General features: G+C 73.4%; 50 protein-coding genes, 7 tRNA genes and 2 pseudogenes (2 of these 59 running past the window's edge). 22 read left to right on the top strand and 37 right to left on the bottom strand.

Annotation, left to right across the window (positions count from 1 at the left end):
* Together AB0K51_RS13935 and ppk2 are read right to left on the bottom strand one after the other, a co-directional pair.
* Positions 1-307 carry the 5' portion of a hypothetical protein gene (locus AB0K51_RS13935; RefSeq protein WP_363454029.1) on the bottom strand. Its footprint begins 299 nt before the window's first position, so only the first 307 of its 606 coding nucleotides appear in the window; its start codon is at positions 305-307; its stop codon lies off the left edge, out of view.
* 106 nt (positions 308-413) lie between these two features.
* Complete coding sequence (ppk2, locus tag AB0K51_RS13930) at positions 414-1,202, bottom strand: polyphosphate kinase 2 (protein ID WP_363454061.1); 789 nt, start codon at positions 1,200-1,202, stop codon at positions 414-416.
* 278 nt (positions 1,203-1,480) lie between these two features.
* Between ppk2 and AB0K51_RS13925 the strand changes: the two genes are divergently transcribed.
* Entirely contained in the window at positions 1,481-2,497 is a 1,017-nt protein-coding gene (locus AB0K51_RS13925) for a LysR family transcriptional regulator (RefSeq protein WP_363454027.1), read from the top strand.
* Here AB0K51_RS13925 and AB0K51_RS13920 read toward each other — a convergent pair.
* From AB0K51_RS13920 to AB0K51_RS13905, 4 genes are all read right to left on the bottom strand, one after another.
* On the bottom strand, positions 2,470-2,976 hold the full coding sequence (locus AB0K51_RS13920) for an N-acetyltransferase (protein ID WP_363454025.1): 507 nt from the start codon (positions 2,974-2,976) through the stop codon (positions 2,470-2,472). The genes AB0K51_RS13925 and AB0K51_RS13920 overlap by 28 nt on opposite strands.
* A 141-nt stretch (positions 2,977-3,117) precedes the next feature.
* Entirely contained in the window at positions 3,118-4,908 is a 1,791-nt protein-coding gene (gene aspS / locus AB0K51_RS13915; protein WP_363454023.1) for an aspartate--tRNA ligase, read from the bottom strand.
* The gene (gene hisS / locus AB0K51_RS13910; protein WP_363454021.1) at positions 4,905-6,167 is read right to left on the bottom strand and encodes a histidine--tRNA ligase; all 1,263 of its coding nucleotides are present in this window, start codon (positions 6,165-6,167) and stop codon (positions 4,905-4,907) included. Before hisS ends, aspS begins: the two co-directional genes overlap by 4 nt.
* 11 nt (positions 6,168-6,178) lie before the next feature.
* On the bottom strand, positions 6,179-6,886 hold the full coding sequence (locus tag AB0K51_RS13905) for an MBL fold metallo-hydrolase (protein WP_363454019.1): 708 nt from the start codon (positions 6,884-6,886) through the stop codon (positions 6,179-6,181).
* 212 nt (positions 6,887-7,098) lie between these two features.
* Here AB0K51_RS13905 and AB0K51_RS13900 point away from each other — a divergent pair, with 212 nt between their 5' ends.
* Together AB0K51_RS13900 and AB0K51_RS13895 are read left to right on the top strand one after the other, a co-directional pair.
* A complete protein-coding gene (locus AB0K51_RS13900; protein WP_363454017.1) occupies positions 7,099-7,845 on the top strand; it encodes a peptidylprolyl isomerase in 747 nt (248 codons plus the stop codon).
* A 206-nt stretch (positions 7,846-8,051) separates the two neighbouring features.
* Positions 8,052-9,281: a DUF349 domain-containing protein gene (locus tag AB0K51_RS13895; protein ID WP_363454015.1), complete on the top strand. Its 1,230-nt coding sequence runs from the start codon at positions 8,052-8,054 to the stop codon at positions 9,279-9,281.
* Between the two features lie 66 nt (positions 9,282-9,347).
* On the opposite strand, the gene AB0K51_RS13890 is transcribed toward AB0K51_RS13895, so the two are convergent.
* The 17 genes and pseudogenes from AB0K51_RS13890 to pgsA all read right to left on the bottom strand — a co-directional run bounded on the left by AB0K51_RS13890 (position 9,348) and on the right by pgsA (position 25,739).
* Positions 9,348-10,154, bottom strand: a complete 807-nt coding sequence (locus AB0K51_RS13890) for a hypothetical protein (RefSeq protein WP_363454013.1) — start codon at positions 10,152-10,154, stop codon at positions 9,348-9,350.
* 79 nt (positions 10,155-10,233) lie between these two features.
* Positions 10,234-12,519, bottom strand: a pseudogene (locus AB0K51_RS13885) (bifunctional (p)ppGpp synthetase/guanosine-3',5'-bis(diphosphate) 3'-pyrophosphohydrolase); the annotation flags it as partial.
* A gap of 195 nt (positions 12,520-12,714) precedes the next feature.
* Complete coding sequence (locus AB0K51_RS13880; protein ID WP_363454011.1) at positions 12,715-13,269, bottom strand: adenine phosphoribosyltransferase; 555 nt, start codon at positions 13,267-13,269, stop codon at positions 12,715-12,717.
* 22 nt (positions 13,270-13,291) lie between these two features.
* Positions 13,292-14,404, bottom strand: coding sequence for a protein translocase subunit SecF (gene secF, locus AB0K51_RS13875; protein WP_363454009.1), 1,113 nt, complete (start codon positions 14,402-14,404; stop codon positions 13,292-13,294).
* Positions 14,405-14,407: 3 nt separating this feature from the next.
* Complete coding sequence (secD, locus tag AB0K51_RS13870) at positions 14,408-16,204, bottom strand: protein translocase subunit SecD (protein WP_363454007.1); 1,797 nt, start codon at positions 16,202-16,204, stop codon at positions 14,408-14,410.
* A 147-nt stretch (positions 16,205-16,351) separates the two neighbouring features.
* A complete protein-coding gene (gene yajC / locus AB0K51_RS13865) occupies positions 16,352-16,741 on the bottom strand; it encodes a preprotein translocase subunit YajC (protein ID WP_363454005.1) in 390 nt (129 codons plus the stop codon).
* 207 nt (positions 16,742-16,948) lie between these two features.
* On the bottom strand, positions 16,949-18,022 hold the full coding sequence (gene ruvB / locus AB0K51_RS13860) for a Holliday junction branch migration DNA helicase RuvB (RefSeq protein WP_363454003.1): 1,074 nt from the start codon (positions 18,020-18,022) through the stop codon (positions 16,949-16,951).
* A gap of 65 nt (positions 18,023-18,087) precedes the next feature.
* Positions 18,088-18,699, bottom strand: coding sequence for a Holliday junction branch migration protein RuvA (ruvA, locus tag AB0K51_RS13855; protein WP_363454001.1), 612 nt, complete (start codon positions 18,697-18,699; stop codon positions 18,088-18,090).
* Entirely contained in the window at positions 18,696-19,325 is a 630-nt protein-coding gene (gene ruvC / locus AB0K51_RS13850) for a crossover junction endodeoxyribonuclease RuvC (RefSeq protein ID WP_363453999.1), read from the bottom strand. Before ruvC ends, ruvA begins: the two co-directional genes overlap by 4 nt.
* 122 nt (positions 19,326-19,447) lie before the next feature.
* A complete protein-coding gene (locus AB0K51_RS13845) occupies positions 19,448-20,203 on the bottom strand; it encodes a YebC/PmpR family DNA-binding transcriptional regulator (protein ID WP_363453997.1) in 756 nt (251 codons plus the stop codon).
* A gap of 79 nt (positions 20,204-20,282) precedes the next feature.
* Entirely contained in the window at positions 20,283-20,894 is a 612-nt protein-coding gene (gene pdxT, locus AB0K51_RS13840; RefSeq protein WP_363453995.1) for a pyridoxal 5'-phosphate synthase glutaminase subunit PdxT, read from the bottom strand.
* 114 nt (positions 20,895-21,008) lie between these two features.
* On the bottom strand, positions 21,009-21,917 hold the full coding sequence (pdxS, locus tag AB0K51_RS13835; protein ID WP_363453993.1) for a pyridoxal 5'-phosphate synthase lyase subunit PdxS: 909 nt from the start codon (positions 21,915-21,917) through the stop codon (positions 21,009-21,011).
* A gap of 135 nt (positions 21,918-22,052) precedes the next feature.
* The gene (locus AB0K51_RS13830; protein WP_363453991.1) at positions 22,053-22,598 is read right to left on the bottom strand and encodes a hypothetical protein; all 546 of its coding nucleotides are present in this window, start codon (positions 22,596-22,598) and stop codon (positions 22,053-22,055) included.
* 22 nt (positions 22,599-22,620) lie between these two features.
* Entirely contained in the window at positions 22,621-22,983 is a 363-nt protein-coding gene (locus AB0K51_RS13825) for an isomerase (RefSeq protein ID WP_363453989.1), read from the bottom strand.
* A 28-nt stretch (positions 22,984-23,011) separates the two neighbouring features.
* Complete coding sequence (locus AB0K51_RS13820; RefSeq protein ID WP_363454059.1) at positions 23,012-24,184, bottom strand: glycosyltransferase family 4 protein; 1,173 nt, start codon at positions 24,182-24,184, stop codon at positions 23,012-23,014.
* A complete protein-coding gene (locus AB0K51_RS13815; protein WP_363454057.1) occupies positions 24,181-25,074 on the bottom strand; it encodes a phosphatidylinositol mannoside acyltransferase in 894 nt (297 codons plus the stop codon). Before AB0K51_RS13815 ends, AB0K51_RS13820 begins: the two co-directional genes overlap by 4 nt.
* An 8-nt stretch (positions 25,075-25,082) precedes the next feature.
* Positions 25,083-25,739: a phosphatidylinositol phosphate synthase gene (gene pgsA, locus AB0K51_RS13810; protein WP_363454055.1), complete on the bottom strand. Its 657-nt coding sequence runs from the start codon at positions 25,737-25,739 to the stop codon at positions 25,083-25,085.
* A gap of 130 nt (positions 25,740-25,869) precedes the next feature.
* Here pgsA and AB0K51_RS13805 point away from each other — a divergent pair, with 130 nt between their 5' ends.
* Positions 25,870-27,891: an elongation factor G gene (locus AB0K51_RS13805; RefSeq protein ID WP_363453987.1), complete on the top strand. Its 2,022-nt coding sequence runs from the start codon at positions 25,870-25,872 to the stop codon at positions 27,889-27,891.
* Between the two features lie 18 nt (positions 27,892-27,909).
* Here the strand turns inward: AB0K51_RS13805 and AB0K51_RS13800 are convergent, their stop codons facing one another.
* Complete coding sequence (locus tag AB0K51_RS13800) at positions 27,910-28,332, bottom strand: DUF393 domain-containing protein (RefSeq protein ID WP_363453985.1); 423 nt, start codon at positions 28,330-28,332, stop codon at positions 27,910-27,912.
* A gap of 188 nt (positions 28,333-28,520) precedes the next feature.
* Here AB0K51_RS13800 and AB0K51_RS13795 point away from each other — a divergent pair, with 188 nt between their 5' ends.
* Positions 28,521-30,164, top strand: a complete 1,644-nt coding sequence (locus tag AB0K51_RS13795; RefSeq protein ID WP_363453983.1) for a hypothetical protein — start codon at positions 28,521-28,523, stop codon at positions 30,162-30,164.
* 49 nt (positions 30,165-30,213) lie between these two features.
* Here the strand turns inward: AB0K51_RS13795 and AB0K51_RS13790 are convergent, their stop codons facing one another.
* Positions 30,214-30,771, bottom strand: coding sequence for an HIT domain-containing protein (locus AB0K51_RS13790; protein ID WP_363453981.1), 558 nt, complete (start codon positions 30,769-30,771; stop codon positions 30,214-30,216).
* A 78-nt stretch (positions 30,772-30,849) separates the two neighbouring features.
* Positions 30,850-32,829, bottom strand: coding sequence for a threonine--tRNA ligase (thrS, locus tag AB0K51_RS13785; RefSeq protein ID WP_363453979.1), 1,980 nt, complete (start codon positions 32,827-32,829; stop codon positions 30,850-30,852).
* A gap of 249 nt (positions 32,830-33,078) precedes the next feature.
* Between thrS and AB0K51_RS13780 the strand changes: the two genes are divergently transcribed.
* A complete protein-coding gene (locus AB0K51_RS13780; RefSeq protein ID WP_363453977.1) occupies positions 33,079-33,852 on the top strand; it encodes an exonuclease domain-containing protein in 774 nt (257 codons plus the stop codon).
* Positions 33,853-33,920: 68 nt separating this feature from the next.
* Here the strand turns inward: AB0K51_RS13780 and AB0K51_RS13775 are convergent.
* Positions 33,921-33,992 (bottom strand) — tRNA-Val (locus AB0K51_RS13775).
* Positions 33,993-34,177: 185 nt separating this feature from the next.
* A tRNA-Val gene (locus AB0K51_RS13770) sits at positions 34,178-34,249 on the bottom strand.
* Positions 34,250-34,638: 389 nt separating this feature from the next.
* Here AB0K51_RS13770 and AB0K51_RS13765 point away from each other — a divergent pair.
* The 3 genes from AB0K51_RS13765 (at position 34,639) to AB0K51_RS13755 (ending at position 36,440) form a co-directional block, all read left to right on the top strand.
* On the top strand, positions 34,639-35,052 hold the full coding sequence (locus tag AB0K51_RS13765) for an SsgA family sporulation/cell division regulator (protein WP_030056266.1): 414 nt from the start codon (positions 34,639-34,641) through the stop codon (positions 35,050-35,052).
* 256 nt (positions 35,053-35,308) lie between these two features.
* Complete coding sequence (locus tag AB0K51_RS13760; protein WP_363453975.1) at positions 35,309-35,893, top strand: CGNR zinc finger domain-containing protein; 585 nt, start codon at positions 35,309-35,311, stop codon at positions 35,891-35,893.
* A 52-nt stretch (positions 35,894-35,945) separates the two neighbouring features.
* Positions 35,946-36,440, top strand: coding sequence for a DsbA family protein (locus AB0K51_RS13755; protein ID WP_363453973.1), 495 nt, complete (start codon positions 35,946-35,948; stop codon positions 36,438-36,440).
* Positions 36,441-36,474: 34 nt separating this feature from the next.
* Here the strand turns inward: AB0K51_RS13755 and AB0K51_RS13750 are convergent, their stop codons facing one another.
* The 3 genes from AB0K51_RS13750 to AB0K51_RS13740 form a co-directional block, all read right to left on the bottom strand.
* A complete protein-coding gene (locus tag AB0K51_RS13750; protein ID WP_363453971.1) occupies positions 36,475-37,305 on the bottom strand; it encodes a GNAT family N-acetyltransferase in 831 nt (276 codons plus the stop codon).
* Positions 37,306-37,369: 64 nt separating this feature from the next.
* Complete coding sequence (locus AB0K51_RS13745; RefSeq protein WP_363453969.1) at positions 37,370-38,188, bottom strand: aminodeoxychorismate lyase; 819 nt, start codon at positions 38,186-38,188, stop codon at positions 37,370-37,372.
* Positions 38,185-39,228 (bottom strand): chorismate-binding protein, encoded by a 1,044-nt coding sequence (locus tag AB0K51_RS13740; protein WP_363454053.1) that lies wholly within the window; start codon positions 39,226-39,228, stop codon positions 38,185-38,187. Before AB0K51_RS13740 ends, AB0K51_RS13745 begins: the two co-directional genes overlap by 4 nt.
* A 302-nt stretch (positions 39,229-39,530) precedes the next feature.
* On the opposite strand from AB0K51_RS13740, the gene AB0K51_RS13735 reads away from it, so the two are divergent.
* The 5 genes from AB0K51_RS13735 to AB0K51_RS13715 all read left to right on the top strand — a co-directional run bounded on the left by AB0K51_RS13735 (position 39,531) and on the right by AB0K51_RS13715 (position 40,032).
* Positions 39,531-39,603, top strand: a tRNA-Gly gene (locus tag AB0K51_RS13735).
* Positions 39,604-39,643: 40 nt separating this feature from the next.
* Positions 39,644-39,717 (top strand) — tRNA-Cys (locus AB0K51_RS13730).
* Positions 39,718-39,753: 36 nt separating this feature from the next.
* Positions 39,754-39,825 (top strand) — tRNA-Val (locus tag AB0K51_RS13725).
* A 33-nt stretch (positions 39,826-39,858) separates the two neighbouring features.
* Positions 39,859-39,930, top strand: a tRNA-Val gene (locus tag AB0K51_RS13720).
* A gap of 27 nt (positions 39,931-39,957) precedes the next feature.
* Positions 39,958-40,032 (top strand) — tRNA-Val (locus AB0K51_RS13715).
* Positions 40,033-40,265: 233 nt separating this feature from the next.
* Here the strand turns inward: AB0K51_RS13715 and AB0K51_RS13710 are convergent.
* Positions 40,266-40,454 (bottom strand): hypothetical protein, encoded by a 189-nt coding sequence (locus AB0K51_RS13710; RefSeq protein WP_363453967.1) that lies wholly within the window; start codon positions 40,452-40,454, stop codon positions 40,266-40,268.
* Positions 40,455-40,984: 530 nt separating this feature from the next.
* Here AB0K51_RS13710 and AB0K51_RS13705 point away from each other — a divergent pair.
* The 8 genes and pseudogenes from AB0K51_RS13705 to AB0K51_RS13670 all read left to right on the top strand — a co-directional run.
* A pseudogene (locus AB0K51_RS13705) lies at positions 40,985-42,451 on the top strand (protein kinase); the annotation flags it as partial.
* 752 nt (positions 42,452-43,203) lie between these two features.
* Entirely contained in the window at positions 43,204-43,581 is a 378-nt protein-coding gene (locus AB0K51_RS13700; protein ID WP_363453965.1) for a hypothetical protein, read from the top strand.
* A 43-nt stretch (positions 43,582-43,624) separates the two neighbouring features.
* Entirely contained in the window at positions 43,625-44,263 is a 639-nt protein-coding gene (locus AB0K51_RS13695; RefSeq protein WP_363453963.1) for a class F sortase, read from the top strand.
* Between the two features lie 150 nt (positions 44,264-44,413).
* Entirely contained in the window at positions 44,414-45,199 is a 786-nt protein-coding gene (locus AB0K51_RS13690) for a hypothetical protein (protein WP_363453961.1), read from the top strand.
* A gap of 26 nt (positions 45,200-45,225) precedes the next feature.
* The gene (gene cseB, locus AB0K51_RS13685; protein ID WP_363453959.1) at positions 45,226-45,945 is read left to right on the top strand and encodes a two-component system response regulator CseB; all 720 of its coding nucleotides are present in this window, start codon (positions 45,226-45,228) and stop codon (positions 45,943-45,945) included.
* Positions 45,942-47,171 (top strand): HAMP domain-containing sensor histidine kinase, encoded by a 1,230-nt coding sequence (locus AB0K51_RS13680; RefSeq protein WP_363453957.1) that lies wholly within the window; start codon positions 45,942-45,944, stop codon positions 47,169-47,171. Before cseB ends, AB0K51_RS13680 begins: the two co-directional genes overlap by 4 nt.
* Positions 47,172-47,222: 51 nt before the next feature.
* Positions 47,223-47,777 (top strand): hypothetical protein, encoded by a 555-nt coding sequence (locus AB0K51_RS13675; protein ID WP_363453955.1) that lies wholly within the window; start codon positions 47,223-47,225, stop codon positions 47,775-47,777.
* Positions 47,778-47,884: 107 nt separating this feature from the next.
* Positions 47,885-48,259: a hypothetical protein gene (locus AB0K51_RS13670; RefSeq protein ID WP_363453953.1), complete on the top strand. Its 375-nt coding sequence runs from the start codon at positions 47,885-47,887 to the stop codon at positions 48,257-48,259.
* A gap of 10 nt (positions 48,260-48,269) precedes the next feature.
* Here AB0K51_RS13670 and AB0K51_RS13665 read toward each other — a convergent pair whose 3' ends face one another.
* From AB0K51_RS13665 to AB0K51_RS13645, 5 genes are all read right to left on the bottom strand, one after another.
* On the bottom strand, positions 48,270-49,073 hold the full coding sequence (locus tag AB0K51_RS13665; RefSeq protein ID WP_363453951.1) for an RNA methyltransferase: 804 nt from the start codon (positions 49,071-49,073) through the stop codon (positions 48,270-48,272).
* A gap of 53 nt (positions 49,074-49,126) precedes the next feature.
* Complete coding sequence (gene cobA / locus AB0K51_RS13660) at positions 49,127-50,359, bottom strand: uroporphyrinogen-III C-methyltransferase (protein ID WP_363453949.1); 1,233 nt, start codon at positions 50,357-50,359, stop codon at positions 49,127-49,129.
* Between the two features lie 162 nt (positions 50,360-50,521).
* Positions 50,522-54,598 (bottom strand): nicotinate-nucleotide--dimethylbenzimidazole phosphoribosyltransferase, encoded by a 4,077-nt coding sequence (gene cobT, locus AB0K51_RS13655; RefSeq protein WP_363453947.1) that lies wholly within the window; start codon positions 54,596-54,598, stop codon positions 50,522-50,524.
* A 407-nt stretch (positions 54,599-55,005) separates the two neighbouring features.
* Complete coding sequence (cbiE, locus tag AB0K51_RS13650; protein ID WP_363453945.1) at positions 55,006-56,244, bottom strand: precorrin-6y C5,15-methyltransferase (decarboxylating) subunit CbiE; 1,239 nt, start codon at positions 56,242-56,244, stop codon at positions 55,006-55,008.
* A 136-nt stretch (positions 56,245-56,380) separates the two neighbouring features.
* Positions 56,381-56,398, bottom strand: partial view of a GNAT family protein gene (locus tag AB0K51_RS13645; protein WP_363453943.1) — the final stretch only. 609 nt of this gene lie beyond the right edge of the window; the window shows 18 of its 627 coding nt (coding positions 610-627); the start codon falls outside the window, past its right edge; its stop codon occupies positions 56,381-56,383.

Genomic DNA, 56,398 nt, shown 5'->3' with positions numbered 1-56,398 from the left:
CGTTCTCGACCGCCTGGCCGGGGTCGGCGACCACGGCCTCCCAGGTGTTGACGGCGACGGTCGCGGCGAACGGCACCAGCAGGGTGTTGCGGCGCTCGCGCAGTTCGGCGTCGCTGGCGGCCTCGGCCTCGGCGGTCTCCCACCAGGACCCCATGGTGAGGGTGCCGAGCTGCCGGTTGGCGAACAGGCCGTAACCCCGGTAGCCGGGTTGGCCGGAGAGGAGTTTGACCGATTCGGCCCGCAGGCCGTCCAGGCTCTCCTCCAGCAGCGCCGGGTCCCCGGTGGCGTAGACGGTACGGACGAACATGAGGACAGCCTCCGTCCCAGTGCGCGGGGGCGGCGGCCCGCCCCCGCCTGTCTCCATCGCACGCCCGCCCGCGCACCGGGGTCAACCGGGGGCGTCCACCGCCCGGTCAGTGCGGCAACAGGGTGCCCGCGTGGTCGAAGACGTACTTCTGCAGGTCGCGCGGGGGCCGCTGGTAGCCGCGCGGCTTCGGCCGGGGCGGCAGCGTGACGGCCGGGCGGACCACCTCGTGGTACGGGACGGAGGACAGCAGGTGGGCGATCATGTTGATCCGGGCCCGCCGCTTGTCGTCGCTCTCGACCACGTTCCACGGCGCCTCGGGGATGTCGGTGTAGACGAACATCTCGTCCTTGGCGCGGGAGTAGTCCTCCCAGCGCGAGATCGACTCGACGTCCATCGGGGAGAGCTTCCACTGCCGCATCGGGTCGTCCAGCCGGTCGCGGAAGCGGCGCTCCTGTTCGATGTCGCTGACCGAGAACCAGTACTTGCGCAGCAGGATGCCGGCCTCGATCAGCATCCGCTCGAAGGTCGGGCACTGGTGCAGGAACTGCCAGTACTCCTCGTCGGTGCAGAAGCCCATCACCTTCTCCACCCCGGCCCGGTTGTACCAGGAGCGGTCGAACAGGACCATCTCCCCGGCGGCGGGCAGCTGTTCGACGTAGCGCTGGAAGTACCACTGGCCGCGCTGGCGTTCGGTGGGGGCGGGCAGCGCCGCGACCCGGGCGATGCGCGGGTTGAGGTACTCGGTGACGCGCTTGATCGCACCGCCCTTGCCGGCCGCGTCGCGGCCCTCGAAGACCACCACCATCCGGACGCCGGTGCTGCGCACCCACTCCTGCATCTTCACCAGTTCGTGCTGGAGGCGGAGCAGTTCGGGTTCGTAGATCCGCTTCGGCATCCGCTTCGGCTTGGCCGCGTTCGGGCCGGTCCGCTTGGCGCGCTTGGGTTCCGCCACTGTGTGCCCTCCGATGAACCGTGCCGCTGACGATCCCTCAGGCTACGGTCGGTCAGGCTCCCGCGCAGGTCGGACGCGGCCGGTGGGTGTCCCGCCGGGCACAACCGGTGGGGGCACCGGCAGCCCCCCGTGACCGCCGGTGCAACCCCACCGGGTTGGCTGGGCAACTCTGGTACACCCCCGGGTGCCCGGTCCAATGCCTTTGTCCATAGCCTGTGGGCATGGACATAGACACCCGGATGCTGCGCTACCTCGCGGTGGTCTGCGAGGAGGGTCAGCTGACCGCGGCGGCCGCCCGCCTCGGCGTCAGCCAGCCCACGCTGACCAAGCAGATCCGGGCGCTGGAGCTCCAGTTGGGGGTGGAGCTGTTCGTGCGCTCGCGGGCCGGGATGGTGCCGACCGCGGCGGGCTCCGAGCTGGCGGCGCGGGCCCGGGGGCTGCTGGAGCGCTGGGAGGAGGCGCTGCGGGCGACCCGCTGGGCGGCGGCCGGCGGGGAGCTGCGGGTGGGCTTCGAGGGCAGCACCATCAACCTGGTGAGCCGGGCCGCGGTGGAGGACTTCGCCCGCCGGATGCCGGGCTGGCGGCTGCGGATGCGGCAGAACAGCTGGTTCGACGAGTCCTCGGGGCTGGCCTCCGGCGAACTGGACCTGGCCCTGTGGCACGCCCCGGAGGAGGTCGGCGAGCGGTACGCGCACGTGGCACTGGGCGCCGAGGAGCGCTGGGCGGTGCTGGCGGCGGACCACCGGCTGGCGGGCCGCCGGGTGCTGGACGCCGACGAGCTGTGGGACGAGCCGTTCGTGGCGATCCCGCTGGAGGCCGGCCTGTGGCGGGACTACTGGCTGGGCGCCCCCGAGCGGGGCGCGCGTCCGGCGCGGATCGGCGCGGTGGCGCACAGCGCGGACGAGTGGCTGGCGGCGGTGGCCTGCGGGCAGGGCATCGGGTTCGCCCCGCAGTCGATCGAGCGGCTGTCGGCCCGCGCCGACGTGGTCTGCCGGCCGGTGCGCGGCCTGGCGCCGAGCCGGGTCGGCCTGTACTGGCTGCAGGGCCGGCCGCTGACGCCGGCCATGGCGGCGTTCGCGGAGAGCTGCCGACTGCACCTGGAGGTGCAGTTCCGGGCGGCCGGTGGCGGCCGGTCGCCCGCGACGACGCTGGGTCGGGTTCCGGCCCAGGGTTCCCGGAACTCGACGCCGGGCCCCGCCCGGAGTGCGGCTCAGACCTCGGCGAACGGCGAGGGGTAGCGGCACAGGCCGTGCGGGGCGCCGTCGGCGCCGGGCAGGCGCAGCGCCTGGAAGTATGCGTCGGGCACCTCGAACGGCCCGCTGATGCGGTGACCGGAGGCGGGGGTGAAGCCGAACCGGCCGTAGTACCCGGGCTCGCCGAGCACCACCACGACCCGCTCGCCGGCCTCGGCGGCGGCGTCCAGCGCGGCCCGCACCACGGCGCTGCCGACGCCCTTGCGCTGCCACTCGGGGGCGACCGCGACGGGGGCCAGCGCCAGGCCCTTGCCGTTGCCGATCCGCAGCCGGGTGAGCAGCGCGTGCCCGATCACCACGCCGCGCTCGTCGACGGCGACCAGCGACAGTTCGGGCAGCCAGGCGGCGTCGCGGCGCAACGCGTCCACCAGGTCCGCCTCTTCGGGGCCTGGGAAGGCCGCCATGTGCACCCGCCGCGTCTCCGCGGCGTCGGCGGGGAGTTCCACTCTGGTTCGTACGGTCATCCTTGACCCTTCTTGCAGCTGCACCCCCTTGTGCAGCATCACGGCCCCGGGCGGTGCGAGCCTACCGCCGGGTGGCCCGCACCGGCCCGGGGCCGGAGCAAATCGTGATCTTCCTGATGTCCCGTCAGATCGGACGGTGCGTCAGGAGGCGCTCTCCGCCTCGGACTTCGCCGCCTCCTTGGACTTCGGCTGGGCGTCCACGCCGGCCTCCCGGCGCTGTGCCGGGGTGATCGCGGTGGGGGCGCCGGTCAGCGGGTCGCCGCCGGTGGAGGTCTTCGGGAAGGCGATGACGTCCCGGATGGTGTCGTACCCGCCGAGCAGGGTGACGATCCGGTCCAGGCCGAACGCGACGCCGCCGTGCGGCGGCGGGCCGTAGTTGAAGGCGTCCAGCAGGAAGCCGAACTGCGAGGCGGCCTCCTCCTCGGACAGGCCGATCGCGTCGAACGCCCGCTTCTGCACGTCTCGCTGGTGGATACGGATCGAACCGCCGCCCAGCTCCGAGCCGTTGAGCACCAGGTCGTAGGCGTTGGAGAGGGCCGCGCCCGGGTCGGTGTCGAAGGTGGCCAGCGACTCGGCGGTCGGCGCGGTGAACGGGTGGTGCACCGCGTGCCAGCCCTGGAACTCGCCCTTGTCGTCCTCGATCGGCTCGAACATCGGGAAGTCGACCACCCAGAGGAAGGCCCACTGGGACTCGTCGATCAGCGCGCAGCGGCGGCCGATCTCCAGGCGGGCCGCGCCGAGCAGCTCCTGCGACGGGGTCTTCTTGCCGGCCGCGAAGAACACCGCGTCGCCGGGCTTGGCGCCCGCCGCGGCGGCCAGGCCGGCCAGGTGCTCCTCGGACAGGTTCTTGGCGACCGGGCCGCGCAGCTCGCCGGTCTCGGCGTCGACCAGCACGTAGGCCAGGCCGCGGGCGCCGCGCGCCTTGGCCCAGTCCTGCCAGGCGTCGAGCTGCTTGCGGGGCTGCGAGGCGCCGCCGGGCATGACCACCGCGCCGACGTACGGCGCCTGGAAGACCCGGAACTCGGTGCCCTTGAAGTACTCGGTGAGGTCGGTGAGTTCCTGCCCGAAGCGGACGTCCGGCTTGTCCGAGCCGTAGCGCGCCATGGCGTCGGCGTAGGTCATCCGGGGCAGCGGGTTCGGGATCTCGTAGCCGTGGACCTGCTGCCAGATCGCGGCGATGATCTTCTCGCCGAGCGCCAGGATGTCCTCCTGGTCGACGAACGAGGCCTCGATGTCGAGCTGGGTGAACTCCGGCTGCCGGTCGGCGCGGAAGTCCTCGTCGCGGAAGCAGCGGGCGATCTGGTAGTAGCGCTCCATGCCGGCCACCATCAGCAGCTGCTTGAACAGCTGCGGGGACTGCGGCAGCGCGTACCAGTGGCCCGGCTGCAGGCGCACCGGCACCAGGAAGTCGCGGGCGCCCTCGGGGGTGGAGCGGGTGAGGTACGGCGTCTCGATGTCGAGGAAGTCGTTCTCCTCCATCACGTTGCGGATGATGTGGTTGACCTTCGAGCGCAGCCGCAGCGCGCGGGCCGGGCCCTCGCGGCGCAGGTCCAGGTAGCGGTAGCGCAGCCGGACCTCCTCGTTGACCGAGCCGGGCTCGTACTCCGCGACCTGGAACGGCAGCGGGGCCGCCTCGGAGAGCACCTCGATGGACTCGACCACGACCTCGACGGCGCCGGTCGGGATCTCCGGGTTCTCGTTGCCCTCGGGGCGGACCCGGACCTCGCCGACCACCTTGACGCAGTACTCGGAGCGCAGGCCGTGCACCGACTCCAGGTCGCGGACCACGACCTGCACGGTGCCGGAGCTGTCCCGCAGGTCGATGAAGGCCACGCCGCCGTGGTCACGGCGGCGGGCCACCCAGCCGGCCAGGGTGAGGGTGGTGCCGGCGTGCTCCGCGCGGAGCGTGCCCGCGTCGTGCGTGCGGATCACAGCTGCTTCTCCTTCAGGGTGGTGACGAGCGCCTCGAGGGCGACGGGGGTCTGCTCGCCGGACTCCATGTCCTTGAGCTGGACCACGCCCTCGGCGAGGTCCCGGTCGCCGGCGATCACGGCGAACCGGGCGCCGGATCGATCCGCCGATTTCATGGCGTTCTTGATGCCCTTGACGCCGAACGCCAGGTCGGTGGCCACACCGGCCCGGCGCAGCTCGACCGTGGTGGCGAACAGCACGGTCTTGGCCTCCTCGCTCAGCGCGACGGCGTACACCGCGGTGGCGGCGGGCAGTTCGAGCGCGACACCCTCCGCCTCCAGCGCCAGGAAGGTGCGGTCCACGCCGAGCGCCCAGCCGACCGAGGGCAGCGCGGGGCCGCCGATCATCTCGGAGAGGCCGTCGTAACGGCCGCCGCCGCCGATCGCGGACTGCGCGCCGAGGCCGTTGTGCACGAACTCGAAGGTGGTGCGGGTGTAGTAGTCCAGGCCGCGGACCAGCTTCGGGTCGTCGGTGAAGGCCACTCCGGCGAGGGTCAGCAGTTCGCGGACCTTCTCGTCGTATGCCTTGCAGTCCTCGCAGAGGAAGTCGCGCAGCATCGGGGCGTCGGTGAGCTGGGCCTGCACCGCCTCGCGCTTGTCGTCGAGCACCCGCAGCGGGTTGATCTCGGCGCGGCGGCGGGTGTCCTCGTCCAGGTCGAGGCCGGACAGGAAGTCGATCAGCGCGGCGCGGTAGACCGGGCGGCACTGCTTGTCGCCGAGGCTGTTGAGCAGCAGCGAGTAGTCCGACAGCCCGAGCGAGCGGAAGGCGTCGTCGGCCAGGATGATCAACTCGGCGTCCAGCGCCGGGTCCTCGGCGCCGATCGCCTCCGCGCCGACCTGCGAGAACTGGCGGTAGCGGCCCTTCTGGGCGCGCTCGTAGCGGTAGTACGAGCCGGAGTACCAGAGCTTGACCGGGAGGTTGCCCTGCTTGTGCAGGTTGGCCTGGAGGGCGGCGCGCAGCACCGAGGCGGTGCCCTCCGGGCGCAGCGCGAGCTCGTCGCCGCCGCGCGTGGTCAGGTTGTACATCTCCTTGGTGACGATGTCGGTGGACTCGCCGACGCCGCGGGAGAAGAGCTTCACGTCCTCGAAGACCGGGGTCTCGACGTAGCCGTAGCCCGCCCGCCGCGCGGGGGCGGCGATGGCCTCGCGGATCGCCAGGAAGGTCGCCGAAGTGGGCGGCAGCAGGTCGTAGGTGCCCTTGGGGGCGGTGAAGGTGCTCAACTTCTCTTCCGTCACATTCCTCGTCGCGGGAAGGCCGGGGCGCCGGACGCCCCCGCCGCCTGCTGGAGGTAGGGGTTGGTGGCGCGCTCACGGCCGATGGTGGTCTGGGAGCCGTGGCCGGAGAGCACCACGGTCGCGTCGTCGAGGGGCAGGCACACCCGGGCCAGCGAGCGCATGATCGCTCCGCCGTCTCCGCCCGGGAGGTCGGTTCGCCCGATGGAGCCGGCGAACAGCAGGTCGCCCGAGAACAGCACCGGTGGGATGTCGTCCTGCGAGGGCGTCCGGAAGGTCACCGACCCCTCGGTATGGCCGGGGGCGTGGTCGACGGTGAGCTGCAGGCCGGCCAGTTCCAGCACCGCGCCGTCGGTCAACTCCCGGACGTCGTCCGGCTCTCCGACGGTGAGCGAGCCCATCAGCTGCTGGCCGAGCGAGCGGCCCAGGGCCTTCTCGGGGTCGGCCATCATGTACCGGTCCGCGGGGTGGATCCAGGCGGGGACGCCCTGCGCGCCGCAGACCGGGACCACCGAGGCGATGTGGTCGATGTGCCCGTGGGTGAGCAGCACCGCGACCGGCTTCAACCGGTGCTCGCGGATCAAGTCCTCGACGCCGCGCGTCGCTTCGTGCCCGGGGTCGACGATCACGCACTCCTCACCGGCGGCGGGAGCGACCAGGTAGCAGTTGGTGCCCCAGGCCCCAGCGGGGAATCCGGCGACGAACACGCGAGTCCTTCGTTTCAGGCGGTGGCGGTATGCGGTCTCCCCGCAGCCTACCGGCGGCGGGGGGCCACGAGCTAACCGGATATCCGGGCGCGTTCAGGGCTTTCTCATCGGGCGCTGATCCCGTACTGACGCACGAGGTCCCTACACTTGGCCGCCGATGGGTGCGATGATCCGCACCACGACAATCCAGGTTCTACTAGGAGACACGGCCGGTGGTCAGCAGCGAACAGCGGCGGCGGCAGCTCGCCCGCGAGAAGTACGAGCGCCAGGTGGAGGCGCGGGCCGCGTCGGACCGCAAGCGCAAGAAGCGCAACGCGATCGTCGCCGGGGCCCTGGCCGTCGTGGTGGCCGCCGGCGCCGGCCTGATCGCCACCGGGGCGTTCGACTCCGACCCGAAGAGTTCCACCCCGGCCGCCGCGCCCACCCCGTCCCAGAGCGCCAAGCACTGGGACAAGGAGCCGGCGATGACCATCGACACCGCCGCGTCCTACTCGGCGACGATGGACACCTCGGCGGGCAAGGTCAGCTTCTCGCTGGACGCCGCGAAGGCCCCGCACACCGTCAACTCCTTCGCCTTCCTGGCGGGTGAGAAGTTCTGGGACGGCACCAAGTGCCACCGCCTCACCACGGACGGCATCTTCGTGCTCCAGTGCGGCGACCCGACCGGCACCGGATCGGGCGGTCCCGGTTACCAGTTCACCGACGAGAACCTGACCGGCGCGACCTACCCGGCCGGCACCGTGGCGATGGCGAACTCCGGCGCGAACACCAACGGCAGCCAGTTCTTCCTGGTCTACAAGGACACTCAACTGCCGCCCAACTACACGCCGTTCGGCAAGATCACGGCCGGTCTGGACGTGCTGCAGAAGATCGCCGCGGCCGGTGTCCAGGGCGGCGGCACCGACGGTCCGCCGGCCACCCCGGTCAACATCACCGGCATCACCGCCGCCAAGGGCTGACCGCCGCGAAAATCGACCGGCGCCGGATGCGGACAGCACCGGCGCTGGTCGCCTATGTTGCTGTTGTATAGGGTGCCCAGACCGTCGGCCGTCACCCTCGGCGCAGCTTTCGACGGCTCGGGACGGCGGGCTTCACCGGTCCGCCGCACATCAACTGTGGACGACGCCCCCGCCCGTGCGGTGTGGCGTCATGTGGAGGAGGCGCTGTGACCAGCGACCCGTGGGGCCGTGTCGACGAGCAGGGGAACGTCTACGTCAGGACGGCCGACGGCGAACGCCAGGTCGGCTCCTGGCAGGCCGGCTCCCCCGAGGAGGCCCTCGCCTACTTCGAGCGCAAGTTCCAGGGCCTGGAGGCGGAGATCGCCCTCCTGGAGCACCGGGTGCGCAAGACCGACCTGGCCGCCAAGGAGGCGCAGACCGCGCTCGACCACCTGCGCGCCCAGGTGGTCGAGGCCCACGCGGTCGGCGACCTGGACGCGCTGGCCAAGCGGCTGGACACGCTGGCCGGTGAGATCGAGTCCCGGCAGAGCGAGCGCAAGGCCGCCCGCGCCAAGGCCCAGGACGAGACCCGCGCCGCCAAGGAGGCGCTGGTCGCCGAGGCCGAGCAGCTGGCCGAGTCCAACCAGTGGCGGGAGGCCGGCGACCGGCTGCGCGCCCTGGTGGACAACTGGAAGGCGCTGCCGCGGCTGGACCGCAAGAGCGACGACGAGCTGTGGCACCGCTTCTCGCACGCCCGCTCGGTCTTCTCCAAGCACCGCAAGTCGCACTTCGCGGCGCTCGACTCGGAGCGCGAGTCGGCCCGCGCGGTGAAGGAGAAGCTGGTCGCCGAGGCCGAGGCGCTCTCCAACTCCACCGAGTGGGGCCCGACCGCCGCCGCCTACCGCGACCTGATGGCGCAGTGGAAGTCCGCCGGCCGCGCCCAGCGGGACGCGGAGGAGGAGCTGTGGGCCCGCTTCCGCGGCGCCCAGGACGTCTTCTTCCAGGCCCGGTCCTCCGCGTTCTCCGAGCGTGACGCCGAGCAGGGCGAGAACCAGAAGGCCAAGGAGGCCCTGCTGGTCGAGGCCGAGGCGATCCTCCCGATCACCGACCTGAAGGCCGCCAAGGCCGCGCTGCGCGGTGTCGCCGAGCGCTGGGAGGCCATCGGCCACGTCCCGCGCGACGCCCGTCCGAAGCTGGACGGCCGGCTCGCCACGGTCGAGCGGGCGATCCGCGAGGCCGAGGAGGCCGAGTGGCAGCGCTCCAACCCGGAGGCCAAGGCCCGCGCCACCGGCATGACCAGCCTGCTGCAGGCCGCCGTCGACAAGCTGCAGGCCGACCTGGACAAGGCCCGCGCGGCCGGCAACGCGTCCAAGGTCGCCAAGCTGGAGGCCGACCTGGCGGGCCGTCAGGCGCTGCTCGACCAGGCCCAGAAGTCGCTGCAGGAGTTCTCCTCCTGACCGCACCGCCAGGGGCCCCGTCCGCGCGCCACGGACGGGGCCCCTGCGCGTTCCCGCGGACGGGGCTCAGACGGTCGAGGGCGAGGAGCCGGGCGTCAGCTCGTTCAGGTCGACCGTCTCGTTCGGCCCGGGCGTGGCGGACGGCACCGGGGTGCCGAAGTCGGTGAAGTCCACCGCGCCCGCGCTCTTCTCCAGCCGCAGCGGCACCGGCGCGCCGGCCGTGGCCACGTACAGCGTGCCGGGCTCGCCGTCCGAGCTGCCGCTGACCGGGACGGCGGGCAGGCCGCGCAGGGTGGTGGCGGCGCCGGTGGTGAGCGAGGCGGTGTCGGAGCCGAGCTGGTCGGCCAGGGCGCCGAGGTCGCAGAGGCTGCCGAGCTCGCCGAAGTCGGGGTCGTCGACGGTGGTCTTCAGGTAGCGGTCGCCGACCAGGTCGGCGATCCCGGCGCCGCCGTGCGCGTCCCAGAACACCCGGTCTGGCTTGACCCAGAGCTGCTGCCCGGCCTTCACCAGCTTGAATCCGCCCTCGCCGCCGAGGCCGAGGCTGCCGTTGCAGTTGCCGGCGGTGTCCAGCCGCAGGTCCAGGGTGATCGTCTGGCCCAGCGCCTCGACCGTGCCCGCCGCCCGTACCGCGTGGGCGTCCCGCAGCGCCTGCGAGGCGCGCTGCACGATGTCCGCGGCGGGCAGCTGTGCCACGCCGTTGTCGCCCGCGGTCGCGGCGCCCTGCGAGGCGGCCGCCGCCGAGGCGGAGACCGCGGCGGAGCTGTGGCTCGGGGTCGGGCCCTTGGCCCACCCGTCCGAACCGGTGCCGCACCCGGCGACCAGCGCGGCCACCGCCACGCCCGCCGCCGCCGTCACCAGCCGAGTCCCAGTCACACTGCCTCCCGAAATGCCGACCGCCCCCACCCGGCCAGTCTCGGCGGGGTGGGGGCGGGCGGCGACCGGAGCGCCGGGCCTACTTGCGGGCGGAGGTCACCCGGTACACGTCGTAGACGCCCTCCACGCCGCGGACCGCCTTCAGCACGTGCCCCAGGTGCTTGGGGTCGCCCATCTCGAAGGTGAACCGGCTCATCGCCACCCGGTCGCGGGAGGTCTGCACGGCCGCCGAGAGGATGTTGACGTGCTGGTCGGAGAGCACCCGGGTGACGTCGGACAGCAGGCGGGAGCGGTCCAGCGCCTCCACCTGGATGGCCACCAGGAAGACCGAGGACTGGGTGGCCGCCCACTCGACCTCGATCATCCGCTCGGGCTGCTGCTGCAGGGACTCCACGTTGACGCAGTCCGCGCGGTGCACCGAGACTCCGTTGCCGCGGGTGACGAAGCCGACGATCGGGTCGCCCGGCACCGGCGTGCAGCAGCGCGCCAGCTTCACCCAGACGTCGTCCACGCCCTTGACGATCACGCCCGGGTCGCCCTTGGCCCGGCGGCGCATCGCCCGCGGCTGGTGCGACGGGGTGGCGGTCTCGGCGAGGTCCTCGACCGCGCCCTCCTCGCCGCCCATCGCCTGGACCAGCTTCTGCACGATCGCCTGCGCCGCGACGTGGCCCTCGCCGATCGCCGCGTACAGCGAGGAGATGTCCGGGTAGCGCATCTCGTGGGCCAGCGTGACCAGCGAGTCCCCGGTGAGGATCCGCTGGATCGGCAGGCCCTGCTTGCGCATCGCCCGGGCGATCGCCTCCTTGCCCTGCTCGATCGCCTCCTCGCGGCGCTCCTTGGAGAACCAGGCGCGGATCTTGTTCCGGGCCCGCGGCGACTTCACGAAGCTCAGCCAGTCCCGGGACGGACCGGCGTTCTCCGCCTTGGAGGTGAACACCTCCACCGTGTCGCCGTTCTCCAGCGTCGACTCCAGCGGCACCAGCCGGCCGTTCACCCGGGCGCCGATGCAGCGGTAGCCGACCTCGGTGTGCACCGCGAACGCGAAGTCCACCGGGGTGGCCTGCGCGGGCAGCGCTATCACGTCGCCCTTCGGGGTGAAGACGAACACCTCGTTGCTGGACAGGTCGAAGCGCAGCGACTCGAGGAACTCGCTGGGGTCCTCGGTCTCCTTCTGCCAGTCCAGCAGCTGCCGCAGCCAGGCCATCTCGTTGACCGCGTCGGCCTTGTCGTGCCGGCCGTGCACCGGCGTGTCGGTGCGCACCTTGGACGCGCCCGCCACCGCCCGCTGCTTGTACTTCCAGTGCGCGGCGATGCCGTACTCGGCGCGGCGGTGCATGTCGAAGGTGCGGATCTGCAGCTCGACCGGCTTGCCGCCGGGACCGATCACCGTGGTGTGCAGCGACTGGTACATGTTGAACTTGGGCATCGCGATGTAGTCCTTGAACCGCCCCGGCACCGGGTTCCACCGCGCGTGGATGGTGCCCAGCGCCGCGTAGCAGTCGCGGACGGTGTCGACCAGGACCCGGATGCCCACCAGGTCGTAGATCTCGGCGAAGTCCCGGCCCCGGACGATCATCTTCTGGTAGACCGAGTAGTAGTGCTTCGGACGGCCCGTCACCTGCGCGGTGATCCGCGCCCCGCGCAGGTCGCCCTGCACCTGGTCGATCACGGTCGCCAGGTACTCGTCGCGCTTCGGGGCGCGCTCGGCCACCAGCCGGACGATCTCGTCGTACATCTTGGGGTAGAGGATGGCGAAGGCCAGGTCCTCCAGCTCCCACTTGATGGTGTTCATGCCCAGCCGGTGCGCCAGCGGGGCGTAGATCTCCAGCGTCTCGCGGGCCTTCTTCTCCTGCTTCTCCCGCTTCAGGTACCGCATCGTGCGCATGTTGTGCAGCCGGTCGGCGAGCTTGATCACCAGGACCCGCGGGTCCTTGGCCATCGCCACGACCATCTTGCGGACGGTCTCCGCCTGCGCGGCCTCGCCGAACTTCACCCGGTCCAGCTTGGTCACGCCGTCGACCAGCAGCGCCACCGAGTCGCCGAAGTCCCGCCGCAGCGTCTCCAGCCCGTAGTCGGTGTCCTCCACGGTGTCGTGCAGCAGGCCGGCCATCAGCGTCGGCGCGTCCATCCCCAGCTCGGCCAGGATGGTCGCGACCGCCAGCGGGTGCGTGATGTACGGGTCGCCGCTCTTGCGCTTCTGCCCGCGGTGCCACTTCTCGGCGACCGCGTACGCGCTCTCGATGTCCTTCAGCAGCGCCGGGTCGGCCTTCGGGTCGCCCGCCCGGATGGTCCGGAACAGCGGCTCCAGCACCGGGTTGACCGTGGAACTGCGCTGACCGCCCAACCGCGCAAGGCGAGCCCGCATCCCGCCGGGCGAAGGACGGGAACTGGCAGTCGCAGCCGTGGGCACAACCTCGTCGGGCAAGGACACTCCTACCTGGACACGGATCAACCTTCATCGTACCGGCGGCGGGAGGGTCGATCGCTGACCGGAACGCCGCCTAGCAGAAAGCCGCCCGCGAACAGGATCTGTTCCCGGGCGGCTCTCAGGGCCGATCCGTCACACCAGCACCAGCGTCTCCAACGGCGCGCCGTGCAGGTGCGAAACCAACCGCTCGCGCCCCGGGAGGAAACCGAGCTCCATCAGGACCACCACGCCGACCAGCTCCGCGCCGGCCTCCTGCACCAGGTCGAGGGAGGCCGCGATGGTCCCGCCGGTGGCCAGCACGTCGTCGACGACCAGCACCTTCTCACCGGGCTCGAACGCGTCGCACTGCACCTCCAGCGTCGCCGACCCGTACTCCAGGTCGTACGAGCGGGCGAACACCTCGCCGGGCAGCTTGCCCTTCTTGCGGATCGGCACGAAGCCGAGCCCGGCCGCGAAGGCCGCGGGGGCGGCCAGCACGAACCCCCGCGCCTCCAGTCCGACCACCTTGGTGGCGCCGAGTTCCTTCGCCCGGGCGGCCAGCGCCCGGGTGAGCGCGCCGAACGCCTCGGCGTCGGCGAGCAGCGGGGCGATGTCCTTGAACAGCACACCCGGCTTGGGGTAGTCGGCGACGTCCCGGATCCGGCTGGTGAGCAGCTCGGCCAGGGCGGGGTCGGTGGTGGAGGTCACGGGGGTTCCTTAGGCGAGGACGTCAGCGCTTGCCGGACGGGCGTCCCTTGTTGCGGGAGCGGCTGACCGGCTGGTTACGCTGTCCGACCATACCGGCCGCCACCTCGTCCTCGGCGTCGTCGTCCGCGTCGAGGGTCTCGCCGCGGGCCTCCGCCTCGGCCGCGGCCTTGGCCTCGGAGGCGCGGCGCTGGGCGACCCGCTTGGCGAGCGCCTTCATGTCCGGGGTCTGCTCCTTGAGCTGCGCGAGCAGCGGGGTGGCGACGCAGATCGAGGAGTAGGCGCCGGCCGCGAGGCCGATGAAGAGGGCGAGCGAGATGTCGTTCAGGGTGCCCGCGCCGAGGATGCCGCCACCGATGAACAGCAGGGCGGAGACCGGGAGCAGGGCGACGACCGTGGTGTTGATGGAGCGCACCAGGGTCTGGTTGAGGCCGTGGTTGGCGGCCTCGCTGTAGGTGCGGCGGCTCTGCTTGGTCAGGCCCCGGGTGTTCTCCTTCACGGTGTCGAAGACGACGACCGTGTCGTAGAGCGAGTAGCCGAGGATGGTCAGGAAGCCGATCACGGTGCCCGGGGTGACCTCGAAGCCGACCAGGGCGTAGACGCCGATGGTGATCAGGAGGTCGTGGATCAGGGCGACCAGGGCGGCCATCGCCATCCGCCACTCGAAGGCGATCGCCATGTAGACGGTGACCAGGACCATGAAGATGATCAGGCCGGTCAGCGCCTTCTTGGAGATGTCCTGACCCCAGGAGGGGCCGATCACCTGGGCGTTGACGTCCTTCTCCTGGACGCCGACGGCCTCCGAGAACTGCTTGGTGAAGGTGGTCGCCGAGATCGAGGACTCGGCGCTGATCTGCACCCGGACGTCGCCCTTGTCGGTGGTCTGCACCAGCGCGGTGTTCGAGTTGATGATCTTGTTGGCGGCGTCCTTGGCCTGGGAGACCGTCAGTCCGGGCTTGTGCACGGTGTACACCGAGCCGCCCTTGAACTCGATGCCCAGGTGCAGGCCCATCGCCAGGCCGATCGCGGCGACCAGGACGATCACGCCGGAGATCGAGTACCAGATCTTCCGCTTGCCGACGAAGTCGAACGAGATCTCGCCCTGGTAGAGCCGGTGACCGATGTTGCGGAGCGACATGGGTCAGACCTCCTGGGTCTGGGACGGGGCCGGACGGCGGCGGGAGCCGCGGATCGGCGACCGGGCGCCGAGCCGCTTCGGGTCCAGGCCGGACCACGGGTGGCCGCTGGCGAAGAACTTGGTGCGCGCCAGCAGGGTGATCAGCGGCTTGGTGAACAGGAAGATCACCACGACGTCGAGCAGGGTGGTCAGGCCGAGGGTGAACGCGAAGCCCTGGACCTTGCCGACCGAGACCAGGTACAGCACCGCGGCACACAGGAAGGAGACGAAGTCCGAGACCAGGATGGTGCGTCGGGCGCGCGGCCAGGCGCGCTGCACACCGGCCCGCAGCTGGGCGCCCTCGCGGACCTCGTCGCGGATGCGCTCGAAGTACACGATGAAGGAGTCCGCGGTGATGCCGATCGCGACGATCGCGCCGCAGACCGCGGGCAGGTTCAGCGCGAAGCCGATGCCCGCGCCGAGCAGGCTCATGATCGCGTAGGTGAGGACCGCGGAGACCACCAGACCGCCGATCGAGACCAGGCCGAGGCCGCGGTAGTAGATCAGCGAGTACAGGACCACCAGGGCCATGCCGATCAGACCGGCGATCAGACCGGCCTTCAGCTGCTCGGAGCCGAGCTGCGGGGAGACGGTGGTGACGTCGCTCTTCACGAAGTCCAGCGGGAGCGCGCCGTAGCTGAGCACGTTGGCCAGCTCCTTGGCGTCCTGCTGGGTGAAGGAGCCGGAGATCACGGCGCTGCCGCCGCTGATCGACTCCTTCACGTACGGGTGCGAGACGACCTGGCCGTCCAGCACGATCGCGAACTGGTTGGCCGGGGTGGCCTGGGTGGCGAGCTTGCCGGTGGTGTCGGCGAAGGCCTTGGAGCCGGCGTCGTCGAAGGACAGCTGAACCATCCAGCCGGAGCCGTTCTGGGTGTCGAAGACGGCCTGCGCCTTGGAGACGTCCGAGCCGTTCACCGAGACACCGCCGAGCGCGAACTTGTACCAGAGGCCCTGCTCGGCGTTGTACGAGCAGGCCACGGTGGCCGCGTTCGGGTCGTTGCTCTTCTGGTAGTTGAGGCGCTGCGCCTGGTTCGAGCAGTCCAGCGCGGTGAACTGCTGCTGCAGCTCGGCCGGGACGGTGCCCTGGGTCATCGCGGCGCTCATGTCGGCGGCGCTCGGGGCGGACGCGGCGGCGCTCGGCGCACCGGAGGCGGCGGCCGAGGGGCTGCCCGAGGCGGGCGCGGAGGCGGAGCTGCTCGGGTCGGCCTGCAGGGCGCCGGAGAGCGCGCGGCCGGCCTTGGAGGCGGAGGCGCTCGGCGAGGCGGAGCCCGCACCCGCGGACGCGGCGGCGCTCGCGCTCGGCGAGGAGCCGGCGGCCGGCGAGCCGGAGGCCGGGGCGGACGGCGAGGGCTGCGCCTGCACGCCGGTCGGGGCCAGGGCCAGCACCGGGCGGAAGTAGAGCTTGGCGGTGTCGCCGACCTTGTCGATCGACTGCTGCGTGTTACCACCGTCGGGGATGTTGACGATGATGTTGCTGTTGCCCTGCGTCTGGACCTCAGCCTCGGACACGCCCATGCCGTTGACGCGCTTCTGGATGATCCCGACCGCGATGTCCAGGTTGGACTTGTTGATGGCGGCGGGGTCGTCCGACTTGGCGGTCAGCGTGACGCTGGTGCCACCGGCGAGGTCGATACCGAGACGCGGCTTGGTGTAGCCCGTCCCGAACATGAGGGCCACCAGTCCGACGGTGACCACCAGGATGAGCGCCAGCGCCCGCCCCGGGTATCCGTCGCGCGACCGCGACTTGGGTGTTGCCACCTTGCTCGTTTCTCCCTGTCCATGCCGCCCCGCGACCGGCCACCGGCCCCGCGCGGGGCGGAGCCGGAGGAGGCGGACGCACGACGGCCCAAGAGGTCCTGTGGGCTTGCGGCGGATTGCCGCCGGTCGAGGGTGACCCCGACCGTACTACTTGCTCTCGGGAGCCTCACCGTCGGCCGGGGCGTCGTCCTTGGCGAGGCTCAGCGGCTTCTCGTCCGCGTCCTCGGCCTCGACGGCCTCCGGCTCGGCGTCCTCGGCGGGACGACCGTTGATGATCGCGTCGTACTCCAGCGGCTCCAGGACGGCCGCGATGGCGCCCTTGGTGTAGTGCGCGACGACGCCGGGAGCGATCTCCAGCTCGACGGTCTCCTCGTTGACCGCCTTGACCAGGGCGTACATGCCGCCGATGGTCCGCACGCCCGAACCCGCCTGCAGCGCCGTCTGCATGGTCTGCTGCTGCGCCTGGCGCTTCTTCTGCGAGCGGAACATCAGGAAGATCGCCAGGAGCGGGAGGATGAGGATGATGAGGTTAGCCACAGCCAGGGTCCTTTACGGCCGCCCTGCAGGCGGCCAGTGCGTGTACGTCGGCCCGTCGGGTGAGAGGGGCGGTCCGGCGGAGTCTAGGCGACCCGCACTGAACGGACAACGCCAAGCATGCCAGTGCGCCGCCGAAAGTGGCGAGCCTTGGCATGCACATAATCCCTGGATAAGGAGCACCGGTCCGCTCCCGCCCGCCCCGGGACTTCACTCCTGCCCGTCGGCCCACAGTTCGCTCTGCGCCGGACGCGGCGCGCGGACCGCCTGCGGCGGGGTCAGGCCCAGGTGCTGCCAGGCCGCGGCGGTGGCGATCCGGCCCCGCGGGGTGCGCGCCAGCAGTCCCTCGCGCACCAGGAACGGCTCCGCCACCTCCTCGACCGTCTCGGCCTCCTCGCCGACCGCGACCGCCAGCGTGGACAGGCCCACCGGGCCGCCGCCGAACAGCTTCAGCAGCGCCTCCAGCACCGCCCGGTCCAGCCGGTCCAGGCCGCGGGCGTCCACCTCGTACACCTCGAGCGCCCGCTCGGCGATCTGCCGGGTGACCAGCCCGTCGTGCCGGACCTGCGCGAAGTCCCGGACCCGGCGCAGCAGCCGGTTGGCGATCCGCGGCGTGCCGCGCGAGCGGCCGGCGATCTCCGCCGCGCCGGCCGGGTCGATGTCCACGTCGAGCAGGCCCGCCGAGCGGTGCACCACCCGCTCCAGCTCGGCCGGGGCGTAGAACTCCATGTGCCCGGTGAAGCCGAAGCGGTCGCGCAGCGGCGGCGGCAGCAGGCCGGCCCGGGTGGTCGCGCCGACCAGGGTGAACGGCGGCAGCTCCAGCGGGATGGCGGTCGCCCCCGGGCCCTTGCCGACGATCACGTCGACCCGGAAGTCCTCCATCGCCATGTAGAGCATCTCCTCGGCCGGCCGGGACATCCGGTGGATCTCGTCGAGGAACAGCACCTCGCCCTCGCTCAGCGAGGAGAGGATCGCCGCCAGGTCCCCGGCGTGCTGGATGGCCGGGCCCGAGGTGATCCGGATCGGGGCGCCCAGCTCCGCCGCGATGATCATCGACAGGGTGGTCTTCCCCAGCCCGGGCGGACCGCTCAGCAGCACGTGGTCGGGGGCCGCCCCGCGCTTGCGGGCCGCCTGCAGCACCAGCGACAGCTGCTCGCGCACCCGTTCCTGCCCGATGAACTCGTCCAGCAGCTTCGGCCGCAGCGCCGCCTCCACCGCCTGGTCCTCGCCGTCGGCGGACGCCGCCACCAGACGGTCAACGGGATCGGACTCGTACGGGGTCATCGGGAACGGCTCTCCAATGTCGACATGATGACTGATCGTCAGGTTGCTCTAGCGCCCTTCGACGCTCAGCGGGTGCGGTTCAGCCCCCGCAGCGCGAGCCGCAGCAGCGCGCCCACGTCCGGATTGGCCTGCGCCTGCGCCTCCGGCGTCACCGCGGCCACCGCCTCGTCGGCCTCCCGCGGAGCGTAGCCCAGCCCCACCAGAGCCGCGTGCAGCTGGTCCTGCCAGGGCGCCGGGCCCGAGACGATCGGCTTCTGCGCGGGCACCGTGCCGTGCGGCGCCCCCAGCTTGTCCTTGTACTCCAGCAGCAGCTTCGCCGCCTTCGCCTTGCCGATCCCCGGCACCGCGATCAGCGACTTCTCGTCCCCGCTCGCCACCGCCACCCGCAACGCCTCGGGCGAGTGCACCCCGAGGATCGCCTGCGCCAGCTTCGGCCCGACCCCCGGCGCGGCCTGCAGCACCTCGAAGGTGGCCCGCTCGTCGTCGTCCACGAACCCGAACAGCGTCAGCGAGTCCTCCCGCACCACCAGGGAGGTCGACAGCCGCGCCACCTCCCCCACCCGCAGGGTCGCCAGCGTTGTGGGCGTGCACTGCACCGCCATCCCGACGCCGCCCACCTCCACCACGGCCACCCCGTGTCCCACCACTGCGACGGGCCCCTGGACAAAGGCGATCATGGCGCTTGCTCCCTCTCGATGGTTCCGGCGGCTGCGGGCGGTCGCCCGTCAGGGCCGCTGTGCTCGGACGCCCCGCGCCCCTGCTGGTTGACCCGGCCGTGCCAGGACCCCCCGGTGCCGTGCGCCCGGATCGCCGCCGTCAGGCGGTTCGTGCTGCCGCCGCGCCAGATGTGACAGATCGCCAGCGCGAGCGCGTCCGCGGCGTCGGCGGGCTTGGGCGGGGCGTCCAGCCGCAGCAGCCGGGTCACCATCGCCGTCACCTGCGCCTTGTCGGCCCGCCCGGAGCCGGTCACCGCCGCCTTGACCTCGCTCGGCGTGTGCAGGGTGACCGGGATGCCGCGCCGGGTGGCGCACAGCACCGCGACCGCCGAGGCCTGCGCCGTGCCCATCACGGTGCGGACGTTGTGCTGCGCGAACACCCGCTCCACCGCGACGAGTTCGGGCGAGTAGTGGTCGAGCCACTCCTCCAGCCCCTGCTCGATCCGGAGCAGTCGCGGGCCGATCTCGTCCTCCGCCGGGGTGCGCACCACGCCGACCCCGAGCATCTTCAACTGCCGCCCGGGCAAGCCCTCGACCACCCCGACACCGCACCTGGTCAGTCCGGGGTCCACGCCCAGCACCCGCACAGCCCCGCCTCTCTCCGACCGCCCGACCTGCGCAGGCTACCGCCAGGCACCGACAACCGGCCCCGGACACGCCTCCGCCCGGCGGCCGCGAGGGGCCGCCGGGCGGAGAAGCCGACGGACGGTCAGGCGTCCAGCTCGGCCATGATCTCGTCCGACACGTCGAAGTTGGCGAAGACGTTCTGCACGTCGTCGCTGTCCTCGAGGGCGTCGATCAGCTTGAAGATCTTGCGGGCGCCGTCGGCGTCCAGCTCCACCTGCATGCTGGGCACGAAGTTGGCGTCGGCGGAGTCGTAGTCGATGCCGGCGTCGACCAGGGCGGTGCGCACGGCGACCATGTCGGTGGCCTCGGACATCACCTCGAAGGCCTCGCCCAGGTCGTTGACCTCCTCGGCGCCGGCGTCCAGCACGACGTCCAGGATCTTGTCCTCGTCCACGCCGTCGGCCTTGGGGACGATCACCACGCCCTTGCGGGTGAACAGGTAGGAGACCGAGCCCGGGTCCGCCATGTTGCCGCCGTTGCGGGTCATCGCGACGCGGACGTCGGAGGCCGCGCGGTTGCGGTTGTCGGTGAGGCACTCGATCAGGACGGCCACGCCGTTCGGGCCGTAGCCCTCGTACATGATCGTCGAGTAGTCGGCGCCGCCTGCCTCGGCACCGGAACCGCGCTTGACGGCGCGGTTGATGTTGTCGATCGGGACGGAGCTCTTCTTGGCCTTCTGGATGGCGTCGTAGAGCGTGGGGTTGCCCGCGGGGTCGCCGCCGCCGGTGCGCGCCGCCACCTCGATGTTCTTGATCATCTTGGCGAAGAGCTTGCCGCGCTTGGCGTCGATCACGGCCTTCTTGTGCTTGGTGGTAGCCCACTTAGAGTGGCCGGACATCGCCAGCTCCTTTTCGTCGCCAACAGGGAAATGAACAGGGGAGATCTTACCGGTGCCGCCACCCTGAGGTGGCGCACGGTCACCGCGCGGCAGCCTCGACCATGCGGACGAAGTACTCGTGCACCCGGTGGTCGCCGGTCAGCTCCGGGTGGAACGAGGTGGCCAGCAGGTTGCCCTGGCGGACGGCGACGATCCGGGCGTCCGGGCCGTCGGCGGCCGGGACCTCGGCCAGCACCTCGACGCCCGCGCCGACCGCCTCGACCCACGGGGCCCGGATGAAGACGCCGGTGACCGGGTCGCCGGGCAGCCCGGCGAACGGGATCGCGGTCTCGAAGGACTCGTTCTGCCGGCCGAACGCGTTGCGCCGCACCGTCATGTCGATGCCGCCGACGGTCTCCTGGTCGTCCCGGCCGTCGAGGATCTTGTCGGCCAGCATGATCATCCCTGCGCAGGTGCCGTAGACCGGCATGCCGGCCGCGACCCGCGCGCGCAGCGGGTCCATCAGGCCGAACAGCACGGCCAGCTTGGAGATGGTGGTGGACTCGCCGCCCGGCATCACCAGGGCGTCGACCTCGGCGAGCTCCTCGGGGCGGCGGACCGGGCGGGCCAGCGCGTCGGCGGCGGCGAGCGCGACCAGGTGCTCGCGGACGTCGCCCTGGAGGGCCAGGACTCCGATGGTGGGGGTGCTCACGGTCTACTACCTCAATCGCTTGGAGAAGATTCGGATCCGGACCGCTCCACGGCGCGGCCCGCCGCGCCAGTTCCTCACGCAGCGGGCCGTCGTGCAGCGATCACCAGTCGGCGACTACCAGCCGCGGTTGGCGTAGCGCTCCGACTCGGGCAGCGTGTCGCAGTTGATGCCGACCATGGCCTCGCCCAGGTTGCGGGAGGCGTCCGCGATGATCTTCGGGTCGTCGTAGAAGGTGGTGGCCTTGACGATGGCCGCGGCGCGCTTGGCCGGGTCGCCGGACTTGAAGATGCCGGAGCCGACGAACACGCCCTCGGCGCCGAGCTGGCGCATCAGCGCGGCGTCGGCCGGGGTGGCCACGCCACCGGCGGAGAACAGCACGACCGGCAGCTTGCCGAGCTCGGCGACCTCGCGGACCAGCTCGTACGGGGCGCGCAGCTCCTTGGCGGCGGCGTACAGCTCGTTGTTGTCGAAGCCGCGCAGCTTGGCGATCTCGTTCTTGATCTGGCGCAGGTGGCGGACGGCCTCGACCACGTTGCCGGTGCCGGCCTCGCCCTTGGAGCGGATCATGGCCGCGCCCTCGGCGATCCGGCGCAGCGCCTCACCGAGGTTGGTGGCACCGCAGACGAAGGGGGTGGTGAAGGCCCACTTGTCGGAGTGGTTGACCTCGTCGGCCGGGGTCAGCACCTCGGACTCGTCGATGTAGTCGACGCCGAGCGACTGCAGGACCTGGGCCTCGACGAAGTGGCCGATGCGGGACTTGGCCATCACCGGGATGGAGACCGCGGCGATGATCTCCTCGATCATGTTCGGGTCCGACATGCGCGCCACGCCGCCGTCCTTGCGGATGTCCGCGGGGACCCGCTCCAGGGCCATGACGGCCACCGCGCCCGCGTCCTCGGCGATCTTGGCCTGCTCGGCGTTGACCACGTCCATGATCACACCGCCCTTGAGCTGCTCGGCCATGCCGCGCTTCACGCGGGCGGTGCCGATCTGCTGGTCTGCGGTGGTGGGGGTGGTGGACACGTAAGACCTCACTCAGAGATGAACCGGTGCTATCGACCCATCGTAGGCCCGGGTTGGTCCCGACCCATGTGCCACATGGTCCAGGCCCGCCCTCGGCATACGACAAACAGGCCAGGGAAGGAAACAGCGCTCAGCCTACGCGGGTGCGCCCTCGGGCGTGAGCGCGGTCGGCGGCTCGTCGTCCATTTCGAAGGCCATCGGGAACGGCGCGCGCCCCGCCAGCCGGAAGTAGCGCACCAGCCGGTGCTCGCGCACGGCCCGCGCGGCACGCACCGCGTCGTTGTGGAAACGGCGCGCCATCGGCACCCGGCGCACCGCCTCCACCAGGTCCCGGACCGCCTCCGCGCCGCCGGGCGCCGCCCGCAGCGCCGCGACCTGCTGCGGCTCGTCCAGCACCGCGCGCAGCGCCAGGCTGAGCTCGCTCTCGGCGACCTCGCGCTGCTCGTCCTCGGCCTGCCGGGCCGCGTGCGCGGCCTCCAGCAGCAGGATCGAGGCGGCCGGGTCGAGCAGCGAGGAGGTGGCCAGCTCCATCGCCACCGAGGCCCGGCGGACCAGTTGCGCGTCCAGCGAGGCCCGGGCGGCGTCGATCCGGGCGTGCAGGCGGTCGAGCCGGCCGGCCGTCCAGCTGAGGTAGACGGCGAACAGCACGACGGCCGCGATGGCCCAGATCCAGGTAGTCACGGGGCGTTACGGTACCGGGTCGTCAGCCGCCCAGCGTGACCGAGCGGTAGGCCCGCCGGTCCAGCTCGGCGACCGCGACGTTGGCCTGCACCGGCAGCGGGGCGCCGCCCAGGTAGTCCGGCAGCGCGGCCAGCACCGCCTCGCTGAGCGCCGCCTTCGCCTCCTCGCTGCGGCCCGGGAAGATCCGGAACTCGATCGACACCAGCCCGTAGGTCTCGGTGTCCGCGCCGACCACGGCCTCCTCGGTGCGCCGGAACCAGGCCTTGCAGCTCTCCGGCTTGGCGTCGATCAGCTTCACCGCGAGCCGGTTCAGCGCCAGCCCGAAGCCGCGCCGGTCGAAGGCGTCGGCGAGCCGGTCGGTGTAGTCGACGGTGATCAGCGGCATGGCAGTGCCTCTCGGAGCAGGAAGGGGGTCATCGGCCGAGACGCGTCCGCCACCCGGACGGTTCGGCCTCGGCGACCGGCGGGCGCCCGTCGGTCACGGTCTCGTACACCGACAGCACCTCGGCGCCGACGGTCTCCCAGTCGAAGCGCCGCACGTGCCGCGAGGCGGCCTCGCGCAGCTCGACCAGCCGCTCGGGGCTGCCCAGCAGCTTCAGCGCGGTGGCGGCCAGCGCGTCGGCGTCCTCGACCGGGAACAGCTCGCCGGCCGCGCCGCCGTCCAGCACCTGCCGGAACGCGTCCAGGTCGCTGGCCAGCACCGGGGCGCCCGCCGACATCGCCTCCACCAGGATGATCCCGAAGGACTCGCCGCCGGTGTTCGGCGCCACGTACAGGTCGACGCTGCGCAGCAGCCGGGCCTTGTCCCGGTCGGAGACCATGCCGAGGAACTCCACCCGCTCGCGCACCGCGGCCGGCAGGCCCTCGACGGCCTCCTCCTCGTCACCCTTGCCGGCCACCAGCAGCCGCACCCCGGGCCGTTCGGCGAGGATCCGGGGCAGCGCGGCGAGCAGCGTGGGCAGGCCCTTGCGCGGCTCGTTGATCCGGCCGATGAAGCCGATGGTGCCGGGCCCGCCGTCCAGCGCGTTGCCCTGCCAGCGCGGCTCCGGCTCGGCGTCGGCGAAGAAGGTCACGTCCACGCCGTTGGGGATCACCACCGCGTCGCCGCCGAGGTGCTCGACCAGGGTGCGCCGGGCGTACTCGCTGACCGCGATCCGCGCCGACATCTTCTCCAGGCCGGGCTGCAGGATCGGCGAGGCCGCGATCATCGCCCGCGAGCGCGGGTTGGAGGTGTGGAAGGTCCCCACCATCGGCCCGGACGCCGCCCAGGCCGCCAGCATCGACAGGCTCGGCGAGTTCGGCTCGTGCACGTGCAGGATGTCGAACCGGCCCTCGCGCAGCCACCGCCGCACCCGCGCCGCCGACAGGATCCCGAAGCTCAGCCGCGCCACCGACCCGTTGTACGGCACCGCGACGGCCCGCCCCGCCGAGACCACGTACGGCGGCAGCGCGTCCTCGTCCTCCGCCGGTGCCAGCACCGACACCTCGTGCCCCAGCCGGATCAGGTGCTCCGCCAGGTCCCGGATGTGGAACTGCACCCCGCCGGGCACGTCCCAGTCGTACGGGCAGACCACGCCGATCCTCAACTCTCGGCCCTCCGCGACGTCAGGTCGGCCAGCCACAGCTTCTGCAGCATGTGCCAGTCCGCCGAGTGCTCGCGGATCGCCTCCGCCCACACGTCGGCCATCGCCTGGGTCATCTCGGCGACCTGGACCTTGCCGTCGCCCACTCCGGACGGCGCGATCTCGGGGTGGATCTCGGCCCGCATCAGCGGCCCGTCGTACCAGAGCGACACCGGGAACAGCGCCGCGCCGGTGCGCTGCGCGAGCATCGCCGGGCCGGCCGGCATCCGGGTCGGCTCGCCGAAGAAGTCCACCGGGACGCCCGCCGCCGAGAGGTCCCGGTCGCCGACCAGGCAGACCAGCTTGCCCTCGCGCAGCCGCCGCGCCAGCGTCCCGACCACCGACACGTCGGAGCCGGTCAGCGCCAGCACCTCCATGCCGAGGCTCTCCCGGTACGCCACGAACCGGTCGAACAGCGACTCCGGCTTCAGCCGCTCGGCGACCGTGGTGAACGGGTACCCGCCGGCCGAGGCGATCCACGCGCCGGCCAGGTCCCAGTTGCCCATGTGCGGCAGCGCCAGCACCGCGCCGCGGCCGGCCGCCATCGCCTCGTTCAGCTGCTCCAGGCCCTTGACCGGCATCGCCTGCGCGATCCGCTCCAGGCTCCAGGTCTGCAGCCGGAACGACTCCATCCAGTACCGCAGGTACGAGCGCATCCCGGCCCGGGACAGCTCTCTCAGCCGGATCCCGTCCGCGTCCGGATGCACCCGCGACAGGTTGGCCTCGAGCTGCCGCACCCCCTTGCCCTGCCGCCGCCACGCCACGTCGGCGATGACGTTGAACAGGCCGCGGGCCACCGGCTCGGGCAGGTGCCGGAGCCCCGCCCAGCCCGCCGCGTAGGCCCCGTCCACCAACCGGTCCTTCACTTGACCCCCTCGGCGGCCGCCGCCGCGTCCAGCTCGGCCGCCTCCCGACGCACCGTCAGCATCCGCTGCGCCACCGTCACCAGGCTGCCCGCCGCGACCACCCACAGGGCGATCGGCAGCAGCCACTCGATGTACGGCACGCCGAACTTGTGCAGCCCCGCGAAGCCGGCCGCCACCAGGCTGATCACCAGCCGCTCGGCGCGCTCCACCAGCCCGGACACGTTCACCGGGAAGCCCAGCGACTCGCCCCGCGCCTTGGTGTAGGACACCACCTGGCCGCTGGCGAGGCAGAAGATCGCCACCGCGCAGAGGATGTCGTTGTGCCCCTGGCCCGCGTACCACATGGCCAGGCCGCCGAAGATCGCCGCGTCGGCGACCCGGTCCAGCGTCGAGTCCAGGAACGCGCCCCACTTGCTGGAACGCCCGGCCTGGCGGGCCATGTTGCCGTCGACCAGGTCCGAGAAGATGAACAGCGTGACGGTGACCGTGCCCCAGAAGAACTCGCCACGCGGGAAGAACACCAGCGCACCGGCCACCGAACCGGCGGTGCCGATCAGCGTCACGGCATCCGGACTGACGCCCCAGCGGAGCAGCAGGGCGGCGAACGGGGTGAGGACACGTGTGAAGAAGGCACGCGCGTACTTGTTGAGCATGGCCTTCCGGTCCACTCCGATTTCCTCCGGTCCGCACCCGCGACCCCCAGGGTCCAGCGGGCGACCGCGCGGATGGACCCGCTCGGCTGGACAATGGTATCCACGCTGATCGCGCGGCAGGAGGCCAGCCATGCCGGACCGGACAGCCCACACCCCCGCACCCCTCGTCGACCGACCCGACCGGCTCCGCAACGTGGCCCTGGTCGGGGCCGGCGGAGCCGGTAAGACCACCCTCGCCGAGGCACTCGCCCTCGTCACCGGCGCCCTGACCAGGGCCGGAACCGTCCCCGACGGCACCACCGCCGCCGACTGGGAGGAGATCGAGCACCAGCAGCAGCGCTCCGTCCAGCTCGCACTGCTCCCGCTCGCCTGGCAGGACGTCAAGATCAACCTGCTGGACGCCCCCGGCTACTCCGACTTCGGCGGCGAACTGCAGGCCGCGCTGCGCGCCGCCGAGGCCGCGGTCTTCGTGCTCTCGGCCGCCGACGACGAACTCCCCCGCCCGGTCCGGGCGCTGTGGCAGCAGTGCGAGGCCGAACACGTCCCGCGGGCCGTCCTGCTCACCCACCTCAACACCGCCCGGGTCCGCCTGGACGACGTGGTCGCCAACCTCCAGCAGGCCCTCGGCAGCCCCGACACCGTCCTGCCGCTGCACCACTACGACCTGCGCGACGGCCGCCTGCACGGCTCCGTCGAGCTGCTCACCGGCCGCCGCTACGGCGACCCCGCCGACCCCGGCGACCTCGGCGAGCGGCGCGCCCGGCTGGCCGAGGCGCTGGCCGGCGAGGACGACGCGCTGCTGGAGCGCTACCTCGAGGGTGAGGAACTCGACACCGCCGCACTCACCGCCGCCGTCCGCCGCGAGTTCCTGGCCGGCACCCTGCACCCGGTGCTCGCCGCCTCCCCCGCACCCGACCCGGCCGGCTGCGAGCAGCTGCTCGACCTGATCGCCGCCGCCTTCCCCTCCCCCGCCGACCGCGCCGACGGCCTGCCCGCCGCCGACCCCGCCGGAGCGCTCACCGCCCAGGTCGTGCACACCGGCGAGGACCCCTACCTGGGCCGGCTCAGCCTGCTCCGGGTCTTCACCGGCACCCTGCGCCCCGACACCACCGCCCACCTGCCCGGCGGCCCCGACGAGCGCATCACCGCGCTGACCAGCCCGTTCGGCCACCAGCTCCGCCCGGTCCCGCAGGCCATCGCGGGCGACCTGGCGACCGTCGCCAAACTCGCCGCCGCCCGCACCGGCGACACCCTCGGCACCGACCACACCGTGCTGCCGCCCTGGCCGCTGCCCGAGGCGCTGCTGCCCACCGCGATCGAGGCGCACTCCAAGGCCGACGAGGACAAGCTCTCCCAGGCCCTCGGCAGGCTCGCCGCCCAGGACCCCGCCCTGCACGTCGAACAGAACCCCGACACGCACCAGATGGTGCTCTGGTGCACCGGCGAGGCCCACCTCGCGGTCACCCTCGACCGGCTGCGCACCCGGCACGGCGTCCACGTCGACGCCGTCCCCTACCAGGTGGCGCTGCGCGAGACCTTCGGCGGCACCGCCAGCGGGCACGGACGGCACGTCAAGCAGTCCGGCGGCCACGGCCAGTTCGCGATCTGCGACCTCACCGTCGAACCGCTGCCCGGCGGCGGCTTCGAGTTCGTCGACCACGTGGTCGGCGGCGCCGTCCCGCGCAACTTCATCCCGTCCGTGGAGAAGGGCGTCCGCGCCCAACTCGCCCACGGCATGCACGGCCACCCGATGACCGACGTCCGGGTCACCCTGACCGACGGCAAGGCGCACTCCGTCGACTCCTCCGACGCCGCCTTCCAGACCGCCGCCGCGATGGCCCTCAAGGAGGCCGCCGAGCACACCGAACTCCGGGTCCTGGAACCGGTCGACGAGGTCCGCGTGCTGCTCCCGGACGAGTACCAGGGCGCCGTGCTCAGCGACCTCTCGGCCCGCCGCGGCCACGTCCTCGGCACCGAGGTCGGCGGCCCAGGCATGAGCCTGGTGCGCGCCGAGGTCCCCGAACTCGAACTCACCCGGTACCCGCTCGACCTGCGCTCGCTGTCGCACGGAACCGGCCAGTTCACCCGCAGCTACCTGCGGCACGCCCCGATGCCCGCCGGCCTCGCCGCGCAGTACAGCACGGTGGGCTGACCTGCTGCTGACGGACCCTCAGGACCGGCGGGGCAGCGCGCAGGCCGGAGTGCCGCCCGGCATCCGGTCGCGGTGCCGGGCGACCCAGCGGTACACCAGCTCCGCGACCGGACGCACCGGCGCCAGCGCCAGCAGGCCGCCGACCCACGCCCACAGCCCGCCCGAGCGCATCAGCAGTCGGGCCACCGCCTGCGCCCCGCCGTACACCTGACGGTTCGGCGTGATCCACAGCACCTCCCGGCCGGCCCGCTCCGCGGTGACCTCCCCGTCGGTGAACGCCGCCAGCGCCGCCAGGTCCGCGAACTGGAACGGCACCGCGTCCCATCCCGCCGAGGACAGGCTCGCCCGCGGGTAGCGCTCGGCCCAGCGCACGCAGCTGGAACAGAACGCGCAGTCGCCGTCGTACAGCAGGACCGGATCCGGTGCATACGAAGTCGTCATGCCGCGATCCTCCCGCTCCCCCGTACCCGGTCGCAAACCCGGTGCGTCGATGTCCCCACCACGGGGCAACATCACTCGGAAACCCCCGCACGCGGCCGAGATGTGACCCAGGATCAGACGATGATCCGCGCGGTCCGGCCGGCGCGCGGTAACCTGCCGCAGACGATCAGGGAGGAGGAGCTGCACAGGTGACTCAGCTCGATATGACGCCGGGCGCGCAGATACCCCGGACGGACGTCGGGAACCAGACCGCGGTCACCCAGGCGTTCTCCTCCGCCGCCTACCGTGACGCCGACTACCACGCACTGGAAGGCCTCGAAGGGCTCACGCTCAAGAAGGGCAAGTTCGAGCTCTTCCGGCCGAGCGCCGGCGAGGCGTTCAGCCGCGCCCTGATCGACCGCACCCTCGGCGGCACGCGCAAGCCGCTGGTGCCGTCCTTCGGCACCGACGTCCGGATGGTCGTCGAACACTGCCTGGCCGCCCAGGACCTCCGCGAGGCGCGCGACCGCCGGCTCTCCACCATCAGCGTGCTGTGCGGCGTGCTGTTCCTGCCCGGCACCCTGGTCTGGCTCGCCGCCTACCAGGCCCGGGCCTGGCTCGGCACCAAGAAGTCCGCCGCGCAGGACGGCTTCATCGGCACCCTCGCCCTGATCGCCGCGATCGGCCTGGCCCTGCTGCTGGCGCTCCGCCCGCCCTTCGGCGGCCTGCTCGGCCTCTACTGCCGGGTCGTGATGATCGGCCCCGCGCTCGGGTGGTACCTCGCCAAGCGCACCGTCGTCGCCAGCGTCATGCAGCAGCGCGCCCGCTGGGGCGACCTGGTCGGCGGCAGCGCGGTCGCCGCCGTCGTCCCCAAGGCCGTCCCCAAGGACCACCTCGACAAGAAGGCCAACCTGCTCAAGGCCGCGCTCGACCGCCTCACCACCGAGCAGGCCACCAACATCCAGCACTACGCGGGCCCCAAGGGCATCCTGGGCGTCGGCAAGCGCTGGGGCGAGTGGAGCCTGCGGGAGAACCTCAAGCCCGCCGAGGGCCACCAGGACTTCCGTTCCTTCCACGTCTGGGACCTGGCCCGCAAGATCGCCGAGCGCCTCAACGGCCTGTCCGGCAGCGAGGTCCCCAACGGGGGCATGCCCAAGCCGCAGATCTACCAGTGGGTGCTCAAGGACATCTCCGAGGGCGCCGACGAGATCGAGCGCCCGTCCGGCGCCGACATGGACGGCGACCGGATGCGCGACTTCGCGGTCCAGGAGATCGCCAACAAGCAGACCTTCGGCACCGACACCCGCCACCGGGTCGCCCTCCAGTACGTCACGCACAAGGGCCAGTTGGTCACCACCATGCTGGTCGAGATCGTGGTCCTCTCGCACAACCTCCAGGTCCACGTCACCGCGCACGCCCTCGGCCCGATCGCCGGGTACTTCGGCGCCAAGCCCAAGGTCCCGGAGAAGGACGTCCCCAAGACGCTCCGCTTCTGGGAGAACCGCACCGTCCAGCTGCCGATCGTCACCGACGACGAGGTGGTCCGGCAGGCCGTCCGGGCCCCGTTCCACAAGATCCCGACCCTGCTCACCTGGCTCGGCGGCTCGGTCGGCTTCCCCGAACCGTTCTGCCTCCGCCAGGCCTGGACCGACCCCACCTGGAACAGCCGCTTCAAGTCCGACGACGCGCTCTACGCCACCTCGCCCGTCGTCAGCGCCATCCACGCCGCGGTCATGGAGTTCCTGGAGGAGCACGACATCTCCACCGACCGGTTCACCAACCGCTCGAACATCATCGGCTCCGAGATCCAGAGCACCCGCCCGTACCGCGCCGACAAGTACGACGCCGGATAGCCGAGAAGGGGCGCGGGGGTCCGGAAACCCTCGCGCCCCTTCCGCCGGCTCAGACCGGCCAGGCCTCGGCCAGCATCTTGCGGGTGTCCGCCAGCAGTTGCGGCAGCACCTTGGTGTGCCCCACCACCGGCATGAAGTTGGTGTCGCCACCCCACCGCGGCACCACGTGCTGGTGCAGGTGTGCCGCGATCCCCGCACCCGCGGCCGCCCCCTGGTTCATCCCGATGTTGAACCCGTGCGCCCCGGACGCCGCGCGCAGCGCCGCCATCGCCTTCTTGGTGAACTCCGCCAGCTCCGCCGTCTCCGGCCCGTCGAGCTCGGTGTAGTCCGCCACGTGCCGGTACGGCACCACCATCAAGTGCCCGCCGTTGTACGGGTACAGGTTCAGCACCGCGAACACGGACGCCCCGCGCGCGACGATCAGCCCGTCCTCGTCGCTCAGCTTCGGGATCGAGCAGAACGGGCAACCGTCGTCCGGAGCCGGCCCGGTGGGCTTGTTCTCGCCCTGGATGTACGCCATCCGATGTGGTGTCCACAGACGCCGGAAGCCGTCCGGCTCCCCCACGCCCCGCTGAAGTTCCGGCTCACTCGTCATGCTGGCCAGCATATTCGCCGAACCCGTCGCGCAAAGCCGTGCGGGGCAGACTCCGCAAGGAGACCGCCCCGCACCTCAGCCGTCGACGGCTCAGATCTGCACCCGGCTGCGCACCGCCTCGACGATCTCGGCGATCGCCTCCGCCTTCGGCACGCCGTTCTTCTGCTCGCCGTTGCGGTACCGGAACGACACCGCGCCGGCCTCGACGTCGTCGTTGCCCGCGATCAGCATGAAGGGGATCTTCTCCTTCTGCGCGTTGCGGATCTTCTTCTGCATCCGGTCGTCCGAGGCGTCCACGTCCACCCGGATCCCGTGCTTCTTCAACTCGGCCGCCACGTCGAGCAGGTACGGCACGTGCTCGTCGGTGATCGGGATGCCGACCACGGTGACCGGCGCCAGCCACGGCGGCATCGCACCGGCGTAGTGCTCCAGCAGCACCGCGAAGAACCGCTCGATCGAGCCGAACAGCGCACGGTGGATCATCACCGGCCGCTGCCGCGAGCCGTCGGCCGAGGTGTACTCGAGGTCGAAGCGCTCGGGCAGGTTGAAGTCCAGCTGCACGGTGGACATCTGCCAGGTCCGGCCGATCGCGTCCTTCGCCTGCACCGAGATCTTCGGGCCGTAGAAGGCCGCGCCGCCCGGGTCCGGCACCAGCGGCAGGCCCTGCTTCTCGGCGACCGCCGCGAGCACCGCGGTGGCCTCCTCCCAGGCCTCGTCGCTGCCGACGAACTTCTCCGGGTCCTTGGTGGACAGCTCCAGGTAGAAGTCGTTCAGGCCGTAGTCGCGCAGCAGGCCGAGGACGAAGGTCAGCGTCTTGTCGAGCTCCTCCGCCATCTGCTCGCGGGTGCAGTAGATGTGCGCGTCGTCCTGCGTGAAGCCGCGGGCCCGGGTCAAGCCGTGCACGACGCCGGACTTCTCGTACCGGTACACGGTGCCGAACTCGAAGAGCCGCAGCGGCAGTTCACGGTAGGAGCGGCCGCGCGCGTCGAAGATCAGGTTGTGCATCGGGCAGTTCATGGGCTTGAGGTAGTAGTCCGTGCCCTCGTCCAGCTGCATGGGCGGGTACATCCCGTCCGCGTACCAGTCGAGGTGGCCGCTCTTCTCGAACAGCTTCCCCTTGGTGGCGTGCGGGGTGTAGACGAACTCGTAGCCCTCCTCCTCGTGCCGCTTGCGCGAGTAGTCCTCCATCGCCCGGCGGATGATGCCGCCCTTGGGGTGGAAGACGGCGAGGCCGGAGCCGATCTCCTCCGGGATGGAGAACAGGTCGAGTTCGGTGCCGAGCTTGCGGTGGTCGCGCTTGGCGGCCTCCTCGAGGAACTCCAGGTGCGCCTTGAGCTCTTCCTTGGTGGGCCACGCGGTGCCGTACAGGCGCTGCAGCATCGGGTTCTTCTCGCTGCCGCGCCAGTACGCGGCGGCCGAGCGCATCAGCTTGAACGCCGGGATGTGCCGGGTGCTCGGCAGGTGCGGGCCGCGGCAGAGGTCGCCCCAGCACAGCTCGCCGGTCTTCGGGTCGAGGTTGTCGTAGATGGTGAGCTCGCCCGCGCCCACCTCCACGTCGGCGCCCTCGCCGGCCGTGGCGGCCGAGCCCTTGAGCCCGATCAGCTCCAGCTTGTAGGGCTCCTTGGCCAGTTCCTCGAGGGCGGCCTCGTCGGTGACCACCCGGCGGGAGAACTTCTGCCCGCGCTTGATGATCTCCTGCATCTTCTTCTCGACGGCCTTCAGGTCGTCCGGGTGGAACGGCCGCTCGACGTCGAAGTCGTAGTAGAAGCCGTCCTTGACCGGCGGGCCGATGCCGAGCTTGGCCTCCGGGAAGACCTGCTGGACGGCCTGGGCCATCACGTGCGCGGTGGAGTGCCGCAGGATGTCGAGGCCGTCGGGGCTGGAGATCTCGACCGGCTCGACCTCGTCGCCGTCCTGGACGGCGTACGCGAGGTCCTTGAGCTGGCCGCCGACCCGGGCGGCGATCACGGCGCGGTCGTCGGCGAAGAGCTCGGCGGCCGTAGTGCCCGTGGTCACCACGCGCTCTTCCCGATCGGGTTCGCGGTTGATGATGATCCGGACGTCCGTCACCGGTCTCTCCTGACGTTCTGGCTACCGTGGCGCAGCACAGCGCTGCGTGTGCATGGTACCGAGCCGGGCCCCCTCCCCGTCGCCGCACCCGTCTCCGGTGACCGCGCGGTCACGGTGCGCCACGGCATTTCTTCCGGAGTGCGGTTGAGTGCCCGTCAACTGCGGTATCACCTCTGCACAGTGCGGCGCACCGGCGGTCCTCGGCGGCGCGCCGCACGCCCAGGACCGCGCGGCGTCTGAGGGGGCGTCATGCAGCAGCTCCGGCACTGGTATCAGGGTCCGCTCGCCTCGTTCGACACCGAGACCACGGGAGTCGACGTCGAGCAGGACAGAATCGTTTCGGCCGCCCTGGTGGTGCAGACCGCCCCGGCCACCCGACTCCGCATCCGCACCTGGCTGGCCGACCCCGGCATCCCGATCCCCGAACAGGCCCGCGCGGTGCACGGCATCACCGACGACCACGCCCGCACCCACGGCCGCCCGCCGCGCACCGTCGCGGTCGAGCTGGCCCTGGCCCTGGCCGAACAGTCCCGGGCCGGCGTCCCGCTGGTGGTGATGAACGCGCCCTACGACCTCACGCTGCTGGACCGGGAGTTGCGCCGGCACGCGGCGGCCTCGCTGACCGAGGTGCTGGACGGCGCCGAACTGCTGGTGCTCGATCCGCGGGTGCTCGACAAGCACCTGGACCGCTACCGCAAGGGCCGCCGCACGCTGACCGACCTGTGCGCCTACTACGGGGTCCCGCTGCTGGGCGCGCACGACGCGGCCGCGGACGCGGCGGCCGCCCTGGAGTTGGTGCGCGCGGTCGCGGCCCGGCACGCGGAGCGGCTCGGCGCACTGAGTCCGGCCGACCTCCACCTGCGGCAGGCGCTCTGGCACGCGGCGCAGGCCCGCGGCCTGGAGCGCTGGTTCGAACGATCCGGCGTGCCGGAGGAGGTGGACACGGCCTGGCCGCTGCGCCCGGCCCGCTGCCCCTGCGGCGAGCGCCTGGAGCCGGGCCACGCCTGCGAGTTGGCGGCCTGACCGACCGCCCCGCGGCGGAAACGCCGCAGGCCCCGACGCTTCCGTCGGGGCCTGCGGATGGTGCTCGGTGGGCGATACTGGGATCGAACCAGTGACCCCTTCGGTGTGAACGAAGTGCTCTCCCGCTGAGCTAATCGCCCGGGCAACGAGAAGAACTGTAGCACCACTTGGACCCCGGTTCACAATCCGTTCCCCCGACGGTCCCCCAGTTCCCGCCCCGGACAGGCCCGCTGAATGTGCGTCAGAACTCCGGACCGGTAACCCGGAAAAGGCGAAGGGCCCCGACCTGATAATCAAGTCGGAGCCCTACGCCTTTGCATTCCGGTGGGCGATACTGGGATCGAACCAGTGACCCCTTCGGTGTGAACGAAGTGCTCTCCCGCTGAGCTAATCGCCCGGGTGCAGGGAAAACATTACCCCATCGGCGGGAGTGCTCCGACCACCCCCGCACTCCGCCGCGCCCTCCTCCGCCGGACGCGCCCCCCACCTGCCGGGTCGCGCCGCCGCCCGCACGCGCCGGGGCCCGGCCACCCGCCCGACACCCCGCCCGGCCGCCCCGTCCGGCCCGAGGTTCGTGGTTTCCTCCAGCCCGGCCGCCCGACCCCGGGTAATGCCGCTCCGGGACCGGCCCGACGGGCCGCCCGGGCGATTCCGCAATGCGCCGGAAGGGGTACGACTCGCACCGGAATCGGGACAGAGGGGTTTACACCGGGCTTTCAGGTGGGATGGTCCGTTCGCCGACGTGCGATTCCCCGAGCGCACACTGAGCGAAAGGCCCTGGCGCTTATGAACACCACGGTCAGCTGTGAGCTGCACCTGCGCCTCATCGTGTCCAGCGAGTCGTCACTGCCCGTCCCCGCGGGCCTGCGCTACGACACCGCCGACCCCTATGCCGTGCACGCGACGTTCCACACCGGAGCCGACGAGACCGTGGAGTGGGTGTTCGCCCGCGACCTCCTTGCGGAGGGGCTGCACCGACCGACCGGTACCGGCGACGTCCGGGTCTGGCCGTCGCGCAGCCATGGTCAAGGCGTGGTCTGCATCGCCCTGAGCTCTCCGGAAGGAGAGGCCTTGCTGGAGGCCCCGGCCCGGGCGCTTGAGTCCTTCCTCAAGCGCACCGACGCCGCGGTGCCCCCCGGCACCGAACACCGTCACTTCGACCTCGACCGGGAGCTGTCCCACATCCTCGCCGAGAGCTGAACCCCGACCGAGTTCGGCCCGCCGTCGCGCGGCGGCGGGACCACCTCGATGCGCACCGTCCTACTCGGGGGCACGGTCGCAGTTCGCAGCCGCCCATCGGCGGCCTCGGGGTCCTGCCCCGGGCGCCCGCTCCCACCGGAGCCGGCGCCCGGGGCTCAGCCGTGTCCTGGCCCGGCCGGGGCCCGCTGCCGGTAGAGTCGGCGCCGATGACCGACGCGGCGACCCGCCGGGCCGCCGCCGCGTGAGGAGTCCCCACGTGCTGATCACCCATGACACCGAGTGCGCACTGAGCATTCTGGTGGACCTGCTGAACACCGCCCCGCAGGCGTGCGGCAGTGAACGACTGCCCGACGTGGCGGCGCTGAACGCGTTCGTGGTCCGGCAGGAGATCAGCGAGATCGACTCGCTCGGCCCCGCCGACCTGACCGCCGTGCACGAACTGCGCGACCGGCTGCGCGAGGTCTTCTCGGCCGGCTCGGTGGAGCGGGCCGCGGAACTGGTGAACGCGGTGGTCGCCGAGGCCGGGACGACGCCGCGGCTGACCAACCACGACCACCACGGCTGGCACATCCACTACTTCGCCCCGCACGCCGCGATCGGCCGGCACCTGGCGGCGGAGCTCGGCATGGCGCTGGCCTTCATCGTGATGGCCGGCGAGCTGGAGCGGCTGCGCCGCTGCGAGGCGCCGGACTGCGCCCGGGTCTTCGTCGACCTGTCCCGCAACCGCTCGCGCCGCTACTGCGACAGCCGCACCTGCGGCAATCGGCTGCACGTGGCCGCCTACCGGGCCCGCCAGCGGTCCGCGGAGGCCGCGGAGGCGGTCCCCGCCACCACCGGCTGACCGGCCGGGGAGACGGGTCCTGGCGGGCGCCCGGGCCTGGGAGACTGGAGGCATGAGCGATTCCTCCCTGCCCCGCCTCGAGTTCTGGTGCGACCTGCAGTGCCCCGACTGCCGTACCGCGCTGGACGACGTCCGCGCGCTGCGTGCGCAGTTCGGCGACGCGCTGACCGTCGAGCTGCGGCACTTCCCGCTGGAGAAGCACAAGTACGCGTACCCGGCGGCGGAGGCCGCTGCCGAGGCGTTCGAGCAGGGCCGCGGCTGGGAGTACGCGGAGGCGCTGCTGGAGCGTCTGGAGGACCTGGAGCGCGGCGGGCTGCCGGTGCTGGTCGAGATCGCCGCCGCGGTCGGTCTGGACGCCGAGGAGGTCGACACCGCCCTGGTCGACGGCCGGCACACGCTGTGGGTGGACGCGGACGTCGCCGAGGGCAAGGCGATCGGCGTGACGGGCACCCCGACGTACGTGGTGGCCGGGCAGCGGCTGGACGGCGGGAAGTCGCAGGAGGGCCTGCGCGAGCGGATCGCCGGGATCCTGGACGCGGCGCGCTGACCGCCCGCCGGCGGGTGGCGGTCGGCGGCGGCGGTCAGATCAGCGGCTTGCCGAGGGTGCGCCGGGTGATCCGGTAGCCGAGCGAGTCGTACAGCCCGATCGCCACCCGGTTGTCGCTGAACACGTTGAGGCCGAGGTCGCGGACGCCGGCCGCCAGGCACTCGCGTTCGGCGAGCTGCATCAGCGCGCGGCCGTGACCGCGGCCGCGGTGCGCGGGGTCGACCTCGACGACCATCACCCAGGCGAGCGGGCGGCCGTCGGGCAGCCGGTCCTGGCGCAGCGCGACCCACAGGGTGCCGACGACGGCGCCGTCCCGGTCCACCAGGCGGCGCAGCGCCGTACCCGGGGTGGCGGGCCCGTCCGGGAGGGCGCGGCGGTGGTCGGTCTCGGCCTTCTCGGCGGCCTCGGCGGGGGTGAGCCCGGAGGCGATCAACTCGCTCCGGTAGTCGGCCTTGGCGGCCTCCTGCCAGTCCGGGTACTCCGCGGCGCTGATCGGACGGTCCGTCAGGCCGCCGGGCAGGGGCGGGAGTCGGTCCAGGCGCTTGGCGAGGTTGCGCATCCGCTCGGTGTAGCCGAGCGCGTGCGCCAGCCCCAGCGCGGGGCCGGCCTCCTCGGGCACGGTGACGTCGATCCGGGTGCACCCCCAGTCGCGCAGCACCTCCTCCGCGGCGAGCGCGGCGACGGTGGCCCGCCCCCGCCGTCTACCGAGTCGGACGGCCAGCTCGGAGATCTCCCCCGCCCGCCGCCGCGCGGTGGTCCGCAGCCCCCCGACCGGGTGCCCGTTGACGAGAATCTGCCATCGCCGGCTCCGCCCCCCGCCGGCAACGGGCTCCTCGGGTCCTTCGGGACGCAACGTGGTGGTCATACCGCCCCTCTTCCCTCCCGCACCGCCGTTCTACCGCCCCACGGCCCCGGCCGGGGGCCGCGTCTCAGTGCGGGTCGCGATCGTGCGCGGCGCGCTCGGCGAAGACGGCCATCGCCTTGCGGGTGACCGGGCCGGGGCCGGGGAGTTCGCGGTCGTCGACGCGGGTGACGGCCTGGACGTCGCGGAGGGAGGAGGTCAGGAAGACCTCGTCGGCGTGGGTGAGGACGTCGAGGGGGACGTCGGTCTCCTCCGCGCCGGTCCAGTCGATGACGAGGCGGCGGGTGATGCCGGCCAGGCAGCCGGAGGCGAGCGTCGGGGTGAGGAGTCGGCCGTCGAGGACCACGAAGACGTTGGAGCCGGTCCCCTCGCACAGTCGGCCCGCGGTGTTGGCGAACAGCGCCTCGCTGCCGCCCGCGCGGTGCGCCGCGGCGAGCGCGATGACGTTCTCGGCGTAGGACGTGGTCTTGAGTCCGGCGGTCGCGGCGTGCTCGTTGCGGCGCCAGGGGACGGTGACCACGGCGGTGGTGTCGGGGCGGGGCTTGGCGGTGCCGAGGGCGACGATCAGGCTGGGTGCGGAGTCGCCGCGCTCGGAGCCGAGCGGGGCGCGGCCGCCGGTGTAGGTGATCCGGAGCCTGCCGAGCGGCATCGGCTGGGCGGCCAGGACGGCCGCGCAGGCCTCGCGGACCCGGTCGTGGTCGGGGTCGGCCAGCCCGAGGCCGCGGGCGGAGCGGGTGAGGCGGTCCAAGTGGCGGGTGAGCGCGAAGAGTTCGCCGTGCTCGGCCTTGACGGTCTCGAACACGCCGTCGCCGACGGTGAGTCCGTGGTCGAGGACGGAGAGGTGGGCGTCGGCTTCGGCGGTGAGTGTTCCGTTGACCCAGATCATCGGCGGGATGGCTCCTTGCTTGCTCGGTCGAGGGTCCCGGTGGAGGCTATCGCCACCAGGCGGGCGGCCTTGAGTTCGGTTTCACGCCATTCGCGGTCGGGGTCGGAGTCCCAGGTGATGCCCGCGCCGGTGCCGAACCTGAGCACCGGCGTGCCGGTGTCCCGTTCGATCCAGAACGAGCGGATCCCGACGGCGAGTTCGGCCTGGCCGCGGTCGGCGTCGACCCAGCCGACGGCGCCGCAGTAGGGGCCGCGGGGGGCGGTCTCCAGGGCGCGGATGATGCGCAGGGCGCTGGACTTGGGGGCGCCGGTGACGGAGCCGGGCGGGAAGGTGGCGTCGAACAGCTCGGCCCAGCCCGCGCCGGGGCGCAGGCGACCCTGGACGGTGGAGACCAGGTGCACGAGGCCGGGGTGCTTCTCGACGGCGCACAGGTCGGGGACGGTGATGCTGCCGGTCTCGCAGACCCGGCCGAGGTCGTTGCGGACCAGGTCGACGATCATCACGTTCTCGGCGTGGTCCTTGTCGAGCAGGTCGTGCTCCGTGCGCCCGGTGCCCTTGATCGGTCCGGACAGCACGGTGCGGCCGTGCCGGCTGAGGTAGAGCTCGGGTGAGGCGGTGGCGATCTCGACCCCCTGTTCGGGGAGGCGAATCGTTCCTGCGTACGGAGCCGGGTTGTGGGCGGCGAGGAGTCCGGTGAGGGCGTCGATGTCGCTGTGCTCGGGGTCGGGCAGCGGGGCGCTCAGGACCCGGCAGAGGTTGGCCTGGTAGACCTCGCCGGCCGCGATGTGCTCGCGGATCCGGCGCACGCCCGCGCGGTAGGCGTCGGCGTCCAGGGAGCTGTGCCAGCTCTCCGGCGCCGGACCGCGCCAGCCGTCGGTGGCGGGCTGGGCGGGGTCGGGGCGGACGTCGGCGAACCGGGCGCAGGTGAGCCGGCCCTCGAAATCGTGGGCGACGGCCCAGAACCCGCCGCGCTCCAGGGCGGCCGGGTCGTCGGTGACCTCGCGCAGCCCGGTGGCGAGGCGGCCGGCGAAGCGGGCCATCGGCTGGTCGGGGCTGAGCGGGACGGTGCGGCCGGACACGGTTCTCCTGCACGGATTTCGGTGCTGCCCGCACGCCCCGCGCGGGCGCGGGGGCGGGCCCCGGGGGATCGCCCCGGTACCGGAAAGTCTAGGTCGCGGGCCTGCGGGAGCCTCCCTGGCCCGGCTGACGGATCACCACGTGGCGGCCACCCCCGCGCCACGCTGCGGGAACGGATTTTTCAGCTGGCCCGGGAATCCGCTAGAGTTCAACACGTCGCCGGGAAGCGGAGCCGAGAAAAACGGGGAAGCCGACCGGGAGACAGGCGGACGTGGCTCAGTTGGTAGAGCATCACCTTGCCAAGGTGAGGGTCGCGAGTTCGAATCTCGTCGTCCGCTCGATGGAGAACAGGTAAGATCGTTCTCCTGTGTGTTGCCTGGTGGAGTGGCCGAGAGGCGAGGCAACGGCCTGCAAAGCCGTGTACACGGGTTCAAATCCCGTCTCCACCTCCAAGAGGTACCGTCCGGTTTCGACCGGGGGTCCTCCCCGCGCGATTAGCTCAGCGGGAGAGCACTACCTTGACACGGTAGGGGTCACTGGTTCAATCCCAGTATCGCGCACTTGATCTTCGGATCTGGTCTTCGGATCATCCTGCGCGATTAGCTCAGCGGGAGAGCACTACCTTGACACGGTAGGGGTCACTGGTTCAATCCCAGTATCGCGCACGCCGGCCTTCTGGCCTGTACAAACCCGCGCGATTAGCTCAGCGGGAGAGCACTACCTTGACACGGTAGGGGTCACTGGTTCAATCCCAGTATCGCGCACCACAGTTGAGAGCCGTCGCCCGTCCAGGGCGGCGGCTCTCGGCGTTTCCGCCCCGATGTTTCCGCCCGGTGTCGACGGACCAAGAAGGGTCGGTGGCCGGGGACGGCACGCCCTCACCGACGTGTCGTTCCCGGCCACCGGGTGGGCCGGAGCTGCAGCCTGCGCCGCTCACCCTGTCCGTCCACGACGGGTGAGGGCCGCTCCGGGCCGGCGAAGACCCCTACCCCATGGGGGGTCAGCGCCCGATCAGATCGGCGACCGCCTTGGTCTGGGCCGCCAGTTGGTCCCACGCGCCGAACAGCATCATCAGCAGCACCGCGCAGGGCACCGCGATGGCCAGCGCGACCATCGGGTGCCGGGTCTGCGCTCCGGGCGACGGCCAGACGAACGGACGGCGGCGGCGGGCGCTGCTGTGCGGTGCCATGGGTCGTCTGCTCCTGCCGGGCTGCGGTGGTGCGGCGGGTTCGGGGTGGTGGCGCGGGGGCGGAGTTCTCGGGGGTCCGAGCGGCCCGCCCTCGCAGTAACCACCGTAGGGGGGGACGGTTTTCCGGGTCGTCATGCCCGCGTACCGTTCCGATCGCCTCCGCTGGGATGAGACGGGTGGGCTCGGAATACGCCTGGAGTCGGAGACGGGAGCGCGCGCACCCCGAGGCGACCCCTAGGGCGCTTCTGAGGGGGTGGGGGCGGGGGGCCGGGCGGAGGGGCGCTGACGGGCCGTCGAGCGCGGGGCGGGGGACGGTTCGGGTTCGGAGCGTCGCAGGTCGGCGCGGGGTGCCCGGGAGGGGGCGGCGGAGGATACGGCGCGGATCTGACAATCAGACCGGCGGTTCGGGTGTTGCGTGTCAGCATGGGGCCGCTACCTGTCCGTAAGCTGTGCCGAGACAGTTGTCTGACGGTGCCCCAATCCGACGGGGCCTCACCCCACAGGCTGACGGAACGGGAAACGGGTACAGCATGGCGATGATGCGGCTGAGGCGTGAGGACCCCCGCATCGTCGGCCCGTACCGGCTGCACCGACGGCTCGGCGCCGGCGGGATGGGCGTGGTGTACCTCGGCTCGGACCGCAAGGGGCAGCGGGTCGCGTTGAAGCTGATCCGCGCCGAGCTGGCCGGGGACGCCGAGTTCCGCACCCGCTTCGCCCGGGAGATCGCCGCCGCCTCGCGGATCCGCGGCGGCTGCACGGCCCGGGTGGTCGGCTCCGACATCGAGGCGGACCGGCCGTGGCTGGCCACCGCGTACGTGCCCGGGCCCTCGCTGTACAAGCAGGTCTCCGACGAGGGGCCGCTGGCCTGGGCGGACGCGGCGCGGATCGGCGCGGCGCTGGCGGACGGGCTGGTGAAGGTGCACGAGGCCGGGGTGGTGCACCGCGACCTCAAGCCGTCCAACATCCTGCTCTCCCCCAAGGGCCCGCGGATCATCGACTTCGGTATCGCCTGGTCGCGCGGCGCCTCCACGCTCACCCACGTCGGCACGGCCGTCGGCTCGCCGGGCTTCCTCGCGCCCGAGCAGGTCCGCGGTGCGGCGGTCACGCCCGCCACGGACGTCTTCGCCTTCGGCGCGACGCTGGCCTTCGCGCTCACCGGGGAGTCGCCGTTCGGTTCGGGCGCCTCGTCCGAGGTGATGCTCTACCGGGTCGTCCACGAGGAGCCCGACCTCACCGGCGTCGCCCCCGTGCTCGCCCCCGTGGTGCGGGCCTGCCTGGCCAAGGAGCCCTCCGAGCGGCCGCCCGCCGCCGCCCTGCACGAGCGGCTCAGCGAGCTGGCCGCCCGCGGCGGCCGGGGCGCGGCGCGGGGTTCGCGCGGCGAGGCGGCGGCCGAGAGTGCCGAGGCGCTGCGCCAGGACGCCGCCCCCGGGCGGCGGCCGGCCGGGGCGCGGGCCGAGAGCGGCACGGCGGGCACGGCGCACGCGGGCACGGCGCAGGCCGGCGCCGGGTACGCGGCGGCCGGGTACCCGGGCGACGGGCGGACGGCGGCCTCGGGCGGGCGCGGCGGCTATCCGGACGGATGGGTCGCGGGCGGCCGCCTCGCGGACGGTCGGGTCGCGGGTGCGGCGGGCCGGGTGGCTGACGGGGTGTCGGCGGCGGAACGCGGTGCGCGCCCGGCTGCGGCGTCCGTGGCGCCGCCGGCGATGCCGCGGCAGGACGCCGGTGAGGGGGTGCGCGAGCGGCGGCCCGGCGGGGCGAGTGCGGCCGGTCCGCGGCGGCCCAGCCGGGACGGCGACACCCTGCGCTCGCGTCCGACCGGGCCGGGTCGCACCCCGGTGCCCGGGCGCGACCGCACTCCCCCGCCGGGCCGCAAGCCCGGCGCTCCGCACCCCGGCCGGCCGACGCCCCGTCAGCGGCTGCTGCGGCAGCGGCTGGTGGTGTTCGTCACGGTGACCCTCGGGGTGGCGCTGGCCATCGCGGTGGCGCAGGGCTGCGAGAACCGCAGCGCGCAGGGCCTGGGCCCGGCGGCCTCGGCGACGCCCGCCGCGGGCGGCACCCCGGTGTCGGCGCCGCTCTCCATCGACGGCGCGCCCGGGGCCGCCCACGGTGACAGCGGCCTGAGCCCGGCGGTCGGCAACCCGCCTGCCGTGGACTGGCCGAACCGCAGCTACCCCGACCCGTCCGGCGGCCCCGCGATCCGCCTGCAGAACGGCCACTCCACCGACGCGGGCGCCCCGATCTCGCTCTCCGCGGTGCTGCCCGCCCGCTACCGCGACGCGAACGCCACGCTGGTGGTGCTGCGCCGGGTGGAGGGTTCCGTCCCGGTCGACCTGGTCCAGTTGTACGGCTTCACCGGCGACGCACCCGTCCTGCTGGCGGGCCGCGCCTCCGCCGCCAACCCGCAGGCCGGCGCCGTCTGGCGGATCGAGAACGGCGCCCTCATCCGCGAGGAACGCGTCCCGCAGACCGGCGCCGTCTCCTCCACCCGCTACACCGTCCGCCCCGACGGCGGCCTCGAGGAGTCCTGGCCCGGCACCGGCGTCTCCGGCACCGCGGCCACCCCGCCGGCCCCCTGACCTGCCGCGAAGCCGCGCCTCCCGGACGGCCGGGTCGGGCCTGCGGACTGTTACAGAGCCGCTCGGTGGCTGTTACCCGGCCGGCCGGGCACCGTGAAGTGCGCTTCCTAACGTCTGCCGTACCAACTCCCGGTCACCGGACCGGGGGTGACAGGCATTCGGGAGGAAATCCCATGGCAGGAACCACGACCGTCCGGCACGCGGCACGGCTCGTTCTGGTCTCCGTCGGTGTCGCCGGTGCGCTGGCGTTCGCCGGCTCCACGGCCTTCGCCGACGGCAGCCCGCAGAGCCCCAAGGCCTCCACCGCGCCCAGCGCCGTGCCGTCGGTGGCACCCACGAAGCCGGCCGACGGCGCCAAGCCCTCGCCCGTGCCGTCCGTGCCCGGCAAGGACGCGCAGGTGAAGGTCGTCCCGAAGGGCGGTGCCCAGACCGGTGAGGGCGAGTCCAAGGACTCCACCACCACGCTCGTGCTCGGCTCGGGGCTGGCCGCCGCGGGTGCGGCCGGCCTCGGCTTCGCCGTCCTGCGCCGCCGTGCCGGGGCGCGCGGCTAGTCCGCGCCACCGCCGCCGGAGCCCACGCCGGGCACCGGCCGCGGTGGCGGGCGCCCTCGCGCTGGCCTGCGGGGCAGTGCTGCTCGGCTGCTCCGCGGAGCAGGCACCGGTACGGATCACCTCGGCGCAGGCCGGCCAGGCCGACCAGTCCGGCCAGGTCGACCAGTCCGGTCAGGCCGGTCAGCCCGCGCCGGGGGCCTCGGCGGCCGGGCGGGGACAGGGCGCCACTGTCCCCGTGGCACCGCCGGTCCGGCTGGTCATCCCGCGGATCGGGGTGGACGCGCCGGTCGCGGCGACCGGGCTGAACGCGGACGGGACGGTCGAGGTCCCGCCGATGGACCGGCCCGAGCAGGTCGGCTGGTACCGCAACGGCCCGGCACCCGGCGAGACCGGACCGGCCGTGCTGCTCGGCCACCTGGACACCCGGAAGGGCCCGGCGGTGTTCCACCAGCTGCCCCGGCTCGCTCCGGGCGACCGGGTCGAGCTGCGCCGGGAGGACGGCAGCACCGTGGCCTTCCGGGTGCGCGAGCTGGTGCAGTACCCGAAGAGCCGGTTCCCGACCGAGCTGGTCTACGGGAACACCACCACCGCACAGCTCCGGCTGGTCACCTGTGGCGGCGCGCTCGGGGGCGACGGGCACTACCTGGACAACATCATCGTGCTCGCCGACCTGCTGCCCTGACCCGAGAGCACCACCCGACCGCACCACCCGACCGCCTCCGGCCGGACGTCCCCCTGACGGGCCGTCCGGTCGGAGGCGTCCGCCCGTCGGGCAGACTGGGTCACCGACCACCGGTCCGTCCGGCCGCCGATCCCGAAAGGCACACCCAGCGTGAGTCGTTGGCCCAGCCCTTCCGCCCTGGCCCGGGGCGCCGTCCTGCTCGCGGTGGTCGCGGCCGTCTCCGGCTGCGGCGACGCCGGCCGGCTGCGCGACGCGGGACCGGCCCGGACCGTCGCCGTCCGCCCGAGCTCGGAGCCGCTCTGGCCGGCCTCCGAGCACACGGCCACCGCGACGCCGAAGGCGTCCGGGTCCCTGCCGCCGCTCACCCCGGTGCCCGGGATCACCGTGGCGGGTGACGACATCCGGACCGTCGAGGCCGCGGCGGTGCTGGCCAGGGACCCCTCGCTGCGTCAGGAGGAGCGGAAGGCGCTGGCGGGCTGTCAGGACTGCCAGGTCCGGCCGGCCCAGTACCGGGACCTGAGCGGGGACGGGAAGCCGGAGCTGATCACCGCCGCGCTGTTCGGCTCCGGGTCCGGCTACCTGCACGTCTACGCGCTGAAGGACGGTCAGCTGTACTCGGTGCTCGCCCAGCAGGTGGCCTCCGGCTTCACCGCCGAGACCGTCGGTCCGGAACTCCTGGTCAAGGACCCGGACAGCGGGCCCGGCCAGACCGAGACCGCCTACGGCTGGCACGACGACCGCCTGGTGACGGTGCGCCGGAAGACCACCGGGCCCGACGCGGGCGGCCCCTACTGCGAGCCCACCGCGGAGCCCTCGGTCAGGCCGGAGCGCACGGAGCCGAAGAGCTCGCTGGCGCCGAGCCCGGTCCCGACCGTGCCGCCCGCCAAGCAGGCGCCCGCCGCGCCGACGCCCGTACCCGTCAAGCCCGCTGCGTGAGCGGCCCGCACTCCGGGAGCACCCCCGTGCCCGACACCACCCCCGCCGCACCGCGCATCCTGCTGGTCGAGGACGACGAGGTGATCCGCGAAGCCACCCGCATGGCGCTGGAGCGCTACGGCTTCCCGGTCGACACCGCCGTCGACGGACTGGACGGCCTGGAGCGGTTCCGCGCGCACCGGCCCGACCTGCTGCTGCTCGACGTGATGCTGCCGCTGCTCGACGGGGTCGGCCTGTGCCGCCGGATCCGGGAGGAGAGCCAGCTGCCGATCCTGATGATGTCGGCCCGCACCGAGCCGATCGACGTCATCTCCGGGCTGGAGGCGGGCGCCGACGACTACATCACCAAGCCCTTCGAGAGCGCCGTGCTGGTGGCCCGCATCCGTACCGTGCTGCGCCGGACCAGGGCCGTGGCCGAGCCGCCCGCCGAGCCGCCCGAGCCCGAGCCGCCGCGGGCCGTGCGGGTGATCGACGGCCTGGAGCTGGACACCGACGCGATGGAGGTCCGGGTGGCGGGCCGTCAGGTGCCGCTCACGCCCACCGAGTTGCGGCTGCTCCTGGAGTTCACCGCCGCGCCCGGCGTGGTGCTGGAGCGGCAGACCCTGCGGGAGCGGGTCTGGGACTACTCCTGGGACGCGGACAGCCGCGTGGTGGACGTCCACGTCCAGCGGCTGCGCGCCAAGATCGGCGCGGGCCGGATCGAGACCATCCGGGGCTTCGGCTACAAGCTGCGGCGGTCCGGGTGAACCTGCGCCGCCAGATCGCCACGACCGTCGCGCTGGTCTCCGTGCTGGTGGCCATCACGGTCGGCCTGCTGGTGCACCGCGCCTCCGTGGCGCAGCACGTCGGGCAGGCCAGGACGGCGGCGGAGGGTGCCCTCGGCTCGGTGCTCACCGGCTACGAGCGCACCGGCGACCTGGGCGTCGCCTGGGGCGCCGCCACCGACGACCCCGCCCTCCCCGCCGAGCTGCGGCGGCTCGCCGAGCGCGGGCACCGCGGTTCGGTGCTCGGCCCCGGCCCGAACGGCACCGTGATGTGGGCCGCGGCCCGGATCGGGGCCGGCACCGCGGCGGATCCGGGCAAGGTGGTCTCGGTCCGGATCGACTACGGCGACGACGAGCGGGCCATCGGGCAGCTCGACCGCACCATTCAGGTCTCGGCCGCGCTCTCGGTCGCCGTCACCGTGCTGGCCGGGGTGTTCGCCGCCGACCGGATCAGCGGGCGGCTGCGCACGGCCGCCCGCACCGCCCGCACCATCGCCCAGGGCGACCTGACCGCCCGGATCGGGCCGCTCGGCGGGCCGCGCGACGAGGTGGCCGAACTCGCCGCCGCGGTCGACTCGATGTCCGCGGTGCTCAGCAGCAAGCTGGCCGACGAGCAGCGGTTCACCGCCGACGTCGCGCACGAGCTGCGGACCCCGCTCACCGGGCTGGTGACGGCGGCCGAGCTGCTGCCGGCCGGGCGGCCGACCGAGCTGGTGCAGGACCGCGTGCGGGTGCTGCGGAGTCTGACGGAGGATCTGCTGGAGGTGTCCCGGCTGGACGCGGGCGCGGACCGGCTGGAGCTGACGACGGTGCGGCTCGGACCGGTGGCGACCCGGACGGCGGCGGCCGCGCCGGCGCCCACCGAGCTGCGGATCGTCGCCGACGCCGCCGTCACCACCGACGTGCGGCGCCTGGACCGCATACTCTCCAATCTGGTCGCCAACGCCCACCGGCACGGCCGCGCCCCGGTCCTGCTGGTGCTCGACGGCCCGGTCCTCACGGTCCGCGACCACGGCCCCGGCTACCCCGCCGACATCCTCACCGAGGGCCCTCGGCGCTTCCGCACCGGCGCCCCGGAACGCGGTCACGGCCACGGCCTCGGTCTGACCATCGCCCAGGGCCACGCCGAGGCCCTCGGCATCTCCCTGGACTTGCGCAACCACCCCGACGGCGGCGCGGTCGCCACCCTCCGCCTCCCCGCCGTCTGACCCGCCCGGGTCGGTGACGTGCTGTCAGTGGGCGGCGGGAGCATGTGCCGCATGACGTGGACGACCGAGGCGATGCATGTCGCGGACTGCCTGTACTTCCTGTACGGGCCGGAGTTGCCGGAGGGGTGGGACGGGCACGCGTTGACCCGGGTGTTCCACGGGAACGGGGTGGCGGCGGCCTGTCCGGATCACCTGACGGTGCTGTGCGGGACGCACACGGGGCTGATCCGGCTGGGCGTGGTGCGGAGTGGGGAGCGGCCGGGCGAGCCGGGGCCGGAGTGGGAGAGCGTGGTGGAGCTCTCGGTGTACAGCAGCGGGGAGTTGCGGCTGCGCGCCTGGGACGGGGTGGAGCCCGCCGGGGCGGGGAACCTGGCGCACGCCGGGCGGGGCTGGTACCGGATACGGGTGCAGACCCGGGGCCGGGACCGGGGCCGGGAGGCGGACACCGCGGCCCGCGCGGTGGAGGAGCACCGGCTCACCGTGTGGCCCGCCGCGCCGGCGCCGGACCTGGTGCTGCGGATCGGCGACCTGACGGGCCGTCGGCACCACGACCCGCGCCGTCCGGCCCCGCAGCCGATCAGTCCGCCGACCGGCCGGGCCGCCTGAGCGACGGGTGCGGCGCGCGACCCCGGGGCGCGCGCGACAGCGGATAATGGCGCAGGCCGCGGCCGGTTCGGCGGGCGGCGTGGAGCGAGCCGGGAGGTACGGGGCCGATGACCCTGATGGAAGGCCAGCGCGTCAGGCTGGTGGCGGACCTCGGTCTGGGCGAGGCGTTCGCCGGCGAGGACGGGCCGGGGATCGGGTTCCTCCTGCTGGGCGCGGGGGTGGAGGGCACCGTCGAGCGGCTCGCCGGTGAGCTGCCGCCGGGCGAGGGAGTGCGCGAGTACGAGCGGCTCAAGGCGCTGTTCGAGGACTACGGGCACACCATGCCCGAGGAGAGCCGCAAGCGCCTGGCGGACGAGGTCGCCGCGTTGCAGCCGCAGTGGGAGGCGTTCCGGCGGCAGGGCCCGCGGTCGGCCGTCCGGGTCCGGTTCGACAACGGCTTCGTCCTGGACGGTGTCGACGAGGACGTGTTCGCGCCGGTGTGAGCGGGTGCCCTCAGCCGTTGCTGACGGCGTAGAAGGCGATGGCCGCGGCGGCGCCCACGTTGAGCGAGTCGATGCTGTGCGCCATCGGGATGCGGACCCGGCGGTCGGCGGCGGAGAGGGCCTTGGGGGTGAGGCCGTCGCCCTCGGCGCCGAGCATCAGCGCGGCCTTGGGCAGCAGGTGGGGGCGGGCCTGCGTGAAGTCGTCCGCGCCGGCGGGGGTGAGGGCGAGCAGCTCGAACCCGGCCTCGCGGACGGCGCCGAGGGCGTCCGGCCAGGGTTCGAGGCGGGCGTAGGGGACGGAGAAGACCGCGCCCATCGAGGTCTTGACGGCCCGTCGGTAGAGCGGGTCGGCGCAGTCCGGGGAGAGCAGCACGGCGTCCATGCCCAGCGCGGCGGCGGAGCGGAAGATCGCGCCGAGGTTGGTGTGGTCGACGAGTCCTTCGAGGACGGCGACCCGGCGGGCTCCGGCGAGCACCTCGGTGGCGTCCGGGAGGGGCTTGCGTTCCATCGAGGCGAGGGCGCCGCGGTGGACGTGGTAGCCGGTGACCTGTTCGGCGAGGGCGGGCGCGACCAGGTGGACGGGGGCGTCGACGGCGGCGATCACGTCGTCCATCACGCCGAGCCACTTGGCGGTGAGCAGCATCGACCGCATCCGGTAGCCGGCCGCGAGGGCGCGCCGGATCACCTTCTCGCCCTCGGCGATGAACAGGCCCTCGGCGGGTTCGCGGCGGCGGCGCAGTTCGACGTCGGTGAGGTCGGTGTAGTCGCCCAGGCGCGGGTCGGCGGCGTCGGTGACGGTCAGTGGCTCGGACATCGCACGATTTTCGCACGTGGGGAGCGGTGCCGGAGCCCGCTCCCCCGGATGCGTCAGCCTTCCAGGACGTGCACCACGTCGCCGATGACGATCACCGCGGGCGGCTTGACGCCCTCGGCCTCGACGACGGCGCCGACGGTGGCCAGGGTCGCGTCGACCCGCCGCTGGGCGGCGGTGGTGCCCTCCTGGACCACGGCGACGGGTGTGTCGGCGCTGCGGCCGCACTCGATCAGCTTGGCGGCGATGGCGCCGATTTTGTCGACGGCCATCAGCAGCACCAGGGTGCCGGTCATCTGCGCGGCGGCGGCCCAGTTGGTCAGCGAGCGCTCGTCGGGGCCGACGTGGCCGGAGATGACGGTGAACTCGTGGGTCAGCCCGCGGTGGGTGACCGGGATGCCGACCGCGGCGGGCACGCTGATCGACGACGAGATGCCGGGGACCACGGTGACCGGGACGCCGGCCTCGACGCAGGCCAGCAACTCCTCGCCGCCGCGCCCGAAGACGTACGGGTCGCCGCCCTTGAGCCGGACCACGAACCGGCCCGCCTTGGCGTGCTCGATCAGCACCTGGTTGATCGCCTCCTGCGCCATGTACCGGCCGTAGGGGATCTTGGAGGCGTCGATCACCTCGACGTGCGGCGGCAGTTCGGCGAGCAGCTCGCGCGGGGCGAGCCGGTCGGCGACCACCACGTCGGCGTCGGCGAGCAGCCGGCGGCCGCGCACCGTGATCAGGTCGGGGTCGCCGGGGCCGCCGCCGACCAGGGCCACCCCGGCCGGGTGGGCGCGGTACTGACGGGCCGCCAGCGAGCCGTCCCGCAGCCCGGCGACGATGGAGTCGCGCAGCGCGGCGGAGTGTCGGGGGTCGCCGGTGAGCACGGCGACGGTGGCGCCGCCGTCGTGCCCGGAGGCGGGCGTCCAGGCGGTGGCGGCGGAGGCGTCGTCGCTGCGCGAGCAGAACACCCGCAGCCGCTCGGCCTCGGCGGAGACCGCGGTGTTCACGGCCGGGTCGTCGGTGGCGACCAGCGCGTACCAGGTGTCGGCGAGGTCGCCGTCGGCGTACGCCCGCTGATGCCAGGTCAGCTCGCCGGCGTCGGCCATCGCGGAGACCGCGGGCGTGGTGGACGGCGAGATCAGGTGGATGTCCGCCCCGGCGGCGATCAGCGCGGGCAGCCGGCGCTGGGCGACCTGCCCGCCGCCGATCACCACGACGCGGCGGCCGGCCAGCAGCAGCCCGACGGGGTACGGGGTGAGGCCCTGGGTGGACGGGTGGGGGTTGGGCGCGGTCATGAGGGGGAGCTCCTGGGTGGGCGGCGGACGGTCGGGAGCCCCGCGGCGGCGCGCCCTTGAGCCGCGACGGGTACGGCCCGGGCCGCCCCCTTCGCACGGGAGGGGGCGGCCGGACGCCGGTGGAGGGTCAGGCCCGGTCCGGCGGGTGGCGCCGGACCCGTACTAGGCCTTCTCGGTGACTCCGGCGGAGTCGAAGGTGGCTACATCGTGCATCGCCCGGGCCGCGCTCTGCACCAGCGGGAGAGCCAGCAGGGCGCCGGTGCCCTCGCCGAGCCGCAGGTCGAGGTCGATCAGCGGGCGCAGGCCGAGCTTGGCCAGCGCGGCCTGGTGGCCGGGCTCGGCGGAGCGGTGGCCGGCGATGCAGGCGGCCAGCACCTCGGGGGCGATGGCCTTGGCGACCAGCGCCGCCGAGCCGGCGATCACGCCGTCCAGGATCACCGGGGTGCGCAGCGACGCCGCACCCAGCAGGAAGCCGGCGATCGCCGCGTGCTCCAGGCCGCCGATCGCGGAGAGCACCCCGATCGGGTCGGCGGGGTCGGGCCGGTGCAGCTCCAGCGCCTGCCGGATCACCTCGACCTTGCGGGTGTGGGTGGCGTCGTCGATGCCGGTGCCGCGGCCGGTCACCTCGGCCGGGTCGGTGCCGGTGAACACCGAGATCAGCGCGGCGGACGCGGTCGTGTTGGCGATGCCCATGTCGCCGGTGATCAGCACCTTGTTGCCGGCCGCGACCAGGTCGCGGGCGGTCTCGATGCCGACCTCGATGGCGCGCTGGGCCTCCTCCCGGCTCATCGCCGGACCCTGCGTCATGTCGTCGGTGCCCGGCTTGACCTTGCGCGGCAGCAGACCGGTGGTGCGGCCCTGCTGGATCGCGTCCGGCAGTTCGGCGGCCACGCCGACGTCCACCACGCACACCTCGGCGCCGACCTGCGCCGCGAAGGCGTTCACCACCGCGCCGCCGGCCAGGAAGTTGCCGACCATCTGCGCGGTGACCTCCTGCGGCCACGGCGTCACGCCCTGGGCGTGCACCCCGTGGTCGCCCGCGAAGATCGCCACGCAGGCCGGCTCCGGGATCGGCGGCGGGCACTTGCGGGACAGGCCCGACAGCTGCGCCGCGATGATCTCCAGCATGCCGAGCGATCCGGCCGGCTTGGTCATCCGCTTCTGCCGGTCCCACGCCTCGCCGAGCGCCTTGGCGTCCAGCGGACGGATCCCGCGCAGCGTCTCCGACAGCAGGTCGTGCGGCTCCTCGCCGGGCAGCGCCCGGTTGCCGTACTGCTCCTCGTGGACCACCCAGGACAGCGGGCGCTTCTTCGCCCAGCCCTGCTGCTGCAGCTCCGGCTCGTCCGGGAAGGCGTCCACGAAGCCCACGCAGAGGTAGGCCACCACGTCGAGGTGCTCGGGCAGGCCGAGTTCGCGGACCAGCTCCTCCTCGTCGAAGAAGCTCACCCAGCCGACGCCCAGGCCCTCGGCGCGGGCGGCCAGCCACAGGTTCTCCACCGCGAGGGCCGCCGAGTACGGGGCCATCTGCGGCTGGGTGTGCCGACCGAGGGTGTGCCGGCCGCCGCGGGTGCGGTCCGCGGTCACCACGATGTTCACCGGCGTCTCGAGGATCGCCTCGATCTTGATTTCCTTGAACTGCTTGGCCCGGGCCTTCGGCAGCGAGTCCGCGTACGCCTCGCGCTGACGCTCCGCCAGTTCGTGCATCTTGCGCCGGGTCTTCGCCGACCGGATCACCACGAAGTCCCACGGCTGCGAGTAGCCCACGCTCGGCGCGGTGTGCGCCGCCTCCAGCACCCGGATCAGCACCTCGTGCGGGATCGGGTCCGGCCGGAAGCCGTTGCGGATGTCGCGCCGCTCCCGGATCACCTGGTGCACCGCCTCCCGCCCCGCGTCGTCGTACCCGGGCGCGGCCTCGCCCCGGTCCTCGGCCGGCGCGGCCTCCTCGACCTGCTCGACCTCCTCGACGGACTCGGCGGCCTCGGTGACGGCGGCGGGCTCTGCGGCCTCGGTGACGGCGCCGGGCTCGGTGTCGGCGGCCGGCTCGGTGGCGGCGGCGGCCGCGGCGAGGTCGGCGGACTCGGTGCTGGGGGTTTCGGCTTCGATCACGGCGCTATCGGTCTCGGTTGCGGCGGGGTGGGGGGCGGGCTCGGCGACCGGCGCGGCCTCGGCGGGCTGCGGGTGGGCGGCGGCCTGCGGGTCGGCGGCCTCCGGCTGCGCGGGCGCCTCGGCCTGAGCCTCCGTCACCTGCGCCTCCGGCTCCAGCACCGGCAGCCCCGCGGGGGCGGCCAGGAAGGCGGAGATCCGCCGGTGCGCACCCCGGCCGGACGAGCGCTTGGGCGTGGCCTGGACCGGCTCCTCGACGACGGCTGACGCCTCGTCGGCGGCCGGGGCCTCGGGCTGCGGTGCGGCAACGGACGCTTCGCCCTGCGCGGGAACGGCCTGGGGCTCCGCCGTCTCACCGGTCGGCGCGACGGCCTCCGGGGCGTACACGGAGTCGGTGACCGGCTCCCCGTCCTGCGGGAGCACGACGACCTCGGCCGGCCCCGGCTGCGCCGCAACGGCGACGGGCTGGGCCTCCGCGGGGACCGGGCTCGGCGCGGCCGGAGCGCTCGCCTCCGCGGTCGGCACCGGGACGGCGACCGGCTCGGCGGCGACGACCGGCGAACCCGGCTGCACCGGCTCGACGGCGTCCGCGGCCGGCACCGGGACGGCCACCGGCTCGACGCCCAGCGGCGCGGGGCTCACCGGCGCGACGGCGATCGGCTGGGCCGCATCGACGACGGGCCCGGCCGGCACCGGACCGACGACCGGCTCGGCGGCCTGCGCCACAGCCTGCGCCAGCTCGGCGACCGCGGGGCCGGCCCCCACGACCGCCGCCACACCCTGCCCGGCCGGCGCGACCGGCTGCCCGTCCGGCACCGCGGACGGCGTCACGCCGGCCGCCGCCACGACGGGCTCGGCGACCTGCGCCGGGGCCTGAACCGCAACCTGAACCGGAGCCTGGACCTGCGCCGGGACGATCGCCAGCGGCACGGTGTCCGTGTCCTGACCGGCCCGCACGATGGCCTCCGCGGCCTGCGCAGGGGCCGCCACGACGGGCTCGCCCACCGGCCCGCCGACGGCCACGACCTCCGGCTGCGCCACTGTTTCGACCGCCAGCGGGGGCACGCCCGGCGCCGCGACGACCGGCTGCGGGGGCGCGTTCTCGACCACCGGCGCGACCGGCGCGGCAACGGCCTCCGCGGGCACGGCCGACGGCTGCACGTACACACCGTCCGAGACGACGTCGGCCGGCACCGCCGTACCCGACACACCGTCAGCCGACGGCACCGCCACGACCGGCGGAGCGAGCACCGGCGCGGTGTGGGCGACGGGCGCGTCCGCGACGACGGCAGCGGCGGCGGCCTCGACCACCTGCGGCTGGACGGGAGCCGGGACCGGGATCGGCTGGACGGCGACCGGCTGCTGCTGCACCGTTTCGGCGGGCACCGGCACGCCGTACGCGGGGGTGCCGCCGGGGGCGGTCGGCCCGCGGTCGGCGAGCGAGCGGACCGGGACCTGACCGGTCATCAGCGAGGGGTCCGGGATCGGCGGCCCGGCGTGCAGCGGACGGCGCGGCTGAGGCGCCGTCATCGCCTGCGCGGCGGCCTGCGGGGCCGCGCCGCCGAGGTGCAGCGTCCCGGCCGCGGGCGTACCGCCGGCCGGCGTCGCCGGAGCCTCGGCCACCGGCTGGGAGGCGACCAGCGGCGGAACGGACTGCGGAGCCACCGACAGCGGCGCGACCGGCTGCGGCGCGAGCGGCTGCTCGGCGAGCGGCGGCGCCATGCCGGCCTGCGCGAGACCACCCTGCGCGAGGTCCGCCTGGGGTACGCCGGGCTGCGGCATCCCGGACTGCGGGGCGACCGGCGGGGGCGTGAGCGGCGGCCAGGACGGCGCGACGGGGGTGCCCGGGACGGCCGCGGCGGGGAACTCACTGCCCGTCAGGCCGCTCTCGGCGGGTCCGTGGACGGCGTCGCCCCACGCGGCCTGCGGGCCGGGCATCAGCAGCACGTCGTCGTCCTCGTCGCCGTCGGGCTGGTCGAGGAAGGTGTAGGCGGGGCGCTGGTCGCCGTGCCAGGCGGGCGCCACCGGTGCCACGGGCGGAAGGGGCGCGCCGAGGTGGTGCTCCGGTACGGGTCCGCCGGGCCCGGGTTCGGGCGTGAGGGGACCGGCACTCGGGGCGTGGCCGCCATCGGTCATGTCAATGCTCCTTCCAGGCCGCTTGCGCGTCCTTGGCGGGGTGCCCTGGGGTCCCGCCCACTCCGCCGGAACGGGACCGCACCGACCCGTCCCTCACTCCATCTGCCGTCACCCGCACGGGTGGCGTGCCATCAGAAACAACGACAGCCCGGGGCAACCGGCACGACGGCACGGCCGCTTCGGACCCTCGCGGCATTCTTCCGGGCCGGTGCGCACCGCGTCGAATGCCCGCGAAGCGGGCCGTTTGGGGTTGCAGCGCGTCAAAAAGGTGACAACCGTGCCGGATCGGACACGGGTGCAGCCTCGCCGGGTGCCGCCCCGGGGCAAACCCTACCGGCCGGGCCGGGGGCGATCTCGAATCCCTGTCCCGATGCGACAGGGATCACCGTCGGGGTCGGCCGGGGCGGTCATTCCCGCGGCTCGGCCCAGATCAGCAGGGTGTAGTCGCCTCGGCCGAACGAGGGTCCTGCGCCGGCGCTCTGTTCGGCGCGCAGGGGCGCGGACTGGAGCAGCAGCCCGTCGGTGTGGTAGCCGGCGGCGTCGAGGATCTGCCGGGTCTCGCCGGCTTCGGCGAGGCTGCGGGCGACGGCGACCACGCGTTCGGGTTTGCGGTCGACGACGGCGCGGAGCATCGCGGGGCCGCCGGTCTCGACGGCGACGGCGTCGGGTTCGGGCAGCGCGCCGAGGACTTCGGGGCCGTCACCGGCGGCGGTCTCGACCTCGACGCCGGCCCGGCGGGCGTTGGCGGAGATCCGGGCGCAGTCGGCGGGTTCGGCCTCGACGGCGACCACGGCGGCGCCGAACCTGGCGGCTTCGACGGCGAGCGCGCCGTCGCCGGCGCCGACGGTCCACAGCAGGTCGCCGGGGGCGGGCGCGAGCCGGGCGAGCGCCAGGGCGCGGACGTGCGGGGGCAGTGCGCGGGGGCGCCGGTCGCCGCTGTCCGCTCCGGCGTACGCCTGCGCGGGCAGGGCCCAGCCGCGCTGCGGGCCGGGGTAGCGCACGGGTTTGCCGGCCAGCCAGCCGGCGGCCTCCTCGGCGAGCGGCACGTTGCCGATGACCAGGACGACGGAGGGGTCGCGCCAGTCGTGGTCGGGGACGCGTTCGGAGGTGAGGACGGTGACGTCCTCCTCGGGGGTGCCGAGGGCCTCGCAGACCACGAAGGTGCGGGGGACGCCGCGCAGCATCAGGGCGAGTTCGCTGGGTCCGGCCTCGGCGGTGGTGAGGACGGCGACCTTGGGGTGGGCGCGGCAGACGTTGGCGGCGCGGCGCAGTCGTCCGCCGTGTGCGGAGACCACCTGGGCGTCCTCCCAGGCCATCCCGGCCCGGGCGAACGCGGTGGCCACCGAGGAGACGGCGGGCAGGACTTCGAGTTCGAGGCCGTACTCGGGGCGGCGCAGGGTGCGGACGACGCCGAAGAAGCCCGGGTCGCCCTCAGCGACGACGACGGCGGTGCCGCGGTGGTCGGCGAGCCGGCGCGCGGCGGCGCGCAGGTCGGCGAGGCCGATGCGCTCGGCGTGTTCGGGGACGGGCAGCGCGGCGAGCTGGTAGCCCGCTCCGGCGACCAGGGTGGCGCCGGCGAGTGCGCTGGCCGCGGCCTGTGTCAGCGGTGTGCCGTCCCACCCGATGACCGTGATCCGGTCAGCCATCTGCGGCCGCTCTCCCTACGCCTGTGTTCCACCCCTGGCGGGCCCGCCGTGGCGCGCCCAGGCAGAGGCTACCGTCTGGCCGGGGGTGTGCGACGCACTGCCGCGCGATTCGTCCCCTCGCCGGTCGACGGCCCGGTCAGTGGCGCAGGGCGTG

The sequence above is a fragment of the Kitasatospora sp. NPDC049285 genome (assembly GCF_040678815.1).
Lineage (GTDB): Bacteria > Actinomycetota > Actinomycetes > Streptomycetales > Streptomycetaceae > Kitasatospora.
This window is presented reverse-complemented; position numbering and strand designations above follow the sequence as displayed.

What these genes read in the sequence shown, in the direction of transcription:
- ppk2 (WP_363454061.1), bottom strand. Translation starts at nt 1,202, where the DNA reads ATGCCGAAGCGGATCTACGAACCCGAACTGCTCCGCCTCCAGCACGAA.
- AB0K51_RS13925 (WP_363454027.1), top strand. Translation starts at nt 1,481, where the DNA reads ATGGACATAGACACCCGGATGCTGCGCTACCTCGCGGTGGTCTGCGAG.
- AB0K51_RS13920 (WP_363454025.1), bottom strand. Translation starts at nt 2,976, where the DNA reads ATGACCGTACGAACCAGAGTGGAACTCCCCGCCGACGCCGCGGAGACG.
- secF (WP_363454009.1), bottom strand. Translation starts at nt 14,404, where the DNA reads ATGTCGCTCCGCAACATCGGTCACCGGCTCTACCAGGGCGAGATCTCG.
- ruvB (WP_363454003.1), bottom strand. Translation starts at nt 18,022, where the DNA reads ATGACCCCGTACGAGTCCGATCCCGTTGACCGTCTGGTGGCGGCGTCC.
- ruvA (WP_363454001.1), bottom strand. Translation starts at nt 18,699, where the DNA reads ATGATCGCCTTTGTCCAGGGGCCCGTCGCAGTGGTGGGACACGGGGTG.
- AB0K51_RS13845 (WP_363453997.1), bottom strand. Translation starts at nt 20,203, where the DNA reads ATGTCCGGCCACTCTAAGTGGGCTACCACCAAGCACAAGAAGGCCGTG.
- AB0K51_RS13825 (WP_363453989.1), bottom strand. Translation starts at nt 22,983, where the DNA reads ATGCCGCTGATCACCGTCGACTACACCGACCGGCTCGCCGACGCCTTC.
- pgsA (WP_363454055.1), bottom strand. Translation starts at nt 25,739, where the DNA reads ATGCTCAACAAGTACGCGCGTGCCTTCTTCACACGTGTCCTCACCCCG.
- AB0K51_RS13805 (WP_363453987.1), top strand. Translation starts at nt 25,870, where the DNA reads ATGCCGGACCGGACAGCCCACACCCCCGCACCCCTCGTCGACCGACCC.
- AB0K51_RS13800 (WP_363453985.1), bottom strand. Translation starts at nt 28,332, where the DNA reads ATGACGACTTCGTATGCACCGGATCCGGTCCTGCTGTACGACGGCGAC.
- AB0K51_RS13790 (WP_363453981.1), bottom strand. Translation starts at nt 30,771, where the DNA reads ATGCTGGCCAGCATGACGAGTGAGCCGGAACTTCAGCGGGGCGTGGGG.
- AB0K51_RS13780 (WP_363453977.1), top strand. Translation starts at nt 33,079, where the DNA reads ATGCAGCAGCTCCGGCACTGGTATCAGGGTCCGCTCGCCTCGTTCGAC.
- AB0K51_RS13765 (WP_030056266.1), top strand. Translation starts at nt 34,639, where the DNA reads ATGAACACCACGGTCAGCTGTGAGCTGCACCTGCGCCTCATCGTGTCC.
- AB0K51_RS13755 (WP_363453973.1), top strand. Translation starts at nt 35,946, where the DNA reads ATGAGCGATTCCTCCCTGCCCCGCCTCGAGTTCTGGTGCGACCTGCAG.
- AB0K51_RS13750 (WP_363453971.1), bottom strand. Translation starts at nt 37,305, where the DNA reads ATGACCACCACGTTGCGTCCCGAAGGACCCGAGGAGCCCGTTGCCGGC.
- AB0K51_RS13745 (WP_363453969.1), bottom strand. Translation starts at nt 38,188, where the DNA reads ATGATCTGGGTCAACGGAACACTCACCGCCGAAGCCGACGCCCACCTC.
- AB0K51_RS13740 (WP_363454053.1), bottom strand. Translation starts at nt 39,228, where the DNA reads ATGGCCCGCTTCGCCGGCCGCCTCGCCACCGGGCTGCGCGAGGTCACC.
- AB0K51_RS13710 (WP_363453967.1), bottom strand. Translation starts at nt 40,454, where the DNA reads ATGGCACCGCACAGCAGCGCCCGCCGCCGCCGTCCGTTCGTCTGGCCG.
- AB0K51_RS13700 (WP_363453965.1), top strand. Translation starts at nt 43,204, where the DNA reads ATGGCAGGAACCACGACCGTCCGGCACGCGGCACGGCTCGTTCTGGTC.
- AB0K51_RS13675 (WP_363453955.1), top strand. Translation starts at nt 47,223, where the DNA reads ATGACGTGGACGACCGAGGCGATGCATGTCGCGGACTGCCTGTACTTC.
- AB0K51_RS13670 (WP_363453953.1), top strand. Translation starts at nt 47,885, where the DNA reads ATGACCCTGATGGAAGGCCAGCGCGTCAGGCTGGTGGCGGACCTCGGT.
- AB0K51_RS13665 (WP_363453951.1), bottom strand. Translation starts at nt 49,073, where the DNA reads ATGTCCGAGCCACTGACCGTCACCGACGCCGCCGACCCGCGCCTGGGC.
- cobA (WP_363453949.1), bottom strand. Translation starts at nt 50,359, where the DNA reads ATGACCGCGCCCAACCCCCACCCGTCCACCCAGGGCCTCACCCCGTAC.
- cobT (WP_363453947.1), bottom strand. Translation starts at nt 54,598, where the DNA reads ATGACCGATGGCGGCCACGCCCCGAGTGCCGGTCCCCTCACGCCCGAA.
- cbiE (WP_363453945.1), bottom strand. Translation starts at nt 56,244, where the DNA reads ATGGCTGACCGGATCACGGTCATCGGGTGGGACGGCACACCGCTGACA.